The following is a 56,600-nucleotide window of genomic DNA, read 5'->3' as shown; positions in this document are numbered from 1 at the left end:
TGTTTTTGGGCGACCTGCACCGCGGCGCCACGCTGAAAACCACCGGCAGCATCTTTGTGATGGGCCAGGTTGAAGGCCTGCTGATTGCCGGGACGTTGGGGGACCAAGAGGCCGTTATCGTTGGCGACATCAGCCGCGCCGCGCAGATTCGCATCGCTGACACCTTGGAGATCATCGATAAAAATTCCTACACCGCGCAGACGACGTCATACATTGACGATCTGCACGCACTGGTGCATGGTAAGGTGCCAGCGCTGGCCAAGCTGCGGCCGAAACTGTTCCGGAAACTGGAGGAAATGTAATGGGTACTTCTTTGGTGGTCACCTCAGGCAAGGGCGGCGTCGGCAAAACCACGACGACGGCCAATATCGGCACGGCGCTTGCGCTGCAAGGCAAAAAAGTGTGCCTGATGGATCTGGATATCGGGCTGCGCAATTTGGATGTGGTCCTGGGCCTGTCCAACCGGATCATTTATGACATTGTTGACGTGGCCAGCGGCCGCGCCAAGGTGCATCAGGCGCTGATCAAGGACAAGCGGTTTGACGACAAGTTGTATGTCCTGCCGGCGGCGCAAAACGCGGAAAAAGATTCGCTCGAGCCCGATCAGGTCAAGGCGATTGTCGACGAGCTGCGACCGGAATTTGATTATCTGATTCTGGACTCGCCAGCGGGCATTGAGCAAGGCTTCCGCAACGCCGTCGAAGGCGCGGACGGCGCAATCGTCGTCACGACCCCGGAGATCTCGGCAGTGTCTGACGCTGACCGCATCGTCGGGCTGCTTGAGCAGCGCGACATGGTGTATCCGCCTCGCCTGATCATCAACCGCATCCGCCAGCACATGATGGCCGATGGCCGGTCGATGGATATCGACGAGATCACGCAGCACCTGGGCATCGACTTGCTTGGCATCGTGGTCGATGATGATGGGGTGATCGCCAGCTCCAACAAAGGCGAAACCGTCGTAATGGACCCCGACGACTTGGCCAGCCAAGGCTACCGCAATATTGCGCGGCGGCTTTTGGGCGAGTCCGTGCCGCTGATGAACATCGAGCAGAAAAAAGTTGGCTTTTGGCACAGACTTTTTCATCATCAGGGTTGACATTCATTTTGAAGCAGGTATTATAGCCTTAATCAATTAAAACGTTGAGTGGAAATGGTGAGAAGCTGATCAGCCAAGCGAGTCCGGAACGGTGAAAGCCGGACGTGATCATTCTTGCCTCACATCCACGAGTGCCTGATTGAACTCAGTAGGTCAGGCCGGTTGGGCTCGTTATCGCCGTGGTTGAAAAACGACATGAGACCTTCGCGGTGACGCGGTGGTGAGCATGAGGTGGTACCGCGGCATTCAAGTCGCCCTCATTCAGACATTAGTCTGAGTGGGGGCGTTTTGTTTTACCGCCAGTTCCATGTTTTTCAACCACGTGAGGACCAGTCGGTGACGGCTGGTCGAAATGAGGTGGCACCGCGCGGAAGCGTCCTCAAGCAATTGCTTGAGAACAATTCTGTGCGGTGCTTTTTATTCAACGTTTGAAAACGCAAGGGAGGAATAATCATGAGTTACATTAATTCGATTTTGCCGGCGCTGCTGGATGGGGTGAAAATGACGTTGGGGGTCTTCTTCCTGACGTTGATCGGGGCCATTCCGTTGGGCATGCTGGTGTCAGTTGGGCTGATCCAGCGCGGCAAAAACATCCTGGCCAAGGCTGGCAAGGCAATTCTTTCAGCCTACATCTGGGTGTTCCGCGGCACGCCGCTGCTGCTTCAGTTGATTTTCGTCTTCTACGGCCTGCCGCTGATCGGCATCGTGTTTGACCGCTTCTCAGCTGTCATTTTCACCTTCATCCTCAACTACGCGGCCTACTTCGCCGAGATTTACCGCGGCGGCTTCGGCGCGGTTGAGGAAGGCCAGTTCGAGGCCGCGACGGTGCTGAACATGACGCGCTGGCAGACGCTGCGCTACGTGGTGATTCCTCAGGTGCTGAAGATCGTGCTGCCGTCCATGGGCAACGAGGTCATCAACCTGGTCAAGGATTCCAGCCTGGTATACGTCATCGGACTCGGCGACTTGCTGCGGGCCGGCGAGGTCGCGACGTCTCGCGACGTGACGCTGGTGCCGCTTGTGCTGGTCGCCGTCATCTATCTGGTGATGACGCTGCTGCTCACGCTGCTGCAGCGCCGCGTCGAAAAGTCATTCAGCTACTACAAGTAGGCAGGGGGTAAGCATATGTTAGAGCTTAAAAATATTTCCAAACGCTTCGGCGATCAGGTCGTCCTGGACAACCTGGATGTCACGATTGAAGATCAGAAAACACTCGCGATCGTTGGCCCCAGCGGTGCCGGCAAGACCACGCTGCTCCGAATCATCGCGGGGCTCACTCCGGCCGATAGTGGCAGCTTCACCTACAATGGGCAAGCGACTTCTGCCGCTGAGCTCCGCAAGCAAGGCGTTATCGGCGTCGTATTCCAGGGCTTTGAATTATTCCCGAACCTGTCTGTGCTGAAAAACATCACACTGGCGCCGACACTGCAAGGCGTTGGTGCAGCCGCCGCCGAAAAACACGCCCGCAGTCTGATGGACCAGCTGGACCTGGAAGCGCAGGCCAACGCGTACCCGTACTCCCTGTCTGGCGGCCAAAAGCAGCGGGTGGCGATCGCTCGGGCGCTGGCGCTTGATCCCAAGATCCTGCTTTACGACGAACCGACTTCCGCCCTGGATCCTAACCTGCGCCAGTCCGTGGCTGATCTGATCGCCAGCGTCAAGCAGCAGGGGATGACACAGGTGGTCGTCACCCATGACATGGAATTCGCCAAGATGGTGGCAGACGCGACACTGACAGTGGCCAAGCAGGGGAGTGAGTCGAATGAAGCGTAAGTGGTTAACAATCCTGTTGACGCTGCTGGCTGGGTTCGCCTTGGTGCTTTCCGGTTGCGCCCGCACCGAGCAGAAGAACTCCTGGCCGCGCATCAAACAGGATCAAAAAGTGGTCGTCGGCCTTGACGACAGTTTTGTCCCGATGGGTTTTCGCCAAAAGAACGGCACCGTCGCCGGCTACGACATCGACCTGGCACGGGCGCTGTTCAAGCTTTACGGTGTGAAGGTCAGCTTTCAGACGATTGACTGGTCCATGAAGGAAACCGAGCTGCGCAACCAAACTATCGACCTGATCTGGAACGGCTACACCGTGACGCCTGAGCGCCAAAAACAGGTGGCCTTTTCAACCGAGTACTTGAAGAATCACCAGGTGCTGGTCACCAAGCGCGCTGATAACATCAATTCGTTTGCCGACATGAAGGGCAAGGTCGTCGGCGCTCAAAGCGAAAGCAGCGGTGCCTCGGACATCGACGCTCAGCCGAAAAAGCTGAAGGACATCATTAAAAACCGCGAGCCGGTCCTGTACGACACCTTTGATAACGCCTTTTTGGATCTGAATGCCGGGCGGATTCAGGGCATCGTGATCGACCAGGTTTACGCCAACTACTACATTGCCCACCAAAAGGATCCAGGAGCCTACAAGGTCATCCAAGGCACCTATCCGGCGGAAGATTTTGCGGTCGGCATGCGAAAGAGTGATAATGAGCTGAGAGATAAAATCAATACCGGCCTGAAGACGCTCAAAGCAAACGGCACCCTGAAGAAGTTGAATGAGAAGTGGTTCGGGGTGGCTTCGGTCGATTAGCAGGGAGTTTCCATTATGTGGCTCACGACCATTGTCATCATTATTATCGTGATCAACGCAACCGCGGCCATCATCACCGTGTTCCGCCAGCCGCGGGACATTGCGGCGACTTGGGCGTGGTTGTTAGTGTTATTGCTGCTGCCGGTGATTGGCTTCATTTTGTACTGGTTCTTCGGCCGCAAGCTGGCCACCAACAAGCTGAACTCGCTGGCGACGCAGCAGCGCCTGGGCATCGACCAAATGGTGGCCTCGCAGCAAGAAGCCGTGACGGTCAGTCAGGAAAGCGGGGCGGCCTCGCCGTTTGCCGGCGCCCCTGAGCTGGTGCGGACCTTGCTGCAGGCAGACGGGGCCCTGATCACCACCATGAACCGGGTGCGGCTGCTTTTCAACCGTCAGGACTTTACCAAGGCGCTGTTTGCCGACCTGCGCACCGCGACGCACCACATTCACATTGAGGCCTACACCATTGAACCGGATGGGGTGGGCAAGGCGCTGGTCCAGCTGCTGACCCAAAAGGCTGAGCAGGGCGTGCGGGTCCGGGTGATCTATGACACCTTCGGCTCCCACCTCCTGAATCACGCTTTTTGGCGGCCGCTGGTGCAAGCCGGCGGGCAGGTCGAGCCATTCTTGGAAACGCGGCTGGGCCGGGCCAACTTGCGCATCAACTTCCGCAACCACCGCAAAATTACGGTGATCGATGGGCAGGTCGCGTACATGGGCGGCTTTGACATCGGCAGCACCAGCCGCAAGCTGGCGATCACCCGCGACACGCAGCTGCGCCTGACCGGTCAAGCCGTGGCGTCGCTTCAGGCCCGCTTCTTTATGGACTGGAACACCACGGCCAAGATCAAGAAGGTCCACTTCCAAAAGGCCTACTTCCCGGACCCTGCGGACAACGGCCGCACGACCATGCAAATCGTTGCCGGCGGCCCGGAGCAAAAGCTCGAAGCCATCAAGCTGGGCGACTTGCGACTGCTGGCCCTGGCCAAGCGCCGAATCTGGGTGCAATCCCCGTTTTTCGTGCCGGACGATTCGCTGCTTGACGCGTTGATTCTGGCGGCGCACTCCGGCATTGATGTGCGGCTGATGGTGCCGGTGCACACAAACCAGCCAATGATGGCCAAGGCCACAGAGTTCTACCTGAACCAGCTGGTCAAAGCCGGCGTGAAGGTCTACCGCTACCAGGCGGGGTTCCTGCACAGCAAGGCCATCATCGTTGACTCACAGTACTTGATGACCGGCTCGCCGAACCTGGATCTGCGCTCGTTCAAGCTCAATTTTGAAATTGCGGCGTTCATTTACGATCGCACGCTGGCCGAAATGGTGGAGCGCCAGTTCAAGCTCGACATGCAGCAGACCACCTTGTACACGTACACGATGGTCAAAAATCAGTCGCCGATGAGTCGGGTGGGGGCCGACTTGGCGCGGCTGTTTGCGCCAATCTTGTAAGCTTACTTTTTGACATTGAATTTCCGCTTGCTATAATGATAGTGCACAAGCAAAATTGTGCCTAAACAAAATAGTGGTGGGACCACGCAAAGGGGAGCCATTGGCTGAGAGTGGGCATTTGCCCAGACCCTTCGAACCTGTTCGCTAATACGAGCGTAGGAATTGCGGTGTCGAGAAATCGGCCTTCTTTGTGGCGGATCCTGACCCAAAGGAGGATTTTTTATGTCCAAATCGAACTCACGTGTCTTGATTTTGGTGGAGATCGCGGTGATCGCCGCGTTTGCCATGGCGCTGGAGTACGTGCCGCACAAAACCGGCATTTCCAGCATTGAAATGTCCTACGGGGTGATTCCAATCACCGTGCTGGCGCTGCGGCGCGGGCCTGGCGCCGGGATGGCCGCGGGCCTGACCTGGGGTGTGTTGGATATCATGCTGATCGGCTTTGGCGAAGGGTCCGTCCTGAACCCGATTCAGGGCTTTCTGGAGTATCCAATCGCCTTTGCCGTCGCTGGGCTTGGCGGCTTGCTGTACGGCCGCTTCCAAGCGGCGCTGAAGGCGGGTAAGAACCGCGAGGCCCTGGGCCTGGCCTGGGGGGCTGGTTTGATTGGCGTCTTGGCGAAGTACTTCTGCCATTTCCTGGCCGGCTGGGTCTTCTGGGGGTCATACGCCCCTAAGGGCACGCCGGCGTGGCTGTACTCGCTGGTGATCAACGGTGGCTCGGCCGTCGCCACCGGCATCTTGACCGTGATCGTGGTGTCTGTCTTGATGACCACCGTCAAAAAGCCGCTGTTTGAACCCAAAGACGGCGGTCAGCTGCTGTCACAGCACTAATCCAAGCAAAAAATAAGTGGGTCTGCAAATGCAGGCTCACTTTTTATGTGCGGTTAGAAAACATTCATCGCGGATAATCCAACGACTAGGGCCCCAAGGATGGTGACAATCAGCATCGCCCAGGTGGCAATGTGGGTGACCCACCAGAATTTTGAGCGTTTTTCTTTCACCTTAATCACCACCTTTGACCAATTTGGTTGCGCGTTCTACTCGAGTAGTGTACCCGTTTTGCCCAGGCGCTTCAACCAAATTCTCGTGCCCGTACACGCAAAATCGGGTATAGTCTTAAGAGAAGGAAGTGATGAACATGCTGATCGGAATCATTTTACCGTTAGCGGGCCTGGCCTTATGGAGCGTCAGCCGGGCGCTGCAGTTTCATTCGCGCGTGCTGCCATTCCTGGTGGTCGCGCTGGAGCTGCTGGGCGTGGCCAGCTTAGCCGCCGCCAAGGCCCCCAACACGATTTGGGTCGCGCTGTTCACCACCACTGCAATTGCGATTCTTTTGATTATCTATTTTCTGGCCCACGATTATGATTTGCTCTTTGCCCGTTATTTCACGACCTTGGGCCGAGTCCTCCTGTTGGCGGCCACATTCTGGTGGCTTGGGGCGATTTTGCTCTCACTTTAGGGCCTGGTCCCCACCATTTTTCCACCTGTCCCCACCCGCTGCAAACCGCAGTGGATGGGGATTTTTTTGTACACTCAGGGAATCGTGGGGTAGCTTTTCAAATTGTCAAGCAGAATTTGTGGGAGTTGGTGGTGAGGAGTGGGTGATTGTGGTAGACTGAATTTAACGTTGGAAAGGGGGCGTTGTCCATGCTGATGGGAGAATTTCATCACAGTATCGATGCGAAGGGCCGGTTGATCATTCCGGCCAAGTTCCGCACTGATCTCGGCAGTGATTTTGTGCTGACGCGCGGCATGGACGGCTGCCTGTTCGGCTATCCGATGAGTCAGTGGCAGAAGCTGCAGACCCAGATCGAGGCCTTGCCTCTGACCAAAAAGGACGCCCGGACCTTCACGCGGTTCATGTACTCCGCCGCCACTGAGTGCGAGCTGGACAAGCAGGGCCGCGTCAACATTCCCAAACCTCTGATCCAGCACGCTGGGCTCGATAAGGCCTGCGTCTTGGTCGGGGTATCCGACCGCATAGAAGTCTGGAGCGAAGAACGGTGGAACAGCTTCACCCAAAGCGCCGAGGACAGCTTCGATGATATTTCCGAAAATCTGACCGACTTTGGACTGTGAGCGCGATGACAGAATTTACGCATGAAACCGTGTTATTAAAAGAGGCCACCGACAACTTGGCCATCAAGCCTGCCGGCACCTATGTCGATGCGACTTTAGGGCGCGGCGGCCACACCCGGCGAATCCTCAGCCAGCTGACAACCGGCCAGCTTTACGCCTTCGATCAGGATCAGGCCGCCATCGACGCGGTCTCAGCGCAAGGGGTGCCGGTCAACCTGCACCTGCTTCACCGCAATTTCCGCGACTTGGCTGAGGCGCTTTCGGCAGAAGGGGTTACTTCAGTCGACGGGATCTTGTATGACCTGGGCGTCTCCAGTCCGCAGTTCGACGATTCCAAACGTGGGTTTTCCTACCGCTTCGATGCGCCGCTGGACATGCGCATGGATCAAAGCCAAGTGCTTTCGGCGCGGGTCGTCGTCAACGAGTGGTCGTATCAGGACCTGGTACGAATTTTCACCCGTTACGGCGAGGAGCGCTTCGCCAAGTCAATCGCCCGCAAGATCGAGCAGGCGCGCGCGAGCAAGCCAATTGAAACCACGTTTGAGCTGGTCGATCTGATCAAGGCTGGCATTCCAGCCAAGGTGCGGCGCACCGGCGGACATCCCGCCAAGAAGGTGTTCCAGGCGATCCGCATCGCCGTCAACGATGAGCTGGGGGCCCTGGAGGCTTCATTGACGCAGGCGTTGCAGCTGGTCAAGCCGGGTGGGCGCATCAGTGTCATCACCTTTCAGTCCCTGGAGGACCGGCTGGTGAAGACCATGTTCAAGGAGCAGACGACAGTGCAAGACCTGCCCCAGGGCCTGCCGGTGATTCCGCCGGAAGCCCGGCCGCATTTCAAATTAATCAATCGCAAACCGATCCTCCCCAGCGAGGATGAACTGATCGCCAATCACCGTGCGCACAGCGCTAAGCTGCGGGTGGTTGAGCGGATATATTGAAGGGGTGCTCAAGATGGTCGATAACACAGCAAGACAGCTAGATATGCTGGAACCGCAGCGGCGAGAGGCGCCGCAAGCCCGGCCCAAGGTTCAACCGGCAACGCAGCCGGCAACCAAGGTGGCATTTTCGCCGCTGGAGCGGTTGCTCAGCGTTGTACTGGGGCTGGTCGCCGTTGGGTTTTGCCTGTGCTATCTGACCGCTTCGATGCATCTGGCCAATCTGACGCGGACTTACCAGACCGTGCAAAACCAGGTGACCGTGCAAAAGCGGATCATTGCCGACGATAAGCAAACTGTCGGCGAACTGTCCAACTCGGATCGGCTCAACAGCTATGCCAGTGCTCACGGGTTTGCCGTGATCGAGGGTAATATCAAACATGCGGTGAAGTAGACTGATGAAGAAGAAAACGACTAAACGACAAATGCGCGCCCGGCACCCCGAGCGCAATCGGAAAGTGTTCGGGATTGTCCTGTTCGCGCTCACCCTGATTGCGCTGCTGGCGTTCGTTTGTCGTTTTGCGTACGTGGCGCTTGTCGGGTCGGTGGATTCCAAAAACCTGGCGGCGTATCGCGCCTCCCAGTATGCACGCAAAACGACCCTGCAGGCCAAACGCGGCAGTATTGTCGACCGCAACGGCCAGACAATCGCCGAGGACGCATCAACCTACACCATCTACGCGATTACCGATCAAAATTACACGCAAAACGGCAAGAAGCTTTACGTCAGCGACAAGGCCAAAACGGCAGCCGTGCTGGCCAAATATCTGCCGCTTTCTGAGGCCAAAATTTTGGCCTATTTGAGTCCCAAAAAGAAGACTTTCCAGGTCGAATTTGGCGCCGCTGGCACGGGGTTATCGTTGTCCATCCGTAAGGAGATCGAGGCGGAACACCTGCCGGGGATCCACTTCATTGACAGTCCCTCTCGGTTGTATCCGAACGGGGTATTTGCCAGCTACACGATTGGGCTGACTCAAACGAATGCGGCCAACAAGAATCAACCACTGGTCGGGGTCATGGGGCTGGAAAAAGAGTTCAATAAACAGCTGGCCGGCACTAACGGCTACCAGACAGCCCAGGTGGATAATTACGGCTACCGACTGCCTAAGGCCAAGGTGCGGACTAAGGCAGCTAAAAATGGTGGCATGGTTAAGAGTACCCTGGATTCTTCTTTGCAGTCGTACCTGGAAACGCTGCTCGCCAGCGTTCAAACTAAGTACAAGCAGGCGTCAGTTACCGGGGTCGTCATGAACGCTAAATCCGGAGAAATCCTGGCGGCGAGCCAGCGGCCAACCTTTGATCCCAGCACGATGGAAGGGCTTGAGCCCGGCTCGTCTTGGCAAAACATGCTCGTGGAAGATACTTATGAACCCGGGTCAGTGATGAAGGTCTTCAACTTGGCAGGGGCGATTCAAAGTGGGACCTTTCAGCCGAACACCTACTATAATTCTAGCGGTGTGAAAGTCGAAAACACCACCATCCATGACTGGAACCACGTCGGTTTTGGCGAGATCCCATTTTCGCAGGCCCTGCCGCGTTCCAGTAACGTCGGTTTTGTGCACATTGTGCAGCAGATGGGTGAAGCAAATCAGGCCAAGACCTTGAAAGACTTTGGCTTTGGCCGGCCAACAGGGATCACGCTGCCGAATGAAGCTTCAGGCGGATACAGCCTGACCAACCCGGTTACCCGTGCCGTCATGGGTTATGGCCAAAGTATCAACGTGACGCAAATGCAGATCTTGCAAGCGGCGACCGCAATTGCCAACAAGGGCACGATGAGCCAGCCGCGAGTCGTCACGCAGGTCACCGGTTCGAACGGGAAAGTGACCAACTACAAGCGTCAGGTAGTGGGTCACCCAATCTCCGCCGCCACCGCGAAAACGGTGCTAAACGAAATGCGTGACACTATTAACAAGCCATACGGCACCGGTGTGACATACAGAATTGCCGGCGCTGACGTGGCGGCCAAAACCGGGACGGCTAACATTGCCAACCCGAAAGGTGGTTATTTACCGGGTGAGACAAACCAGTTGCACAGTTTACTGGCTGTCGCCCCGGCAAATGATCCTCAATTTATTGTCTATTTAACCTTGAAGCAAAACAGTGCCATGACGACGCCGGCGGTCAGTGTTCTGAACACGATTTATCATCCGCTGATGACCAGACTGCTGGCGTTAAATGCGGGCAGCACCGTCACTGGGTCGTCCGAAACCTTGAGCGTGCCGGCAGTCACTAACGATCCACTGGATACTGCGACGGCAGCTCTGACCAAAAAAGGCCTGACCTCATCCGTGGTTGGGACCGGAAATCGCATCGTCCAGCAGCTGCCCGCAGCGGGCACACAGGCCTTACGCTCTGCCCGCGTGGTGCTTCTCACAAACGGCGCCATGACCATGCCAGACGTTTCTGGCTGGTCTAAGAGTGATGTGTTAAAATTGGCCCAGTTGACTGGCAAAAAATTTAAGTTACAAGGTGCTGGATACGCGTCAGCTCAGAGCCTGAAGGCGGGCAGCTTGCTTGGCGGTGACTCTGTGACCGTAACTTTTCAGAAAACTGACTAATTGACGAAGGTAGGAGACCAATGCAATTCACTGAGATGTTGATCCCGATGGTCGCGGCATTTGCGATTACCGTGATCTTGATGCCGCTGTTCATCGGATACATGCGGATGAAAAAAGAGGGCCAGACGATTCGCGAGGTCGGCCCGAAGTGGCACGAAAAGAAAAACGGGACGCCGACCATGGGCGGCACGGTTTTCATCTTTGCCATTGTGGTCGCCGCCATTTTTACCGGTTGGTGGCAGCGCCAGCTGACCCTGAGTGTGTGGGCTGGGCTGTTCATCCTAGTCCTGTATGGGGCACTCGGGTTCTGGGACGATTTCATCAGCGTGGAACTTCACCGCAACATGGGGCTGAAAGCCTGGCAAAAGCTGCTGGGGCAGATTGTGGGCGGCGCGGTGTTTCTTGCCGTGTACTTTCATGAAGGGTTCCCGGCCGTGCTGCCGCTGTTTGGCTACCAGCTGAATGTTGCGTGGGTCTTTGGCCTCTTTGCGATGTTCTGGCTGGTGGGCTTTTCCAATGCGGTCAACCTGTCTGACGGGTTGGACGGTCTGGTCGCCGGCCTGTCGATGATTGCCTTTACCACCTATGCGGTGCTGGCAGTGCACGACAGACGCACCGACGTTCTGATCTTGTGCCTGGTCACCATCGGCGCGATGCTCGGCTTCTTCCTTTTCAACCACAAGCCGGCCAAGGTCTTCATGGGCGACGCCGGCAGTTTGGCCCTCGGCGGGCTGATTGCCGTCATTGCGCTGTTGCTTGACCGGCCGTGGTCGCTGCTGCTGATTGGCATCGTGTTTGTCTGCGAAACCGCCAGTGTCATCCTGCAGGTCGGCTCATTCAAGCTGTTTCACCGGCGCATCTTCAAGATGGCGCCGATTCATCACCATTTTGAAATGCTCGGCTGGTCCGAGTGGAAAGTCGACATCGTGTTTTGGCTGGTCGGCCTGGTCGGGGCGGCGGCATATTTGTTGTTCGCGCTGGCTTAAGTCAAGCATCAAGCGTCACAAGCAAACCCGGCCAAAGCCGGGATATCTAGGGAGCGTAAGTGGTTGCTGAATAATTCAGAGTACAAGAACAAGAAAGTCTTGGTGTTGGGCCTTGCCAAAAGCGGGGTCAGTGCCGCGAAGTTGCTTCATCGCCTTGGCGCCTTAGTCACCGTCAACGATAAGAAGCAATTTGACGATAACAAGGATGCGCAAGCATTGCTGGACGAAGGGGTCACTGTGATCACTGGCAGCCATCCCGTCGAGCTGCTCGATGAAGGGTTCTCGCTGATGGTCAAAAATCCTGGGATTCCGTATTCCAATCCCATGGTGGTGCGGGCCCAAGAGCTGGGGATCTCTGTGATCACCGAACCCGAGCTGGCTTTTTCGGTGTCCGATTCGACATGGGTCGGCGTCACTGGTAGCAACGGCAAGACCACGACCACCACACTCATCGGCCTCATGCTCAACGAGCGCGAAGGCGCAGGTAAGGCTTATGACGCCGGCAACATCGGCATTCCGGTCACAGGCGTTGTGCAAAAAGCGGGCGCGGCAGACACCGTGGTGTGCGAGCTGTCCTCGTTCATGCTGGTCGGCATCCAAAAGCTGCACCCGCACATTGCCGTGCTCACCAACATTTATGAAGCACACCTGGACTGGCACGGCTCCCGAGCCAATTACGTCAAGGCCAAGATGCGCATCACGATGAACCAGACCAGGGACGACTTTTTCATCATGAACTGGGACCTGCCGGAAATGCATGAGCTCGCCAAGCAGAGCCGGGCGACCATCGTGCCGTTTTCACGCAAGGGAGCAGCCGGCGCGCGTGCCACTTTGACCGATGGTTGGCTGTGCTTTGACGGCGAGCAGATCATGAAGGCCGACGAGCTGCAGATTCCTGGCGATCACAACATTGAAAACGCGCTGGCAGCCATTGCCGCAGCCAAGCTCAGTGGCACGTCAAATGCCGCCATTGTCGATGTCCTGCATCGCTTCACCGGGGTCAAGCACCGCATTCAGTACGTCGAGACCGTCGACGGGCGGAAGGTATACAACGACAGTAAGGCCACAAATGTCGAGGCCAGCACGGTGGCCTTGAACGCATTTAGGCAGCCCATTGTGCTGCTGGCCGGGGGGCTGGATCGGCACCTGCCGATGGATGACCTCCTGCCGCTGGTCAAGCAGCACGTTCGCGCGATGGTCACGTTTGGCGAAACCGCGCCGCTGATGGAGGCACTGGCCCATCAGGCCGGCATTCCGTTTACCCGAACCGATAATGTCAAGACGGCGGTGCCGCTGGCCTTTGCTGCCAGCCAGCCAGGCGACGTGATCTTGCTGTCGCCGGCGGCCGCCAGCTGGGATCAGTACCCGAACTTTGAAGTGCGCGGCGATGAATTTATTGACGCAGTGACTCAGTACGCTGAGAAAAAGGGGTAAATTATGCGACTGATGATTTCAGGTGGCGGGACCGGCGGCCATATCTACCCGGCCCTGGCCTTGATTCAGCGGCTAAAAGAGCGCGACATGCTGGACGCTGTCATGTACGTGGGCACGGCCAGGGGGCTCGAGAGCCGCATCGTGCCCAACGCCAAGATTCCGTTTGAGACCCTGGAGCTTCAAGGGTTCAAGCGCAGTTTAAACTTTAACGGCATCAAGACAAATATCCGCACAGTGGAGAAGTTTGTGGGGTCACTGCGCAAGGCGACCCGCATGATCAAGGATTTCAAGCCCGATGTCGTGGTGGGCACTGGCGGCTATGTGTCCGCAGGGGTCTTGTACGCGGCGGCGCGCCACCACGTGCCGACCGTGATCCACGAGCAGAACTCCGTCGCCGGGGTTACCAACAAGTTTTTGGCTCACGCGGTCGATAAAATCGCCATTACCTTCCCGGTCGTGGCCAGTGCTTTTCCCGCAAAAAAAGTCGTCATCACAGGTAACCCCCGGGCCCAACAAGTCGCCGGGCTCAAGCCGAATGACCGGCTGGCGGACTTTGACCTCGACCCCCACAAGCGGACACTGCTGATTTTTGGCGGCTCGCGCGGGGCACCGATGATCAACCAAGCGGCGGTCAATGCGCTGCCGACGTTTGGCAAGGCGGCTTTTCAGACGCTGTTTGTCACTGGCAATGCCAACTACGGCAAGATTTCTCACCAACTACGTCAAGTCCCGGCAAACGTCAAGGTTGTCCCATACGTGGACGACATGCCGCAGATTCTGCCGGATGTCTCACTGGTGATTGGGCGCAGCGGGGCGACGAGCCTGGCAGAGCTGACAGCACTGGGCTTGCCCAGCGTGCTGATCCCCAGCCCGAACGTCACGCATAATCACCAATTCGTCAACGCGAAGAGTCTGGCGGATGTCGGCGCGGCAATCGTCATCACGGAACCGGAGTTAGACAGTTCATTTGCCGGTCGCATCGTCGACCTGATGGAAGACGACACCCGGCTGACGCGCATGGCGCAAGCGGCAAAAAAAATGGGCACCCCGGACGCGGCTGATCAGCTGATCACTGTTTTGGAAAGTGTCCTGAAACACTAAGTAACCAGAGAAGGGAGGCCCACCGATGGCTTGGCGCAAACATGCACAGCAAAAAGATCCACTCACGCCATGGGAGGCTTACCAGGCCAAACAAAAGCGCCGGCCCAAGGGCGAAGCCAAGCTGAAACTGCCAGGGGTGTCGGCAGTGCGCCGCCACAAGCGCGCGCGCAACTTAGTCTTGCTGTTGACCCCGCTGCTGGTGCTCCTGGCCTTTTTTGGTTACATGGTGTCACCTTTTTCCAAGGTGCAGGAGGTCTCAGTGGTCGGGACGGTCAATGTGCCGATTCAAAACGTGATCAATGCCAGTGGCCTGTCAGATCGGGTGCTGATCCCGCAAGTGCTCCGGACCAAAAAACAGCTGGCGGCGCAGATCGAAAAGCGCCTGCCGCAGGTCAAACGCGCCTCGCTGGCCGTCAGCGCGGTCGATCACGTCACCATTCACGTGGTGGAGCACGAACCGATCGGCTACGTGGTCAAAAACAAGCAGTACCGCATGATTTTGGCCAACGGCACGATTATTGCCAGGGGCACCACGACACCGCTGGATAACTACCCCGTCTTTTCCGGCTTTTCCGATCAAGAGGCAGGCAAACTGGCCCAGACGTTGAGCCGCTTTCCGGCCGCCCTGCGACGCACGACTTCGGAAGTGACCGCCAGCCGCGGGGACGGCAACCCGTACCAGATCACCATGACGATGACCGACGGCAACACTGTCGTTGCCGATTCCCGGACAGTGGCAAAACAGATCAAGTTTTATCCTAGCATTATCGCCCAGGTGCAGGGGAAGGGCACCGTGGACCTGGAGGCTGGCGCGTTTTTTAAGCCCTACCAAAAGGCGTCAGCAAAATAAACGAAAAGTTGCGTTTCCCCCAGAAGACACCGTAAATCATAATGTGGTGTGGTAAACTAAATTCAGCGTTATCTTTTCTCATTCTACTATAAAAAGGTTGGTAAGGAGGTTCCGGGTCCATGGGAAATCAAGACATTTATGTCGGGCTTGATATCGGGACCACCTCAATAAAAGTGATCGTGGCCGAGCGTGTTCAAGGCCAGTTAAACATTATTGGCGTGGGCAATTCACGCGCGCAAGGGTTATCTCGCGGCGTGATCGTGGATATTGATAAGGCGGCATCGGCGATTCGCCAGGCGGTGCAGCAAGCATCTGAAAAGGCAAGCATCGACATCAACGACGTGGTGGCCGGTGTGCCGGCAACCATGTTGCAAATTGAGACTGTCTCCGGCATGATTGCTGTGGGTGATCAGAGCAAGGAAATCACGGCAGACGATGTGAAAGCGGTAGCCTCTGCCGCGTTGGTGCGCAACCTGCCACCAGAGCGTGAGATTTTGTCTTTGACCCCAACAGAATTCATCGTTGACGGGTTTGATGACATCAAGGATCCACGTGGCATGATTGGGGTGCGTCTTGAGTTGCGCGGGATTTTGTTCACCGTCCCGAAAACCGTGTTGCATAACACGAAAAAGGCCATTGAAAAAGCCGGGCTGACCATCAGACAAATCGTGGTTGCCCCGCTGGCTGAGGCCCGCGTGGCGCTGAGCGATGGCGAGGCAGACTTTGGCACCGTCCTGATTGACTTGGGCGGCGGCCAATCCACCGCGGCAGTCATTCACGATCACAAGTTGAAGCTGACCACCTTGGACCAAGAAGGCGGCGACTACATCACCAAAGACATTTCGGTGGTGCTGAACACCGGCTTGACCGATGCGGAAAAGCTCAAGCGCGATTACGGCAACGCGGACAGCCAAGCCGCGCCGGAAGGCAACCAGTTCCCGGTTTCGGTGGTGGGTCAAACCGACCCTGTGATGGTCTCCGAGCATTATCTGTCGGAAATTATCGAAGCGCGGTTGACTCAGATCTTCACCCGGCTGAACGACGCGCTGGCCCAGTCCAACGCCTTGGACCTGCCTGGTGGGATTGTCCTGACTGGCGGCACGGCTGCCTTACCGGGCATCGAGCCGCTGGCCTCGGACATTTTCCAGCGCAACGTCAAACGCTACATTCCTGATCAAATGGGGATGCGGCACCCAGCCTTCACCTTGGCGCTGGGACTGATCACGTACGCGGCGGAAATGACCGACATCGACATCCTGGTGTCCAGCGTGCTGCCGACGCCGACGACCAGTCAGATGACTGCGTCTTCGGATGCCCCAGTCACGAAAGTGCCAAGCAAGCCAAGCAAGGCTGAACCGGACCCAGACAGCGAGAGGAAACCTTCTGCTTTGAAGCGCTTCTTCGGTAACTTCTTCGAATAAAACCTTTTTAAGGAGGAACGACAATGGAATTCTCACTGGATACAGATAAAGACACCGGTGCGGTGATCAAGGTCATCGGGGTCGGCGGCGCTGGTGGCAACGCGGTCAATCGTATGATCTCAGAAGAGGTCAAGGGCGTGGAGTTCATTGCGGCCAACACCGATGTCCAGGCGCTGTCTAACTCAGATGCCGAAACGAAGATTCAGCTCGGGCCGAAACTGACTCGCGGCTTGGGCGCTGGCTCGACCCCGGACGTTGGCCAAAAGGCCGCTGAGGAAAGCCAGGAGGCCATCGAAAACGCCTTGAAGGGCGCGGACATGATCTTCGTCACCTGCGGCATGGGCGGCGGCACCGGGACCGGAGCCGCACCGGTCGTGGCCAAAGTGGCTAAGGATCTTGGCGCCTTGACTGTTGGCGTGGTCACCCGGCCGTTCACATTTGAGGGGCCGAAGCGCGCGAAGAACGCCGCTGAAGGCATCGCCCAGCTGAAGGAACAGGTTGACACACTGGTGATTATTGCCAACAACCGCCTGCTGGAAATCGTCGACAAGAAGACGCCGATGCTCGAAGCCTTCCATGCGGCCGATAACGTGCTGCGTCAGGGCGTTCAGGGGATCTCCGACCTGATCACCAGTCCTGGCTACGTCAACTTGGACTTCGCCGATGTTAAAACCGTCATGGCCAACCAGGGCACGGCCCTCATGGGCATCGGTTCTGCCACTGGCGAGACCCGGACTGTTGAGGCAACCAAGAAGGCCATTTCGAGTCCGCTGCTTGAAGTGTCGATCGACGGTGCCAAGAATGTGCTGCTGAACATCACTGGCGGTCCAGACCTGTCCCTGTTTGAGGCGCAAGACGCTTCGGACATCGTGGCCCAGGCTGCAAGTTCTGACGTGAACATCATTTTTGGGACTTCCATCAACGAAGAGCTTGGCGATGAAGTTGTGGTTACCGTGATTGCGACTGGGATCGATGATTCCACCATTCAGCAAAATAACGGTCGCGGCAACCGTCGTCAGACCAATCGCCCGGCTCAGGACGGCAAGGCCGATTCTTCCAAGCCAGCGCAAGATGATCCGTTTGGTAACTGGGATCTGCGGCGTGAACCAAAGCGCGAAACCCCTAAGCCAACCGATAATCAAGATGCCGATTTTGCCAATGTTAAGAAGCAGGAGTTCGACATTTTCGAAAGCCAGCCAGAGCCAGAAGACGAGAAAAAGCCGGATGACAAAGGTGACAATGATCAGCCGCCGTTCTTCAAGCTGCGCCGGCAATAAAAGGCTGCGAAGGCCGGCGCATTTAGCCCGACGGGTAGCCTAGCCTGGCACCTTGCCGCTGTATTTTGGCGGTGAGGTGCCGGGCGTAGCTAGCCGCTCGGGCGTTGTCGGCCGAAGCGCGACTAAGAAAGGCTGCGTAGGCTTCGCGTACTTAGCCCGACGGCCAGCCTAGGCCAAGGCGTTGCCAGCGCTTTTTGCTGGTGATGCCTTGACCGTAGCTGGACGCTCGGGCGTTGCGAAGCCGAAGCGCGACTACACGCGCCTTTACAGGAGGTAATCTCATGGCTTTTGAAAAACTGGGTAGTAAGTTCAGCGAATTCTTCTCGATGGATCCTGACGAGGATGACGCGGCTGAAATGCCAACGCAGGATGCGGCGCCAGAAACGGCTAAGGCGACCACTGCGGCACGGCCGAACAAGCCTAAGTATCGCGGCAACAAGGTCGTGGCGATGGGCGATCCGGCTGACAAAACCGCGCGCATCGTCGTGTACGAGCCGCGCATTTATTCTGACGCCAAGGAGATTGGCAATCACTTGCTGAATAACAAGGCGGTCGTCGTCAACTTCGATCAGATCAAGGCCGAAGACGCTACGCGCATCGTCGACTTTCTCACCGGGACGGTGTTTGCCATCAACGGTGAGATCCGCCGCGTTGGTGAGATGATTTTTCTGGTCACGCCGGCCAACTTCCAGATTGATGGGACTTTGGCTTCTACGTTGGGTACTGATACTGACCTTGATATGACCAACTAGGAGGACGTATGGCGACAGTTTTGTATTGGCTTTTCACGATCATCAATTACGGCCTCTATATTTACATGATGGCCATGGTGGTCTATGTGCTGATGTCCTGGTTCCCAGGCGCATGGCAATCGCGGTTTGGCCAATGGCTAGGCGGCATCGTGAACCCGTTTCTTAACCTGTTTCACATCATTCCGCCGATTTTCGGCATTGATTTTTCGCCGCTGATCGCGTTCTTCGTGCTTGACCTGGTCAGGTCGGGACTAGGAACCATTTTCAGTGCGATCATGATGCGGGTGGGCTGAGATGGATGGGATTTATCAGCACTTCAGAAAAGACGAGGCGCCGCTGATCGATGAGCTGCAAAGCCAGATCAGCACGGCGGCGACGGAGTACCGGCCGGTTCTGACCGATTTTCTCGATCCGCGGCAGATCCACATTGCCCGAACGCTGACCGGCACCAACGGCACCGTCAAGTGCCACGTGTTTGGCGGGTATATCGGTGCAGAGCGGGCCCGGGTAATTTTCGCGCCTGACTACTTTGCGCCTGACTTGATCGATTTTGAGGTCGCGCCGCTGGAGATCAACTACCCGGAAAAATTCGCGGAGCTGCATCACAGTCAGGTGCTTGGCACGGTGGCCAATGCGGGTATTCGCATGACCGCGTTTGGAGACATCATCACCGATGGCAGCCGCTGGCAACTTTTCACCACCAAGACGATGAGCGACTGGGTGCAGGAAAACATCACGAAGCTTGGCCGCATCAGTGTCCGGTTTGAGGCCATCGGCCTGGATCAGGTCGTGACGCCGCAAAACGATTGGCAACCGGCGCAGCTGTCGATGAGCAGTTTGCGCCTGGACAGTTTGGTCGGTCACGCGTTTGCGATTTCGCGGGCGCGGGCGAAGGCGCTGATCGAGTCCGCTAAAGTCAGACTCAATTTTGAGCTCATTGACCGGCCAGACGCGGCCGTGGGTGATGCCGACGTTGTGTCGGTGCGCGGCTTTGGTCGCATTCGCGTTAATTCGGTGCTCGGCGTCAGTAAAAAAGGCAAGGAACGAGTCGCTGTCGACATTATTAAGAAATAGCTGGGAGGGTTCATCATGGCATTAAGTCCATTGGACATACACAATAAGGAATTCAATCACCGCATGCGCGGCCTCGACGAGGATCAGGTCAATGACTTCCTCGCTCAGATCATCAAGGATTACTCCGCTTCGCTCAAGAAGAACGAAGAGATGGAAAAAGAACTCAAGGAACTTCAGGACAAGAACAAGTACTTCAATGACCTGAAGGACGCCTTGAACCAGTCGATCATCGTGGCGCAAGAGGCGGCCGACAAGGTCAAAAAGAACGCCGACGATGAGGCTGCACTGATCCAGTCAAAGGCCGAGAAGACCTCCCAGGACATGCTGACTTCGGCAACCGAAAAGGCCAACCAGATCGTCAAGGATGCTTCGGATAAGGCGAAAAACATCACTGTTCAGACCGAGGACCTCAAGCGGCAGACTCGTGTCTTCCGCCAGCGGTTACAGGTCATGCTCGAATCACAGCTGGAAGTGGTTAAGAGTCCAGAGTGGAAAGAATTGCTGGCCAGCACAACAGAATCTGCAGAATACCTGGATCCCGCTCAGGAAAAAGTGCCAGAATCTGCCGCAGAGGTTGACAATGAGCCTGCAGATTCAGTAAACTCAGAGGCGACTGAGGACACCGATGGAGAGACCCGTTACACGGAGATCGTTTTTCCAACTGATGAACCGGAAGATTCGACCGCTTCAACCGCCGATTATGAAAGCGACGGCGGTAGTAATACCAGCGATGCGCCTCAAGCATAAGTAATGAACACGCGTCGTCAAACGCCACTGACAGCAGCGAGCCGGGGAGGGTGCAAGCCCGGTGCCAGTCGCTTGACGGTATCAGTTCGGGTAAGTCGGAGGTAACTTCGACGGATGACCACCGTTATTGGGTCAACTAGAGGAAGCAAAACCTTTTGCTTCGAACTTAGGTGGTACCACGAGCACGCTCGTCCTATTGATAGGACGGGTGTTTTTTTATGGTGTGAAGGTCCGTGGCCTTCGCACCCAATCAAGTTTCAGCGGGATGAGACAGATTCAGAAAAGGAGCAGTCATGAAAGTCAAAGATACGTTGAACCTCGGCCACACCGACTTTAAGATGCGGGCGGGGCTGCCGAACAAGGAACCGAAGATGCAGGCGGCGTGGGAAGAAAACCACCTCTACGAAATGCGCCAGAAGCTGAATGAGGGCAAGCCGGCCTTCATTCTGCATGATGGGCCCCCGTTTGCGAACGGGAACATTCACATGGGCCACGCCCTCAACAAGATTTCCAAGGACATCATCGTGCGCTACAAGTCGATGAACGGTTTCCGCGCACCATATGTGCCCGGCTGGGATACGCATGGTCTGCCAATCGAGCAGCAGCTGGCCAAAAAAGGCGTGCACCGTAAAGAAATGGCGATGGACGAGTATCGCGAGCTCTGCCGCCAGTTTGCGATGAAGGAAATTGAGAAGCAGCGGACTGACTTCAAGCGCCTTGGCGTGCTCGGCGACTGGGATCACCCATACATCACCCTGCAGCCGAAGTTTGAGGAGCAGGAGATTCGGGTCTTTGGCGCCATGGCCGAAAAAGGCTACATCTATCACGGCTTGAAGCCCGTCTACTGGTCTTGGTCCTCCGAGTCGACTCTAGCGGAAGCCGAGATCGAGTACCACGACGTTAAGTCGCCGTCGATTTACGTGGCTTTCCCAGTCAAGGACGGCAAGGGCATCATCGGGTCCGACACCAGTTTCATCATTTGGACCACCACCCCGTGGACCATTCCGGCCAACCAAGGCATCGCGGTCAATCCGCGCTTTGAGTACGCTCAGGTCGAAGCCGATGGCAAGAAGTATGTGGTTGCCTCTGAGCGGCTGCAGGTGGTCAAGGAGGCCCTTGGCTGGAACGACGTGGCCGTGCTGAAGACGTTCTCCGGCAAAGACATGGAGCGCATGGTGGCTAAGCACCCGCTGTACGGTCGTGACAGCCTCGTGATCTTGGGCGACCACGTCACCCTGGATTCAGGGACCGGCTTGGTCCACACCGCGCCGGGACATGGTGAAGATGACTATAAGGCCGGCATGAATTATGACTTGCCAGTGGTTTCAGTCGTCGACGAGAAGGGCTTCATGACCAAGGACGCGCCAGGCTTTGAAGGCGTCTTTTACGACAAGGCCAATCCAATGGTCACCAAGGCCCTCGAGGAAAAAGGCGCCCTGCTCAAGCTCGACTTCTTCACTCACTCGTACCCGCACGACTGGCGGACCAAAAAGCCCGTCATTTTCCGGGCGACGACGCAGTGGTTTGCCTCGGTTGACGCATTCCGCCAGCAGATCCTTGACGCCATCGACAACGTGTCCTTCACCCCGAGCTGGGGCAAGACGCGGCTGTACAACATGATCCGCGACCGCGGCGACTGGGTCATTTCCCGCCAGCGGGCCTGGGGCGTGCCACTGCCGATTTTCTATGCCGAAGATGGCACCCCAATTCTTGAAAAGGCAACCATCGATCACGTGGCGGACCTGTTCGGCCAGTACGGCTCGATTGTGTGGTCGCAGCGCGAGGCCAAGGACCTGCTGCCAGAAGGGTACACCAACGTGCACTCACCAAACGGTAAGTTCACTAAGGAAACTGACATCATGGATGTCTGGTTCGATTCCGGTTCCAGCTGGGCAGGCGTTGCCGAAGCCCGGCCGGAACTTGAGTACCCGACCGACCTGTATCTCGAAGGCTCCGACCAGTATCGCGGGTGGTTCAACTCTAGTTTGATCACCAGTGTGGCGGTCAACGGCGTCGCGCCATACAAGCAGGTGCTGTCGCAGGGCTTCACCCTCGATGGCGAAGGCCGGAAGATGTCCAAGTCTCTGGGCAACACGATTGCCCCAGACAAAGTCGAGAACCAGTACGGCGCCGAAATCATCCGCCTCTGGGCCGCTACCGTCGACTCTTCGTCGGATGTGCGCGTATCGATGGATAATTTTGCGCAGACTTCTGAAGCCTACCGCAAGATTCGTAACACCCTGCGGTTCATGATCGCTAACACGGCCGATTTTGACGAAAAGGCCGACACCGTGGCGTACGATCAGCTTGGCAGCGTGGATCAGTACATGATGGTCCGCCTGAACCAGGTTATCAAGACGGCGAAGGCTGCGTACGACAAGTACGATTTCGCCACCGTTGAAAAGACCATCTCCAGTTTCTTGGTCAACGACCTGTCTGCGTTCTACCTGGATTTTGCCAAGGACGTTGTGTACATCGAGGCCGAGAAGAGTTTGGCTCGCCGGCGCATGCAGACGGTGATGTTTGACGCACTGCTGGACTTGACCAAGCTGCTGACCCCGATCCTGTCGCACACCGCCGAGGAAATCTGGCCGTACCTGCGTCAGCCGGAGCAATATGCCGCGCTCAGCAACATGCCTGAGGCCCAGGATTTTGCTGGTCAAGATGACTTACTCAAGCAGTGGAGTGCCTTCATGAGCTTCCGCGCTGAGGTGCAAAAGAGCCTGGAAATGGCCCGCGACGCTAAGCTGATCGGCAAGTCCATGGAAGCGGCCGTGACCGTCTACCCGCAAAACAGTGTCCGCTCGCTGCTGGCTGGCTTGGACGCCAATGTCATGCAGCTGCTGATCACCAGCGGGTTCGCCGTGGCAGCAGAGGGCGCCAGCGTCCCTGAAGGCGCTGTGCACTTTGACGATGCTGATATTCTGGTTGAGCATGCGCAAGGGGACGTTTGCCAGCGCTGCCGGATGATCACCACCGACGTCGGGGCCGACAAGCGCTTCCCGACGCTGTGCGGCCGCTGTGCAAAGATTGTCGCCGAGAACTTCCCGGAAGCCGTTGAAAACGGCTTTGAGGCCTAGCCATGGAAGGACGCGTGCGGCTCTTCAACGAAAAGCAGGGCTACGGGTTCATCGAGCCCAGTGACCCAGACCTGCCCAAGGATGTGTACGTGCATTTTTCCGCGATTATCGGTGGCGGCTTTAAGTCACTGAAGGCGGGGCAGAAGGTCAAGTTTGTGATCATTCAAGGCGCTAAGGGCCCCCAGGCCGCTAACGTCGAGGTGATTGAGGATTCAACGTACGGCAATTAACGTGCAGCGCCGACTGGGGCAGAGTTTGAAGATGCCCAGCCGGCGCTGTTTTGATTCTCGTGAGGTTTCGCGGCGGGTGTCGTATAATGCGTTTGCTAATCATTTTTGGCTGCACGGAAACCCATGGCGCAGCGAGCGGGGCGACCCCTTGACTTGCATGCGCGTCAGCAATCGATTCAAAATCTGATTTTACTCAATAGGTGAGCTTAAACATGGAAAATACTTTTGTCCCAGTCATTGTGGGCACGGATATCAACGCGTACACGATGGCGATCTCGTTTCATCAGGAGTACGGCATCACGCCCTGGGTCATCGGCCAGGCGCCGCTATCTTTTACCGAATGGAGCGACATCACGACCCAGATCGAGTATCACGATGACCTGCGCAAACTGGGCCGCTTTACCCCGATCTTACTGGATTTTGCCAAGCGCCACGCGGGTAAGCCGCTGCTCCTAATTGGTACCAATGACGCTTACGTACGGCTGATTGTTGAAAACGCGGCCGCACTTCAGCCCGCTTATCGGTTTAACTACCCAACCCTGGACCTGCTGAATAAGTTTCAGCATAAGGCCGATTTTTATCAGCTCTGCGATCACTACGGGATTCCGCACCCGGTCACAAAGACAGCGCTTTGCAGCGACCCGGCATCCGAGTTTGACGACCGCGGGCTGCGTTACCCCGTAATCGTGAAGCCTAATGACACCGTCAAGTACATGTACATGCACTTTGACGGCAAGGAAAAAGTCTTCAAGTGTGTCGACCGCATGGCGCTGGCTCGCGTGCTAACGCTGCTGAATGCCAATGGCTACAGCGAGTCGGCGCTGATCCAGGAGTACATTCCTGGCGCCGATGATGCGCTGTGGGACAGTGTGGTGTACGTGGATCGTCAGCACCACGCCCAGATGGTCAGCCTGGCCCAGGTTGTGCTGCAAGAGCACGACCGTACTGCCATCGGCAATTACACCGCGCTGATCGCCCGCTTTGACGCCGTCCTCATGAACCAGCTGGCGGACTTTCTCGAGGCAGTCGGCTACACCGGGTACGCCAATTTCGACATGAAGCGCGATCCGTGCGACGGCCAGATCAAAATTTTTGAGGCAAACACGCGTCAAGGCCGGGCCAGCTACTACATCACTGGGCTGGGGCAGAACTTGGCTCGTAACCTGGTTGATGATTGCATCAAAGGCGAGACCAAGCCGCGGGTGCTGGCGAAGGGCGACTTTCTATACAGCCTTGTGCCAAAATTTGTGTTGCGGCATTTCGTGAAGTCGCCGGCGCTGCATCAGGAAATCAACCAGCTGATCAGCGGCAAAAACTGGGTCAACCCGCTGTTTTACCCGGCAGATCACAACGCAAAACGCCGCCGTTTTCTGTTTTTGCGTCAGTTGAATTACGTTCGCAAGTATTACCGCAATCGCTGAGGCAAACGTGGCAGCACGCCGTCCGCGAGCACTTGTTACCGGATAAGAAAAGAGGCAGCGCACATTGAAGTGCGCTGCCTCTTGGTGTCTCTGCAATTGGCTCAAGGCTTCGGTACGAGTTTGGCCTCTTTGTGCTGGGCGTAAAAGTTCAGCGCCAGCGAAATCAGCATTAACGCTAAGGCCAGCAGCATGATGTTGTGCAGGCCGCTGAAGAGAATCTGGCGCATCGCGGGCAATAAATGCATAGGGAGGCTGGCGGCGCTGTTGGAGTCGCTCAGCTTGTTCATCATACTCATCGTAATGCCTGGGTGGGTGGCCACGCCTTTGGCCAGCTGCTGGTTCATCAGCAGGCCAAAAATGGCCACGGTGAAGGTCTGGCTAAGCATGCGAATCAGAAAACTGAACGACGTGGCAACCGACACGTCCTGTTTTTCCGCGTCGACTTGGACTTTGACCTGCAGCTCGTTGAAGCAGGCGCCGTTACCCCAGCCTTCAAATGCGCCGGCCACCAGCAGCAGCCAAAACGGCGCGTGGACGTTCAGAACTGCCATCAGCACGAAACTGATGGTCAGCATTAAAATGTTAAACGTCAGTACCTGGTGCGGCGTGCAGCGGCGGCGCATCATTGGGACCGATTCCGAGCCGGCAACATTGGTGAACGCCGCCGGAATCTGGGTGGCGCCGCCGAGCAGTGCCGTCGTGCCAAGCAGCCCCTGCGCCCACATCGGGGCGTAGGTCAGAAACGAGACGAAGGCGCCCCAAATCAGAGTGAACAGCAGAAAATCCATGACCAGGGGAAAATTGCGAAACAGCCGCAAGGGGATGACTGGGTCTGCGGCATGCTTTTCTGCGCGCAACAGCAGCACCATGGCCAAGACCGCCAGCACCACCAAAGCGAGGATGACCGGCAACTTGACCATGCCGATCAGTTCGATGGCCCCTAGCAGGCTGACCAGGAGCACGACCAGGGCAAGGCTGCCCCGCACGTCCAGCGGTGCGTCGACGGCGGCAGTGCGTGGCACCTTGTAGTAAATTTGCACCAGCAGGATCGACAGCAGGCCGATCGGCACGTTAATGTAGAAAATCCAGTGCCACGACAGTGTATCGACCAGGAACCCGCCGACCAGTGGGCCGATGATGGTGGCAAAGCTGTAGAAGCCGGAAACCAGGCCCAAGGTTTTCATGCGGTCGCGGACGTTCGGATACAGATCGGCGAACATGATGTATGGCAGTGAAATCATGCCCCCATTGCCGATGCCGGCGATTCCGCGCGTGATGATCAGCACCCAGATGTTGGGTGACAGGCCTTGCAGCAGGGAGCCGACCACAAAGGTCAACGCCGCGAGCTGGTAGGCGAACTTATAGGTGGTCCGCTGGCCAAGCTTGCTCCACAGCAGGGTGGATACAGCGGTGCCAAGCAGAAATACCGCGACGATCCAAGCCATCAGCTGCAGCCCGTGCAGGTCCGCTATGATGGCGGGCAAGGCGGTGTTGACGATGGTGCTGTCGATCCCTGACATCACATTGGACAGCAGAAGGGCGACGGTGACGAGTCTGATGTTACTTTTCGACATAAACGACATTCTCTCAATTAGCGTCATGAAAAAATCATGCATAGATAATCTTATGCTTTTCACTGCCTGGCGTCCATGCTGCGAGCATGAAAAAAGCACTGGCCGCAAGGGTCAGTGCCGAGTGAGTCGGTTACTTGTCTTCGATGGTCCCATCGTGGGTGCGGGCCACTTTCATGTCAACGACTGGGATGTAACCCATTTTCTTAACCAACGTGTTTTGTACCGCTTTGCTTTGGATGTAGTTGATGAACTTGGCGGTGGCGGCGTTCGGCGAGCCCTTGGTGTACATGTGCTCGTATGCCCACACCGGCCAGGCGTTGGTGGTGACGTTCGCGTCGGTGGGCTTGACGTTGTTGAGGGCCACCGCGGTCACGCCGTCCTTAATCGCGGAAAAGGCGAGGTAGGAGATGGCGCCAGGGGTGCTTGAGACCATCTTCTGGACGGTGCCGCTGGAATCTTGTTCCTGCGCGGTTTTGACCTTGTCGGTCTTGAGGGCGAACTGCTCGAAGGTGGCCCGGGTTCCGGAACCCTGCGCACGGTTGATCAACACGATAGCCTTGTCGGCGCCACCCACCTGCTTCCAGTTGGTGACCTTACCGGTGAAGATATCGACCAGCTGCTGTGAGCTGAGGTTCGTGATCTTCGTGTCCGGGTTGACGACCGGTGCCATGCCGACAACGGCGACCTGGTGATCGACTAGCTTGGTTGCCGCGATGCCTTTTTGCTGCTGGGCGAAGATGTCGGAGTTGCCGATGGTCACCGCGCCGGATTGGACCTGCGACAGGCCGGCGCCTGAGCCGCCGCCCTGGACGGTGATGCTGGTGCCTGGTGTCTTCTCCTGATACTGCGCCGCGGCCTGTTCGACCAGCGGCTGCAGGGCTGTGGACCCAACGGCCATGATCTTGCTGGAATCGGCGGCCTTGGCGGTTGACGGCTTGGCCGCGCTGCCGCTTTGCTTGGCCCCGCAGGCGGCGAGCAGCAGCACGACCCCGACAGTGACTAGTAGTGAACCTTTTTTCAAAATTGAACCTTTTTTCATGAATATTTCCTCCCCTAATGGAATGACTCAAGCATACGCGGTGAGTGTAAAAGCCTTTCGCACTGGGTGTAATTGTTAGGTATATGGTGTAAAGACACTGAACCGGTTACGTAAATATCGTCAGTACTGACGTTTGTCTTTCAGAAATTGAGACCATATAATAAAAGGGACAAATTCGGGCAATGGAGGCCGCCATGAAAAATTACGTCGACAATCCGCACGTTCAGAAAAATCGCTGGTGGATCATGACCGCCGTTGGCATGTTCACCATCATGTCCACGCTGGACGCTTCCATCGTGAACATTGCACTGCCGGTCATCTCAAAGGACATGCACCTGCCGATGAACCAGGCCGAGTGGACCGTGTCCATTTACCTGATCGTGATTTGCGCGCTGCTGCTGCTCATGGGCAAGCTGGGCGACATTTTCGGTAAAATTCGCATCTTTCGTATGGGTGAGGTGCTGTTCACCATCGGTTCGCTGTTCGCTGGGTTCAACCACTCGTTTGTGATGCTGCTGGCGGCGCGGGTCGTGCAGGCCCTCGGCGCGTCGATGACCATGGCCAACAGTAACGGGATTGTGACCGAAGTGTTTCCGTTCCAAGAACGCGGGCGGGCGCTTGGCATGATTGGCTCGTTTGTGGCCGTGGGGTCGATTGCCGGCCCCGGGCTCGGGGGCCTGATTCTCGGGGTGCTGCCATGGGGCTACATTTTCTGGATCAACGTCCCACTCGGCATCCTGGCCATGATCGTGGGTCAGGTGGTGTTCCCCAAGGACATCGAGCACAGCCAGTCTAAAATCGATTGGCCCGGGTTTGTGGCCTTTGCGCTGTTCATCGTGCCGCTGTTTGCCGGGATTTTCATCGGTCAGGAGATTGGGTTTACGAAGCCCGTCATCCTGGCAATGTTTGCGGTGGCGATCATTGCCTTTGCCGCGTTTATTTACATCGAGCAGCACACCGCAGAACCGATGCTGGCACTGTCGCTGTTTGCCAACAAGGAGTTCACCATCTCGCTGTTCGCCGGGTTTCTAATTTTCGTCACCAATTTCTTCTTTAACGTAATTTCTCCGTTTTACCTGGAAAATGCACGCGGGCTTTCGGCGACGACGGCCGGGTACATGCTGATGCTGTTCCCAATCGTGCAGGTGATCGTCGCGCCGCTGTCGGGCTCGTTGTCAGACAAAATCGGGCCGTATGTCATCACGCTGGTGGGTCTGCTGGTGATTTTGGTCGTCCAGGTCGGGTACGTCACGCTGAGCCTGACCACCCCGTGGCTGCTGGTTTGCGTGATCATCGCCGTGATGGGGTTTGGCAACGGTGCATTCCAGTCGCCCAACAACACGCTGGTCATGTCAGCGGTCGAACCTAAGGACTTGGGGATCGCCGGGGGCCTGAACGCGCTGGCGCGCAACATGGGGATGGTCGTAGGCATCTCCGCGTCGACCACGGTGCTGTACGCGGCGATGAGCCGGGAGGCCGGGCGCAAGGTGACGACGTTTGTCGCCAGCCAGCCGCAACTATTCATCAACGGCATGCACGTTGCCTTCAGTGTGGCGGTGGTGATGTGTGCCATCACTGTGGCACTCACCGCTTATCGGATGATCACGATGCGTAAATAACGCAAAAAAGAGGCTGAGACATCAAGCGGGTTTAGCCCAAAGCACAAGCGCCTCTGTGCCACGATTCGTTTTTAGAATCGCGGTGCAGAGGCGCTTGTGCGCTTGGGCGTTGCTTGATGGAACGCGACTAGGCAATTTTGTCCTACTTTCGTTTGCGTTCGGTTGATTATTTGGCCAGGTCGCGACTGGTTTTGACGCGAGCCATCAGCGTTTCCAGTGGCGTGCCGACATCCAGCTGGTAGGACAGCCAGTGCTGTTTATTCATGTGATACGCGGGCAGCGCCTGGCCATTTTTGAGCTGGGCCTGAATCGTCTGGGGCGTTGCGCGCAGCACCAGCAGGTCGATGGGGTCATCGCCGGTCAAGCCTACCTTGTCCGGGGTGACCTTGACCATCAAGGCGTACCACTTGCGGTTGTCGCTGCGGCGAATGATCGCGTTATTGGGAAATTGCTTCCACAGGTATTCGGGCTGTTCATCGAAGGTCTCGCCGATGGCCGCGGTGACTTTTTTCATCTGCCCGGCGTCAAACATGGTCGGCACGAAGCAGTCCTTTGAGATCGCCGTCAACGCCGCAATGTAGGCCCCGCGGATCTGGCCGATGAACATCCCCGAGTTGGCTGGGTCCAGGTGGAGGGTGTACAAGTCGCCGGACTCCTGGTCGGTGACCGGGCTGGTGATGGTGTCCCCATCGATGTTGACGGTGAGGCTGAAGCCCGGGACCAAGTCGGTTTGATAGCGCCAGGTGGTTCCGGCCTGCTTGAAACCATATGCGGCCAGCTTTTTGGCGTCGGGTTGGCGGTTGTGAAAAATCGTGTCTTGAATCGAGTCTTGTAAGGTGGTCATAAGAATCCTTCTTTCAGGTGGTCATTACGGTGGCGAGTTGCGCAACCCAGTTGGCAATTACTGATGAAAAATAGCTTGACTGTCACGCCGCGTCACAGTCTACCCTAAGGTTGTCGGCGGCAGTGTCAAGGCAGAATACCGGCCTGAATCACTGTGCTACACTAGTTATAAACCATACCGTCACGTGACAGTCAACCCAAAGGACAGTGCGATGCTGAAAATTAGTGAAATGGCCAAGTTAGCCAACACCACCAGACGAACCCTGATCTTTTACGATGAGCAGGGGTTATTTAAGCCGGCCAAGGTGAGCGACGCCGGGTATCGCTACTACGAGTACCAGCAGCTGTACGACCTGATGACGATTCTGGGTCTGCGCCATATTGGGCTGTCGCTTGATCAGATCAAGGCCATTAGGTCCGCCGACAACCGGCAGGCCATCCCGCAGCTGCAGGCGGCTCAGGCTAAGATCACCAGTCAAATTGAGGATCTGCAGCGCGTGCAGGCGGTGATCCAGCAGCGGCTGACGCGGCCCGGCAAGGCGCCGGCAGGCAAATTGTATGCGCCGGTGGTGGCGACGCTGAAGTCAGCCACGTTCTGGTGCTCCCGCAAGGCGGTGGACTGCACCGAAGAAGAGGTGGCCCAGCTGTTTTCAGAGTTTTATCAGGAGCTGGATTCGCTGGCCCTGATGAACACGGCCACCTCGGGGTATTTGACCGATTTGCCGGTCGATGATCCCGCCGGCTACATGGCCGCCTCGTTTCGGATTCTAAAAGAAACGCAGGGCAAGTCTGACGAAACGCTGCTGCCGCTGATTAAAAAGCCGGCGGGCCGGTATGTTCGCGTGCGCGTCGCCAACACCCTTGACGGAATCACCCGCGGGCTTAACGAACTGAACCAGTTCTGCCAAACCGCGGGACTGCATCCGAGCACACAGCTGTGGCAGATCAATGACCACGACGCGGTGGTGGCGCAAGGCGCAACGGCGTACGGCTGGCTCGAGTACGCGCTGAACTGACAAGAACCTGAAACGCGATTCAGTCAGACAATCGAGGAGGAAACGAATATGCAAGCAATTCAATTAACCGGTCCGTGTGAGGCCAGTGAGCTGAAACCCGTTGAGGTGCCAAAGCCAGAGGCCAAGGCGGGGTTTGACGTGGTGCAGATCAAGGCGTTTGGCGTGAATGAGTCCGAGGTCACCAGCCGCAAGGGCGAATCCGATGGCGATTTCCAGTTTCCGCGGATCTTGGGCATTGAAGGCACAGGCGTGATCGACACGCCAGCTGCCGACTCACCGTATCAGCGCGGCCAGAAAGTGGCGATGATGATGGACGGCCTCGGCCGGGCGATTGACGGCTCTTACGCCGAGTATTGCCTGGTGCCGCATGCGGCAATGATTCCGCTGGAGACTGACCTTGCCTGGGACGTTGTTGGCGCCTTGCCGGAAATGTTGCAGACCAGTTACGGCTCGCTGAACAAGGGGCTAAACCTAGCGGCCGGCGACACTGTGCTGATCCGCGGCGGTTCGTCAACCGTTGGGCTCATGAGCATTGGCCTGGCCAAAATGCTGGGCGCGACCGTGCTCGCCACGACGCGCAACCAGGCCAAGGTGGCCAAACTAACGGCCATGGGCGCAGATCATGTGCTCATCGACGACGGCCACATTGCCGCCCAGGTGCACGACCTGCTTCCTGAGGGCGTGGCTAAGGCGCTCGAGCTGGTCGGCACCACGACGCTGGCGGACACCTTAAGCGCAGTCAAACCAGCTGGTAAACTCTGCTTCACTGGCGGGCTTGGCGGCGGCTGGGAAATCGAGCACTTCTCACCGTTCATGATTCCTAGCGGCAAGTTCTTGACCAGTTATGCCGGTGAAGCCAAAGACCTGCCGGCCAAGATCTTCAACCAAGTCCTCGCCGCGGTTAAAGCGGGCACGCTGACCGTCCCGATTGCCAAGGTCTATCACGGGCTTTCAGCAGTCGGAGAGGCTCAGGCCAACCTGGAGTCCGGCCACTTTGTTGGCAAACACGTGGTGGTGTTAGATTAATTCCCGTTATGCGGCCGTACTGCCTGATTTAGGCAGTACGGTTTTTTTCGTCGGCGCACGAAAAAACCAGCCGCCTGAGCGACTGGTTGCAAGAAGCGGTTATGCCCGCGGATTTTGCGGGTTCATGTTGCCGTGGGTGTAATCGAGCAGGTGGTTCTTGAGGTCTTCTTCCATCTTGCCGAGCTCTTGTTCTGCGGCCTGACGCTTGGCGCGGCCTTCCTGCTGAATCTGCAGAGTTTGCTGCAAGGTGTCGACCAAGTCGTTTTGCGTCTGGGTCAAAGTCTCGATGTCGACCACGCCGCGCTCGTTTTCCTTGGCGGTTTCGACGGCCGAAATCTTCAGCATTGATGAGTTTTTCTTCAGCAGGTCGTTGGTGGTTTCGGAAACCTGACGCTGCGCAGTGACGGCATCTTTTTGCCGGAGCAGCGTCAAGGCGATGGCGACCTGGTTCTTCCACAGCGGAATGGCTGTGTTGACACTGGCCTGAATCTTTTCCGCCAGCGCCTGGTTCGTGTTTTGAATCAGGCGGATCTGCGGCGCCTGCTGCAGGGTGATCTCGCGGGCCAGCTGCAAGTCGTACGCGCGTTTTTCCAGGCGGCTCTCAAACTGCTTGAGGTCGTTGACCTCCTGGACCTTCATCTGGTCGCCGGACGCCTGGGCCTCGGCCAAAGCGGCAGGAATCGTCTTGGTTTGCAGCTCGTCCTGCTTGATTTTGGCGGCAGCGATGTAGATGTTCAACGCGTCAAAGTAGGCTTTGTTCTGAGCGTACAGTTCATCGAGCATCTTGTTGTCGTTGAGCAGGCCTTGCTGCTCCTTGGTCAGGCGCGCGGCGATCGTGTCGATTTGCGCACCGATCTTCTGGTACTTGGCCGTGATCTCAAAAATCGAGCGACGAACCTTGCCGAACAGCTTCTTGAAGACGTTGTTGTTTTCGGCGCGCAGCTCATCCGGGTTGGCTTCGTTCAGCCGCGCCATCAAGCTGGTGAGGGCGTCGCCGACAGCGCCGGTGTCCTGGCTTTGCACCTTGTCCAGCATTGTCTGCGAAAACTGGCCGAGCTGCTGCTGGGCCTGGGCGCCGTAGCTCATCACGCCGTCATTGTTCTTGACGTCGATCTGCGCTGCAAGGTCCTGAGCCTGCTTTTCCTGCTCCGGGGTCAGGTTCGACGCCGCGTGCTCGGCGGCCGTGGCGGCGGGTGCGGCAGTTGCCGAACTGCTTGGGGCCTGGGTGGCAAAAGGCTGACTCAAGAGGTCGGCGACCAAGTTTGAATCAGCGGCAGTACTGGTTGCGGCTGATGGTGCGGTTGTTTTTGCTTCTTCATCACTCATGCTGTTGCCCCGTTTCTTCTGATTTTGGTGTGATGGTGGCGTGCTCCGGTGTCAAATGAACGCTGCGGTCGACGGTTTCGGTCGACTCGGCCAGCCGCGGCTTGATCTGCTTTTTCGCCAAGTCGATGTCAGCTTCCAGATCGTCGATGTCGCTTTCCACAAACTCGCTGTAGCCGGACTTGATGGTGTCGGCCAGGTCGCGCAGGGTGTTGGCCGCGGTGGTCAGCACGTCGTAGGTGTCCTGGGTCTTGACCTCGTGGTGCGTGATGGCCTCGTATTTTTGCGCGATGCTCAGGACGTTTGGCAGCTGCTCATAGATAAAATGTCCAGCTGCGCCCAGCTTCTTGGGGGTCTGCACGATGGCCTTGAAGTAGGCGTGCATGATGTCGAGCAGGTCGGCATTAACGGCAATCGTCTTGATTTTGGGCACGCGGTCGGCGATAGCCTCGAATTCGTGGATCTCGTCTGCGGCCTGGTCCATAGTTTCGCGGAACAAGTTGATCTCGCTTTCGCTCAGCCCGGATTCGGCGTAATGGGCGGCCATGTCTGGGGTGATCGGCGGCGTGGCAGGCTTTTCCACTGGCCGGCTCAACTCGCCGACCAAGCGGGCACCGGCGAAGACCAGCATGACGAACAGCCCGACCCACAGGTGCTGGGTCAAGAGGCCAATCACCAGGCCGGCCGCGGCCCAGAGCCCGACGCGCACCCAGCGGATACGCTTTTCTGTTTTTTTCAACGTCTTTCACTTCCTGAATATGCTTTCGTGCCTTCAGTTTACCATAATATCAGGCCTCAAATATCAGCCTCGAGATGGACTTTGCTGAAGGATTCCTTAAGGCGTTGGTATTCTCGCCGGCCATTGGTATCATAGGATTGAATGCGCCTGTCCAGGCGACAAGAAGGAAGGCTCCCAGATGGAAAAAATCGAAGGACGACAGCAGATTTATCAGGACCAGATTCTGACGCTGAGCCAGCTCACGGTCAGACTGGAGGATGACACCATGGCGAAAAGAGTGCTGGTTCACACGACCGGCGCGGCCGGGGTGTTGGCGATAAGCCAGAACAAGGCCCTGTTTGTCCGGCAGTGGCGCACTCCGCTAGGCCAGGAGACTCTCGAGCTGCCTGCAGGCAAGATCAATCCAGGGGAGACGCCACTTGAAGCCGCGAAGCGCGAGCTGAATGAAGAGGCGCAGCTGGCCGCCGATGAGTGGGCGCCCCTGACCCACTTTTACCAAAGTGCCGGTTTTTCCGACGCCGAGTCGACCCTGTTTTCCGCCCGGCACCTGCACAAGCCGGCCGAGCAGCGCAGCCAGGACGTTGGCGAATTTGTGACCGGTGAGTGGCTGACGCTGGCCGAGGCCAAGCAGGCCCAAGCTGATGGCCTGATCTGCGATGCCAAAACGACGCTGGGCCTGGCCCTGTGGGAGCTGCAGGAGGTGCACCATGCCTGAGTTAACGCGCAAAGAGTACCGCCAGCAACAAAAGCAGGCCGAGCGCGAGGCCGAAAAACGCGACGAGAAGCGGGTGGAAACCGAGCGTGAGTACGCCAAAGCGGCCCACGAGCCGCGCAAGGCGCCGAGAGCCCCGCACCGCGGCGATTTCGACGAGCAGACCTTTAAGAAGGTCAACAGCATGAAAAAGCGGCTCAACTGGGCTATCGGCATCGTCGTGGTGCTGCTGCTGGTCGTTGCGCTGGTGCTGTTTAAGCTGTAATTTTCGTCAAGCTGGCGTACAATAATTAAGCTGCTTTTGAACAATAGAAGGGATGAAAGTTAATGAAGATAGGCGTTATTTGCGCGATGGAAGAGGAGATTCGCACGCTGCTCCCCAAGCTGGCGAATCAAGAAGAGCGGGTCGTGGCCAGCCAGCATTATTACCACGGCACGATTGACGGCACCGAGGTCACCCTGGTGGAATCGGGCATCGGCAAGGTGCAGGCGGGAATGACCGCAACCGTGCTGCTCAGCCAGTACCAGCCGGACGTCTTGATCAACACGGGCTCCGCCGGCGGTATCGGCCAGGGCCTGAACATCGGCGACGTCGTGATTTCCAGCAAGGTCGCCTACCATGACGTGGATGCGACGGCGTTTGGCTACAAGCCAGGCCAGCTGCCGCAGCAGCCGCTGTATTTTGACGCAGATCAGCAAGTCGTCCAGGCGATTGCGCAGGCGGCGCACGAAACTGAGCTGAACACGCATGTCGGCCTGATTGTTTCCGGCGACGAGTTTGTGTCGAGTCAAAGTGCCGTCAAGCGTATTTTGGCCATGTACCCGGACGCCTTAGCCAGCGAAATGGAAGGCGCCGCGGTCGGCCAGGTCGCGCATGAATTTCACACGCCGTTTGTCATCATCCGCGCGATGAGCGACAACGGCGACGACAGCGCCTCGGTCAACTTTGACGACTTCATCATTGATGCGGGCAAACGCTCGGCGGCGATGCTGCTGGCGTACATTCACAACTTGAAATAAGGAGCGAGAGCTTTGGAGCACATCTATCTCGACAACGCGGCCACCACGCCGATGGCAAAAAAAGTCATCGAGACCATGACCACGCAAATGCAAGCCAATTTTGGCAATGCTAGTTCGACGCATTGGTTCGGCCGGCAAGCGCACGCGGTCATGGACGACAGCCGGGCGGTGCTGGCCAAAAGCATTCACGCCAAGCCTAACGACATTGTGATCACCAGCGGCGCGACCGAGGCCAACAACACGGCCATTATGCAAACGGCGCACGCCCGGGCGGGGCTCGGCAAGCACATCATCACCACGGCCATCGAGCACCTCAGTGTACTGAAGCCCATGGCCCAGCTTGAAAAAGAAGGCTTTAGGGTGACTTATTTGCCGGTGAACGAGGAGGGCGAAATCAGTCTGGCCGACTTTGACGCCGTGCTGGATGACGACACCATTCTGGTTTCGATCATGATGGGCAACAACGAGGTCGGTTCGCGCATGCCGATTCAGCAAATTGGCGAGCGCTTGGTCGACCACCAGGCCTGGTTCCACACGGACGCGACTCAGGCGTACGGGCTGCTCGACATCGACGTCGACGCGCTGCACGTGGACATGCTGAGTGTTTCCGCCCACAAGATCAACGGCCCCAAGGGCATCGGTTTTCTCTACCGGCGCACCGGTATCAACTTTCCGCCGTTTTTGCGCGGCGGCGAGCAGGAAATGAAGCGCCGCGCCGGCACCGAGAACCCGCCAGCCGTGGCCGGTTTTGCCGAGGCAGTGCGCCTCATCACGCCGCAGGAAAAAGGAGACCGGCAGGCCAAGTACTACGGCTTTAAGGATCAGATCATGCACGCGCTCAAGGCCGCAGACGTTGACTTCAAGGTCAACGGGCCGCTGAAGCCGGATGCGCTCAATCACGTGTTCAATCTGTGGCTGCCTGGCGTTTCGACTTACGCGCTGCAGACCAATCTGGACCTGGCCGGCTTTGCCATTTCCGGCGGCTCCGCCTGCACGGCCGGCTCGCTTGAACCGTCGCACGTGCTGACGGCGATGTACGGCGCCGAATCACCGCGCATCAGCGAGTCGATTCGCGTGTCCTTTGGGGCGTTCAACACCACTATGGACATCGTGCAGTTCAGCGATGCCCTGGTCAAAATCGTCAACCGGCTCCGTAAAAAGGCTCAGGCATAGCCCTTGCCATCACACCGAATCTGCAGCAACGTTGCGGATTCGGTGTTTTTGCGTCCAATTGAAAGAAAGGTAAAAAAGCCGCACCGGGCTTTCAGCGGCTGGGGGCAAAAGCGTAGAGTGGAAGTAGTGTCTAAGGGATTTCTTGAGGAGGAATCAGTTTGGCAGAGGAAAAAAGTCACCTTTCTGGATTAACACAAGTCGAAGCGCAGTCTCGCCTAGCTAAGGACGGCCCAAACGAGGTAGCGGAAAAGCCGTTTAGTTTTCCGCGGGCAGTGGCGCAGCGCCTGTGGGAGCCGTCCGCCTGGATCCTGGAAGGCGCGCTGCTGCTGGAAATTATCCTTGGCAAGGGCATTCAGGCCGGCTTCATTATTGTGATGCTGTTGTTTGCCGCCGTGAATGGCGCCGTGCAGAACCGCAAGGCGACCAAGATCCTGTCAGGGCTGACGGATCAGTTGACCTTGACGGCGACGGTCAAACGTGATGGTCAGTGGCATCGGGTGCCAGCGCGGGAGCTGGTGGTCGGCGACTTGGTCAGTTTGACTTCTGGCGATTTGGTGCCGGCGGATGTTGAATTGCTGCAAGGCAGCGCCGACATCAATGAAAGCTCAATCACAGGGGAGGCCAAAGGCGTGTCTCGGCGCGTTGGTGATGCCGCGTTTGCCGGCACCGAGCTGACTGCCGGCCACGCTGTGGGCCGCGTCACGGCGACCGGAAAGGCCAGCCGCTCCGGCAAAACCATCAGCCTCATCAACAAAAGCTCGGCGCCGGGCCACTTGCAGCAGCTGCTGGGCAAAATCATCGGCTACCTGGCCGCGGTGGATGCCGTGCTGGCGGTGATCCTGATTGCAGCCACCCTGGTGCGCGGGCAGAGTCTGCTGGCGCTGCTGCCGTTTTTGGCGATGCTGGTGATCGCGACCATTCCGATCGCCATGCCGTCGAGTTTTGCCGTGGCCAACTCCGTGGAGGCCAAGGTGCTCAGCGGCCAACAAGTCCTGGTCAGCGACCTGACCGGGATTCAAGAGGCGGCTAACATGAACGTGCTGCTGATTGACAAGACTGGCACCATTACCGCCAACAAGCCCAGTGTGGTAGCTTTTTACAACTTGTCGGCGCAGCCAGATACGACTGTCCTGCAATTTGCGCTGACCGCCACGGATCAGCGCAAGCCCAGCGTGATCGATGCGGCCGTTCAAAATTATGCAAAACAAAAACAACTCACTGCCTTAGCTCAAAGTCACTTCCAACCGTTTGATTCTGGCACCGGCTACTCCCAAGTTGAGGTATCGACTGAGGCTGGCACGCAAACGGTGCGGCTGGGCTCCCTGAAGCAGCTGACCAAACTCACGGCCCTATTTACGCTGCCGGCAGCCGTCGATTTTTCCGCGGGGCGAACGACCGCCGTTGCCGTTGGGGACCAGATGGTCGGGTTGTTCATCATGCAGGATCAGCCGCGTGCGGACAGCGCGGCAGCCCTCGCCGAGATTCGCGCCCGCGGCGTCAAGGTGCTGATGCTGACCGGCGACAACCAGAAAACCGCGGCGGCCGTGGCCAAGCAGGTCGGCTTGCCTGGCCGCGTGATTTCTATCTCTGAGCTGAAACCGCACCAGCTTTTGGATGACCTCGCCGGCATCGCCGATGTCGTTCCTGAGGATAAACTGGCCATGGTGACCAATTTTCAAAAGGCCGGTTATATCGTCGGGATGACCGGCGACGGGGTGAATGATGCGCCGGCGCTGAAGCAGGCGGACCTAGGCATCGCGGTCGCCACTGCGGTGGATTTGGCCAAGCGGTCGGCGCGCATGGTCCTGCTGACCCCGGGACTCAGTTCAATCACCAACGTCCTTGATAGTGGTCACCGGGTGTACAAGCGCATGATGACCTGGACCATTACGAAGCTGTCGCGAGCGGCCCAGCTGAGCATTCTGCTGACTTTTGGCTACCTGATCTTCGGCTTTTTGCCGCTGAGTCTGAACGCGATGATCCTGGTCGCGCTGCTCAACGATTTGGTCACGCTGGTGCTCGGCACCGACCACGCCCAGATCAGCCGCCAGCCCGAGCGCTGGGACATGAAAAAGCTGAGTAAAACGGCCGGTCTCTACGCCGGTGGGTGGACGCTTGCTGGGTTTGGCTGGCTGCTGTGGCTGATTCACGCCGGGCAAACCGCGGCTCAGATCAGTACCGGGTTGTTCTGCTTCCTGATGTTTAGCGCGATGCTCACCATCCTGATGACCCGCACGACCAAACCATTTTGGGCGAGTGCTGCCAGCAAGCAGGTCAATTGGGCGATCGCTGGCAACACCGTTGTGACGGTGGGGTTGGCCGCGTTCGGCCTTGGCGTCGCCGCGATTCGGATACCTATCATTTTGCTGGCGCTTGCCCTGACGCTGGTGGTCGGGATCCTATTGACTGGTTTGACGCAGTGGCTGCATCCCGCGGTGTGATCCGCCAATGATTGTGCGGCAATCTTTGGTGCCGGATATGCGATTATGGTAAGATAAAAGCGAATACAAGCGCCGCTGAGCGCACAGGGAGTGGGAGTTATGGCATTACAGGCAACCGGTTCCGTATTGGGCGATTCGAAAACCTACAAGATATCACCGCAGATCAAGCGCTATACGCTGATGGATCTGGGGTTTGTGAAAACAAAGAACGGCAACTTCCAGCTGGAGCGGTCGCTGGACCCGAATTCACCATTCACCCAGGCCAACAAACTGAAGGTGACCTTCAAGGCCGACCTGTCCGGGTTCCAAATGGGTGTGACCACCGCCAACGGGCTGAAGGCCATCAATATTTTCAAAACCGACAAGACGGCCGATAACGTTGAGCAGTATCACTTCATTATTGACAACATGATCGAGCGTCAGGTGCTGGAAGAGGCCTGAGCGCACAAAAAGGCCGCTGCGAAAATAAAATCGCAGCGGCCTTTTGCGTCCAATCGACGGTTAGTTGATCTTGCGTTTCGGGTTCAGCAGGTTCATCGGGTCAAGCAGCGCCTTGATTTGGTGCTGGAGCAGGTCAACGTCTTCGCCGAGCTCGGCGTTGTTCCACTGGTTCTTCAGCATCCCCACGGCGTGCTCGCCGGAAATGGTGCCGCCCAGCGCCAGCGTCTTCTTGAACATCAAGGACAGCGCCTGGCTGACCTTGGCCGGGACGCCTTTTTCCTCAAGCGGCCAGACGATGGACGGGTGGACGTTGCCATCGCCGGCGTGGCCTGCGGTGTAAATCTTCAGGCCGAGGTCTTGGCCGACCTGCTTGATGTAGTCCATCATCGGCGCCAGCTGGGACAGCGGCATCGCCATGTCCTCCATGATGTGGTTCTGGCCGGTGAAAATGGCGGGTAGCATGTCGCGGCGGACTTTTTCCAGCTGGGCCTGCTCCTCGGGCTTCTCGGTGACAGTGATGTCGCGGGCTCCGTGCTTGGTCAGCAGGGCGTTCAGCACGTCCATGGCTTGCTTGGTGCCGTTATCAATTTTGAAGATCAGCATCGCCCCGGATTCCTTGCTGTAGTTGGTGCCGTCGTACTGGTCGATGGCCTGAATGGTCGGGTGATCCATCGCCTCCAGCATCGTCGGGTAGACGCCAGAGATGCGGATCTCGGCGACGGCCTCGGCCAACGCCGTCATGTTCTCGAAAAAGGCCATGCCCATGACGGGCGTGCCAAGCGGAATCGGCATCAGCTTGACCGTGATTTCGGTGATGATGCCGAGTGTGCCTTCAGAGCCGACAAACAGCTGCGTCAGATCGTAGCCGAACGCCTGCTTGAGCGTGCGCCCGCCGAGTCTCAACTCACGGCCGTCTGCCAGCACCACTTTGAGGCCGAGCACGTTGTCCTTGGTTGCCCCGTACTTGACGGTGCTCATGCCGCCGGCGTTGGTCGCGACGTTGCCGCCGATGCCGGAAATCGGTTTGGACCCAGGATCTGGCGCGTAGAACATGCCTTGCTTGCGGGCGGCCTGGTCTAAGTCGCCGTTGATGACGCCGGGTTCGACCACGGCCAGCGAGTCGGCCTTGCTAATCTCTTTGATCTGGTTCATGCCGGCGGTGGACAGAATGAAACTGCCGGCGATGCCGTCCGCCCCGATCACGGTACTGGTGAACCGGTTTTGGGTGACGACTGGGACGTGATACTTGCGCGCGGTTTTGAGCACGCCTTGCACGTCGGCAGTGTTGTGCGCCTCGATAAAGGCGAGAGCCAGCCCGGAATCATCATCGGTCAGGTTGGGGGAGAAGGACTGCTTTTTCAAGGTGGCCGGGTCGGTGATCACGCTGCCGGTAGTCACATTGGATTTAAGGTCGGCGAGGATCTCATCGTTAGAAAATGCGGCAAAAACTGTCATGCTAAAGGCTTCCTTTCTTTAAAACGCTCACAAAAATACCGTAACACTATTTTGCAAAAAAGGGTGCCATAAGCCATCGGCGGGGGTTATCTCATGAGTATATTTCTGCAGTGGCAGATCAATCTGACGGGAACGCAGCTAACACTTTCGTCATGTTCAAGTGCAACAGGCAAAAAGTGTTATTGTATGTGCCGTGCAGTCGTTGTGCTGCAACGATACCAAGCAGGCCCGCCGTGGTGGTAGGCCGGAGGAGAATGATATGGCTTTTGCAATGGGTAAGGATCTCGCCGCCGCGCGCGCTGCGAGCGGAAAGTCGAAGGAAGACACTGCGCTGTTGCTGGGGATCACGCCTGATACGTTAAACCAGTGGGAAAATGGGCAAGTCGTCCCGACACTCAGGCAACTCGGCCAATTGAGTCGGGTGCTCGGCGCGGCGCCGCAAGCGCTTGTGGGGATGAAACCAAAAAAGAAGCGTCTGCCCCTGATCGGCCAGCGGAATCAGAGCAAAAGCGTGAGCTGGGGTGCGACCTCTGACGAACTGCGCCGTCAGATTTTGGCCAATCTAGTCAGTCTGAGTGCCAGCTTGACCGCAGAGCAGGCCGCCAGCTTACAGCCGGTTCTGGAACAACATTACCAGCTTTTGATCCAAGGGGTCACGGCGGTCGCCTACGTGGTACAAACCATGTCGCTGGGCGTCAGCAAGGCCATGAGGCAGGCCGGCATCATGTTTTCGCCGGCGCAGGAGGCGGATTACATGGCGATTGTTCGAGCGGATTACATTCGCAAGTGAGCAGCGATGGGTCAGCTGTGCTTACTTTCCGCAAGTGTTGTTTTTCACGTTGGCACTGGTATAATTAAGCCTACTGGAATTGACGACCTTCAAATCGGATAACTCCAGAATCTGATTGAAATGATGGTGATCATTTTGGACAACAGCAACACCCGCGTTGTGGTGGGGATGTCCGGCGGCGTGGATTCGTCCGTGTCGGCGCTTCTCCTTAAGCAGCAAGGGTATGACGTCGTCGGGGTGTTCATGAAGAATTGGGACGATACAGACGAGAACGGGGTCTGTACCGCCACGACCGACTATGCGGACGTGGCTAAGGTCGCCGACGAAATTGGCATTCCTTACTACGGCATCAACTTCGAAAAAGAGTACTGGGACCGCGTGTTCCAGTATTTCCTGGACGAGTATAAGGCCGGCCGCACCCCGAATCCTGACGTGATGTGCAACAAAGAGATCAAGTTCAAGGCGTTTCTCGATTACGCCGAGGAGCTTGATGCGGATTACATTGCCATGGGCCATTACGCCCAACTGACGACCGACGAAAACGGCACCGTGCACATGCTGCGCGGCGCCGACGCTAACAAGGATCAGACGTACTTTCTCAGCCAGCTGTCACAGGCCCAGCTGAAGAAGTCCATGTTCCCCATTGGCGGCATGCAGAAGTCCGAGGTTCGGGCCATCGCTGAAAAGGCTGGTCTGGCCACTGCCCACAAGAAGGACAGCATGGGCATCTGCTTTATCGGTGAGAAGAACTTCAAGGAGTTCCTCAGCACTTATCTGCCGGCTCAGCCTGGCAAGATGATGACCTATGATGGCGAGGAAAAGGGCACGCACGATGGCCTGATGTACTACACCATCGGTCAGCGCCAGGGACTCGGCATTGGCGGCAACTCAGAAAACTCAGAGCCGTGGTTCGTGGTCGGCAAGGACATCGAGAAGAACATTCTCTATGTCGGTCAGGGGTACAACAACCCGCACCTGATGGCGACCAGCCTCGATGCGTCCGGCATGAACTTCTTCACCGGCGTAGCGCCGGCCGCTGACTTCCACTGCACGGCGAAGTTCCGCTACCGTCAGCAGGATGTCGGCGTCACCGTGCACCTCGACGGCGACCACGCCCGCATTGAGTTCGACCACCCGGTTCGGGCAATCACGCCCGGCCAGGCCGTTGTCCTTTATGACGGCGACGAGTGCTTCGGCGGCGGGACCATCAACGTCGCGTACAACGACGCCAAGGTTCTGCAGTACGTTTAGGCATCAGGCACGATTGGACACTCTCACAAATGTGGGAGTGTTTTTTCGTGGCACCAGGCGCTGGTGCGCTATTCAGAACACGTGTTCGTATGGTAAAATAAAAGCAATTGGAGGTGCCGTGATGCAAGCACAAAGCACGTATGAATCCCCGTTCGGTGAGTTGACTCTGCTGGCCGACGACGATCACCTGCTGGGCATCTGGTTCAAGGACCAGGACTACTTTGGCGGGCAGTTTGACCTGAGCCATGTGCCGCGCAAGGTGACACCGGTCCTGATCAAAACTGGTCTGTGGCTGCAGGACTATTTTGGCGGTGATCAGCCTGATCCGCAGACGCTGCCGCTTCAGCTGACTGGGACCACGTTTCGCCAGGCCGTTTCGCAGGCACTGCTGGCGGTTCCTTATGGTGAGGTGACCACGTATGGCGCGCTGGCCGCCCAGGTGGGGGAAACCCTTGGCCGACCGACCTCGCCGCGCGCCATCGGCAACGCTGTGGGGCACAACCCCATCAGCATCGTCGTTCCGTGCCACCGCGTCGTCGGCAAGCACGGTGAACTGGTTGGGTACGCCGGCGGCATCGACCGCAAAATGATGCTGCTGGGGCTTGAAGGCCACACCATCGACGTGGACAAGGCCTGTTTGATGACCCCAAAGGTTTGATGGTTTTAGCCCCCTTGAATTAGGCGCGTTAAATCGCGATAATTAGTAACTATATAAGACCATTAGGGGGAGCAGGATTGACGCGGTTATATTTTGTTCGACACGGGAAGACGGAGTGGAACCTGGAAGGGCGCTACCAAGGGGCCAACGGCGACTCACCGCTACTTAAGGAAAGCTATGAGGAGATCGGCCAGTTAGCCAACTACCTGACCGTGCGTGGGGTCAAATTTGCCCACGCCTACATCAGTCCGCTGCCGCGCGCGCAAAAAACGGCGCAGTATCTGATCAAGCAACTCGGTCAAGACATTCCGACTACGACCACGGTGGGGATGCGCGAGTTCAACCTCGGCCGCATGGAAGGCATGCGCTTTTCTGATGTGGAGAAAAAATATCCCACGGAGCTTCACGCGTTTCGCTACGCCCCCGGCGACTACGACCCGACCAAAATTCAAGGCGAGTCGTTTCCAGAATTGATCCAGCGAATGCAGCCGGTGGTGCTCGCCGCCGTCAAACAAGCGCAGCCGGATGATAACTTGCTGTTTGTCAGCCACGGGGCGGCGCTGGTGGCGCTGATTCAAAGCTTGCTTGGCACCCCCATCAAGGACATGCGCAAAGATGGCGGGCTGACCAACAGCAGCGTGACGATTCTCGACGCGCACGGGCCTCAGCTGCCATTCAAGCTGGTGCGCTGGAACGACACGGACTACATCACGAAGAAACTTGATCCAACCGACACGATTTAGGAGGCACCAGCATGGCGTCATTGACCGCACAATTTAATCAAGGGGACCACGATGCAGCGATTCAGGCCGCAGTCAAACGCATTGACGAAAAGCCGACGGACCCGAAGCGCTACGCCGTGCTGGCGACCATGCTGATCGGCATTCACGCCTACGATGAGGCCAGCCAACTGATCGTCAAGGCGCTGGGGCTTTTCCCCAATGATGCCGAGCTGACCTACGACGCCGGCCTCTTAGCGTTCAGCCAGGGGAACTCGACGCTGGCCATCAAGTACTTCGGTCAGCTGGCCACCGCGAAGAAGGGCAGCCTCAAGCAGGACGCGCAGTACATGCTGGCGCTCAGCTATCAGCAGGCCGGCCAGGTGCAAAAGGCACTGGCGTTTGCGCTGACGGCGCATGACGCGGCACCGGAAAAGGTGGACGCGGCGCTGCTTTCGGCGGAGCTGCTGCTGGGGCTTGGCGCCTTTGCGGACGCCGCCAAGCTGCTGGCGCCATTTTTGCAGATCAAGAATGCACGGGTGCTGTTCACTTACGGCATGGCACTGACCGGCCAAGACGAAGACGGCAGCCAGTACCTGGACCAGGCGAAAAAGCTCGATCCTAAGGGCTATGATCAGCAGGCCGGTCAGGTCCGGGACATTGCCGGATTCCTGAAGGCGCAGGGTAAAGCCGATGAATGAAGATGCACAGCAAAGCGTCAGCGGCCGGGTCAAAAGCATTATTTTCCAAAGCCCGACCACGTTTTTCAAAATCGTCGCGGTGACGATCACCAAAACAAATATTCAATGGCCCGATGACGAGATCACCGTCACCGGGAATTTTGGTGACATCAAGGAAGACGAGACTTATACGTTTGTCGGCAAAGTAGTCAACCATCCGCGCTACGGGCTGCAGTTTGCGGCCGACAACTATCAAGTCGACAAGCCGACCTCTAAGCAGGGGCTGATCAACTACCTGGCCTCAGACCGCTTTCCTGGCATCGGCAGCATCACCGCCAAGAAAATTGTCGATGCTTTGGGCACCGGCGCCATCGACAAGATCCTCAAGGACGAAAATGTCCTCAAGCCCCTTGGCCTGAACGCCGAAAAACGGGCCACTTTGGTCGACAACCTCCAGCTGAATCTTGGCATGGAGCAGGTTATCATCGGCCTAAACGACTTTGGCTTCACGTCCAACATGGCGGCCAAAATCTACCAAAAATACAAAACCGATGCGCTGGACGTCATCAAGGACAACCCCTACCAGCTGATTGCCGACATCGACGGCATCGGCTTTAAGCGCGCCGATGCCATCGCGGCCAACCTGCACATCGAGCCGGATTCCCAGATTCGGCTGGGCGGGGCGGTGCTAGCCGAACTCCAGCGCTTGACCGACGGCGAAGGCGACACGTACGTCGCGCTGCCGGTGCTCGTCAACTCGGCCCTTGGCGTGCTGGAGAGTGCCCGCAACGTGCAGATCGATGCCAACCAGGTGGGCAAGGCCATTTTGGCCCTGACGGAAAAAGGCGAGCTGTACGCCGACGGTCAGCGCATTTTCCCTAAACGGCTGTACGACGCGGAAGGAGAAATCGCCACGCGGCTGGCCACCTTGAAGGAGCCGGTCAAAGATCCGCCCAGCGACAAAGCGGCGGCGAAGGTCATTAAAACCGTCGAAAAAGAAGCGGGGATCCACTACGACGAGACGCAAACCGCCGCCATTAAGCAGGCGCTGCAAAACGAGATTTTCCTGCTCACTGGGGGACCAGGCACCGGGAAAACTACCGTGGTCAACGGCATCGTGCGCGCGTATGCCGAGCTGAACGGGCTCAGTCTGGACATCAACACGTACAAAGATGAGCCGTTTCCGCTGATGCTGGCGGCGCCAACGGGCCGGGCCGCCAAGCGCATCATGGAAACTACCGGCTTGCCGGCATCGACGATTCACCGACTGCTGGGACTGGCCATCGACGCGCAGGAGTACGAGCCCAAGGACCTGCCGGACGGGCTGCTGGTCGTCGACGAAATGTCGATGGTCGACACCTACCTGTTCCGCACGCTGCTGGCGGCGCTGCACCCGGGCATCAAAGTGATCCTGGTCGGCGATAAAGACCAGCTGCCATCGGTGGGCCCGGGCCAGGTGTTTGCGGACTTGCTTCGCAGCCGGACATTACCGGCTATGGAGCTGCGCCACATTCACCGCCAGGACGAAGACTCGTCGATCATTCCGCTGGCGCATGCGATCAATGCTGGCAGCCTGCCGGCCGACTGGCAGCAAAGCAAAAAGGACCGCTCGTTCATTTTATGCCCACCGGAACAGCTGGCGCGCGTGGTCGGTCAGGTCGTGCACAAGGCGGCCACGCAGTTCGACAAGGCGGACGTGCAGGTGCTTGCCCCAATGTACCGCGGCCCGGCCGGCATCGATCAGCTCAACCCGCTGATCCAGGACATCCTGAATCCGAAAAAGTCCAACCGCACCAAGGAAGTCGAGTTTGGTCCGGTGAAGTACCGCATCGGCGATAAGGTCCTGCAGCTGGTCAACAATCCAGACGCGAATGTGTTCAACGGTGAGCTCGGCATCATCACCGGCATCACCGCGGCCAAGGAAGCCGAAAGCAAAACTGACGAGCTGACGATCGATTTTGACGGCAACGAGCTGCAGTACCAGCGCAGCGACTGGTCCAAGATCACGCTGGCTTATGCGACCTCGATCCACAAGGCGCAAGGCTCAGAGTTTCCGGTGGTGATCCTGCCGCTGACGCTGAACGCGCGGCGCATGCTGCGGCGGAACCTGCTGTACACGGCGGTGACGCGGGCTCGGGACTTCCTGATCCTGATGGGGGACCCGCGCGCCTTTGAAACGGCCGTTGAAGCCGTCGCTGACAACCGCAAAACCGCGCTGGTCGACCGACTAGCCAAGGTGATGAAGCAGGATCAGCCCGACATTTTTGCGGCAAGCACGCCGGCCGCGACCGCGGCGCGACCACATGCTTCCAAGGCGGTTGACAGTGCGCCGGTGGCTTCGGATAATGAAAATAGTGAAGCAGTTGATCCAAATAAAGAATACCGCCTGACCAAAGCTTTGATTCAAGCTCAGACCATCGACCCGCGTATCGGGTTAAATGGCCTGACGCCGGCGAAGCTGTTGGCAGCGCAGGAGGCTGAGTAAGCCACTAAGGAGTTTTTATGGCAGACGACATCCGCGACGAGCTTGAGATCAGGCCGGTCACCCCGGCTAACCTCGAGCAGTTCAACGATTTATTAGCCTACGTGTTTCAAGTGACAGCCAAAGAGGTCGAGGAATCCGGCTACGAGGACGGCGAGCTCGAGCGGGCCAAGCGCCCAGTGCTCGAAAAGTCCGACGTCATCGGCTGGTGGCAGGGCGATCAGCTGATCTCGCAGCTCGCGATTTACCCCTGCCGCGTCAACATTCACGGCCAGCTGTACGATATGGCCGGACTGACCGGCGTGGGGACGTACCCCGAATACGCGGGCCACGGGCTCATGCACGACCTGGTCAAAATCGGCCTGTCCCACATGCGGGACCATCACCAGTGGATCTCGTACCTGTACCCGTACAGCATTCCGTTTTACCGGAAAAAGGGCTGGGAGATCATGTCCGACCACCTGACGTTTGACGTCAAGGACACGCAGCTGCCCAAGGTCGACAACTCGCTGCCCGGCCACGTCGAGCGCCTGGAAATCGACGACCCGGACGTGATCGAGATTTACAACCGGTTCGCCTTGCACAATCACGGCGCGATGATCCGCAACCAGCTCAACTGGGACGAATACTGGCGCTGGGAGGACGAGGACGAGCGCATCGCTGGCGTTTATTACGACGACAATGACATTCCGCAAGGGTACGTTCTGTACTGGATCGCCGATGAGGTGTTCCACATCAAGGAAATGGTTTATAACACCCAGGAGGCCCGCATCGGGCTGTGGAACTTCGTCGCGGCGCATTTTTCCATGGTGGAACACGTCAAAGGTGACATCTACAAAAACGAGCCGCTGCACTTCCTGCTGGACGATGGTGACATCACCCAGACCATCCACCCGTACTTCATGGCGCGCATCGTGGACGTGGCCCAGTTCCTCAAGTCCTACCCGTTTGAAGAGGCGGACAAGCCGCTGCATTTTGTCGTGTCAGACCCCTTGGCCGACTGGAACAACGGCGTCTTCGGCCTCTGGTGGGACGAAGCCGGCCATCTGCAGGTCACCGATCGGCCGGTGGGCGACCCGGTCAAGCTGGACATTCAGACGCTGACGACCATGCTGATGAGTTACCGCCGCCCGTCGTACTTGGCCAAAATTGAGCGCATCGAAGCTAGTAAGGCGGCCATTAAGCAGCTGGAGCGCATCATTCCCAACGACGAGCCGTACTTCTCAGATTACTTCTGACCGTCTCAACGAGGCGATGAGAAAAATGCCATTGCCTTTTTTATTCAGGCAATGGCATTTTTGTTGGCATTGAACGGGTGCTAAGGCTAGTCAACACGCTTGATCTGACCGGCGGCGATCGGCAGCGTCACGTGCTGATCGAAATCGCCGACCATGCCGGCGACGGTCGCAGGCAGAACGAGGCTTTGCGGCACCCCGTGAATGTAAACGACGCGCTTGTCCAGCTGCAGGTCGCGGCTGCCGAACGCCTGCTCAAAGTGGTCTTGCAGGTCCGCCAGCGGCACAACTTTGGTGTAGGCAAAATGGCCGGTGGCATCAGCGACCGGGTAGCGGTCGTGGGGGATGTCCATGTTTTCCGGCGCGTCATCGAACGGGACCATGGTGGTGCCGGAGACACTGCCGGTTTCCATCAGGTCGATAAAACCGTCGCCGTTTGCGTCCTGCGCCGGGCCGGCGACCAGGGCTTGCTTGCCGTCCGGGAAGCCGTGAAAATGTTCCCAGTGTTCGGTGTTGGCCGGCGTGTCGAACATCTCGATGGTGATGGTCAACGTTTCGTCAGTCAGGGTGAAGTCCGCGGTGCCGTGCGCGGCAGTCCCGATTTTGTCAGCGTTGAGGGCCACGATTTCTGCGTGATAATTTGCCATGATGAATTGCTCCTTTGATTTTGATACCGTTAGTGTACAATGTATCTGAACACTTGTAATTGACATATATCAATTGCGCTAAAAAGGGGGGCAACATGATGCATGATCCAGTGGCGTGTGTGCGCGGGGCTGAGATTTTTAACGGACTGGACGATGACGTGGTGAAGGCGCTGGCGACCATTTCGACGCACCAGCGGCCAGTCGGCAAAGGGACAGCGCTATACGAACCGGGGACGCCGGTGGCGGCGCTGCTGGTGGTCGACCGTGGCCGCGTGAAAGTGATGCGGGCCACGCCTGACGGGCAAGAGAAGGTGCTCTACTTCCTTGGCCCGCATAGTGTGGACAGTGAGGCGGCGTTGTTTGCGGAGCAGAGCCATCAAAATGAGGCGGTGGCAGTTGAAGATTCCCTCGTTTGCACGATCAGGCGGCAGGATTTTCAAACACTGCTCGAGCAGTCGCCCAAGTTGGCAGTGCGCCTGCTGAATGCGTTTGGCACGCGGCTGACGGCGCTGGAAACGCGCAGCGCCCGTTACGGTACCCTGACCGCTCAGGCCCGCCTGCAGCAGTACCTGGAAGATCTCAGCGCGCAGCAGGGGACGCGGCATCTGCAACTGCCTATGAGCAAACGTGACCTCGCTTCCTGGCTGAGCGTGACGCCGGAAACGCTCAGCCGCCAATTCACCAAGCTGATGGCAGAAGGCGTGCTCACCACCAGCGGGCAGAAAGTGACGCTGCACTAAAAAATCTCTTTGCCACGATGGGCGAAGAGATTATTTTTTTTCTGATAGGTTGAACCAGAAGTTTTGCTTGGCCACGGTGAATTCCAGCTCGAAGGGGCGGGTGCCCATTTCCTCGCCATCCATCTGGCCGGCCTCAAGCTCGGTGGTTTCGAGGCGCAGGTGATTGCCCTTAAAATGGTGGATGCGGTCGTACTTGGCTTCCTTGCCCCGAATCAGCTGAATCAGGTAGAACAAGAACACCACCCAGTTGGGATGCTCGACCAGGACCAAGTCAAGCTCACCGTCTGTTGGCACGGCGCCAGGCATGAAGCGAATGCCGCCGCCGAAATAGGGATGGTTGGTGGCGTCGACCAGGAAGGCGTCTTGAATGATTTCCATGCGGCCTTGCTGGTCATAGACGATCACCGGAAACGGTTTTTGCGCGAAAAACACAATGACACCGGTGATGAAGTAGGAGAGCTTGCCCAGGTGGAACCGGTTGAGAAAAGTCTTGATCTGGCTGTGCGAGGTCCGAGCGATGACGTTGCCGTCGTAGCCGACGCCGATATTGTTGACGAAATAGCCGCTTTCCTGATGGGTCTGCTCAGTATATTGACCAATGTCCAGGACAAGGGGCGTTTCGGTGCTTAGGACGCATTCGAGCGCCTTCATGGGATCGTCCGGCAGCCCAATACCGCGGGCAAAATCGTTGCCGGAGCCGGCGGGGATGTAGCCAACTGCAAGGTCGGCCTGCCGCGTCATTTTCAATCCGGTAATGGTCTGGTTGAGCGTGCCGTCGCCGCCGATGACTAAGACGACCGCGCCGGGATGGTCGTTGAAGCTGCCGATTTGTTTGGCCAGCTGGACCGTGTGACCGGAGTACCGGCTGACGCGCACCTCATAGTCGATCTGCCGGTCGTTCATGACCTTGCGGACTGCTTTTAGCGTGTCCACAGCGTTGCCAGAGCCGGCTGCCGGATTGAAAATGATGTAGTAAAATGCCGCCGCCATGCGTTCGCCTCCTCCAAAAATCACTAGTACCGATTATACCGGCCAGCAATGAATAACACAATAAAATCGGTGGTACGCGATGAATATTTATGCGTTTAAATCAAGCTTGCGACTGCCCGCGCCGACTGATCAGACAAAAAAATGATCCTCAGCGAAGCGCCGAGAATCATTTTCGATTTTATAAAGTGATCAGCATTGGCAGGATCACTGGATGACGCTCGGTCTTATCAAACAGGAATTCCTGCAGGTTCGACGTGATCGCATCCTTGAGCATGCCTTCGGTGACCTTCTCGTTTTCCTTGAAGGTGTTCTTAATCGTGCGGTAGACGCGGTGCTGCGCTTGATTGATCAGCTCGCCGGATTCACGCATGTAGATGAACCCGCGGGAAAGCAGGTCCGGGCCAGCAAACACGGCCTGTTTTTGCATGTTGATCGTGGCCACGACCACGACTAAGCCTTCTTCGGAAAGCATGCGGCGATCGCGGATGACCGCGTTGCCGATGTCGCCGACGCCATTGCCGTCAACGTAAACGTCGCCGGCCGGGAAGTGCCCGGCGCGATGGCAGGTGTCCGCCGTCAGCGCCAGCACGTCGCCGTTGTCCATGATGAAGCAGTTTTCTGCAGGGACGTGGCATTCCTGCGCCAACTCGGTGTGGATCTTGAGCATCCGGTATTCACCATGGATCGGCATGAAGTACTTCGGCTTCATCAGCCGCAGCATCAGCTTTTGTTCCTCCTGGCCACCGTGACCAGAGGTGTGGACGTTGTTGACCTTGCCGTGAATGACGGTCGCGCCGGCTTCTTCGAGCTCGTTGATCACGTGGTTCACGGAAACCGTGTTGCCAGGGATCGGGTTAGAGGAGAAGACGACGGTGTCGCCAGGCTGGATCGTGATCTGCCGGTGGGTGCCGTTGGCGATCCGGGACAGGGCGGCCATCGGTTCGCCTTGCGAGCCGGTGCAGAGAATCATGACCTTTTCGGCGGGCATCTTGTTGAGTTCGTGCGGATCAATCAGCTCGTCGTCGGTGACGTCAAGGTAGCCCAGTTCGCGGCCATTGACCAGCGCCGTTTCCATCGACCGGCCGAAGACGGCGATTTTGCGGCCGTGCTCACGCGCCGCCTGAATGGCTTGCTCCATCCGCGAGATGTTCGACGCGAAGGTGGCGAAAATAATGCGGCCTTCGATGTCATCGAAAATGTGGCGGATTGAGCGGCCGACGAACCGCTCGGACTTGGTGAAGTTCGGGATCTCGGCGTTGGTCGAGTCACTCATTAAAAGCAGCACGCCTTCTTCGCCAAGTTTGGCCATGCGCTGCAGGTTCGGCGCAGGCTGGTCGCCAACTGGGGTCAAGTCAAACTTGTAGTCCCCGGTTTCAACGATTGCCCCATACGGCGTGTGAACCGCGACGCCCAAGGTATCGGGGATACTGTGGGTGGTTCGGAAGAAGTCAACCCAAAGATTCTTGAACTTCAGCACGTCTTCTTCCTTGATTTCGTGCAGCTCGGTCGAGCGCAGCAGGCCGTGTTCTTCAAGCTTGCCGCGGATCAAGGCCGCTGCCAGCGGTGGGGCGTAAACCGGCACATTCGGCACTTCGCGCAGGAAGTAGGGAATGCCGCCGATGTGATCTTCGTGCCCGTGGGTGATGACCAGGGCATCGATCATGTCCTTGTGCTCAACCAGGTACGAGTAGTCAGAAATCACGTAGTCAATGCCCAGCAGGTCGTCTTCAGGGAACTTGATACCGTTGTCGATCACGACGATCTCATCCTTGTATTGGACGCCGTACATGTTTTTGCCGATCTCACCGAGACCGCCAATGGCAAAGACTGCGACTTCATCTTTCTTTATGTTTAGATCCATGATTAGAACTCCGTCAGCTTGTAGTTCGGCGACTTCTGTTCGTATTCCAAAAAGTTGCCGGTGAGCTCCTGCACAAGCTCAATGTTGTAGTCCGTGTGCTGTTCGACAGCAGCACGCGCAGCGGCCGCAGATTCGGCCTCCATGTAAAGGGTCTGGGTGGTTTCCCGCCGCGGATTGCGGATCTTGTCCGGTTGGTACAATACTTTATAAATCATAAATAAAACTCCTTTGCACGCGAAAATGGCCTCAGGCTGAGGATCTTCGCAAATTTTGCCGGTCAAATGTTGAAAACTCAACAGTTATAGATAGTTTAGCATATAAGGGGCGCTTGCGCCACCAGCTGCCAGCGGCGCCGCGGGCTTTAAAGCGGTATAATGAACGCAAAGGAGGCGAGACCATGTACTGGTTGCTTGCAATTCTTGCGGTCGGCGTGGTCTTAGCCGGCGTCATTTGGCTCCGCATCGCCAGGCGGCGGCGCGCGCTGCGCCTGTTCGTGCGGCACAGCCAGCAGCTGACCGACCAGGTGGTGGCGGAGGTGTTGACGGTGCTGCACTGGCCGTTTGATAACCCGCTGCACTCGGATGCGGTCGCCGATGTGTGGGGTCACGGCATTATGGGCTTTGAATACGAGACCGACACCCCGAAAATCAAGATCACGCGCGACCGACTGCAGAATCAGCTGCGGGACACGGCGGAGGATCAGCACATCGCCAGCTCTGATCCGCGCTATCCCGCGTTTGTGATCACTGATTTTTGGGAGCGGGACGGCAAGACGCACTTCGATGTCGCCTTTGTCACGAATGCCCCGACAATCGCGTACCTGCAGGACATTCAGCGGGTGTAAAAAAAGGCGTCTCTGATGGGCGCGGCAAGTCAGGCTTGCCGCCGCATCAGAGACGCTTTTTGGTTTAGTCGATCAAAACGCCTTCAGGGTCCATCTTGAACGGCGTCTTCTTATTAATGTGATCGTAGAACAAAATTCCGTTGAGGTGGTCGATTTCGTGCTGGCAGACGATCGCCGGGTAGTTCTTCAGGCGCACCTTCTTGGTTTCGCCATCCAGGTTCTGATAACGGATGGTGACGCGGTCGTGGCGCACCACGTAGCCTTCGATGTCTTTGTCGACGGACAGGCAGCCTTCACCTTCGGAAAGGGCGGCGTCTTGCACGGAGTTCGAGATAATTACCGGGTTGACCAACACTTCCTTGAATAAAATCTCGTTGTCCGGCCCGGGGACCAGCACGGCGGCCATGCATTCGGACACGCCGACCTGCGGGGCAGCCAGGCCAACGCCGGGCCGCAGTTGATACTTCTTGTTTTCTTCTTCGTCTTGGCTGATGACCAGGTATTCCATCAGGTCATGGGCCAGCTGCTTATCCTCATCGGACAGCGGAAACTTGACCTTCTTCGCCCGCGCGCGCAGGACGGGATCGCCGTCTCGGGTAATGTCTTTCATTAGATACAAGCGTAACGCCTCCACTTCAAATCGATTCCTTTTTACTTTAGCACAACTGGCAGGCAAGCAAAACGCGCAAATGAGGGCGGGCAGGGGTGTTTGGCGATTTATGTTGGTGTCGCGCTCAAAATGAGAAAATGCTCATCAAGGCTGATGTACCAGGGTCTGGCGGTTGACAGGCAAGGCAAAAGTAAGTAGAATTAGGCTTGTAATCAAATATGGTGCTTTCCGTTAGGTGAGGCTCCTATACGAACAATGCTGCTGCTCAGAAACATCCAGAGATGCCAATGAGTCAACTGCGCCTGTCTACAAAGGCCCGCGCTAATGCAGCTGAGAACTTTTCTAGGCGTATAGTGCTAAAACTAAACGATTGGGATGCAAATCGCGCATACTCAATCGGTGTGCGCTTTTTTCTATTCTAGATGAGAAAAAAACGCGGGTGGAAACCGCGAGCACAACGGCAAGTCAACTGAAAGGTGGTGAGCGCAATGAAACAAACAGCGATTGACGGTGGCGGTAGTCCGGACAGTGCGGATCCCGGAAGGTTTGTCATTGTGCCACCACTTAGTTCGATATCTAAGTAAATAGGCGCATCGCAAGCCCTCTCTGGGAAGAGAGGAGAACACGATGTTTATGCAAGAATATTCTGGCCTGAGCACGACTCAGGTCAACAAGATGCAGTTCAACTTGCGCACTGTTGCGACGCCACTTCGGTCCGCGTTCCCACTGCGCCCAGTTGCCATGCTCAGCGCTGGTTTGGGGTTGCTCAGCGACGTGTTGTTTGACCGGGTTTGGCTCGGTTTGGCGCTCACGGCGCTGATGGTGATTGGCGGCTACGCGGTCCACGCGGCATTTTGCCGGTGGCTGACCAACTTCAATGGCAACCGCCAGGTCCTGGTGGTGCGCGACGGGTTGGTTCGCGGCACGACGCTTGCCGGTCTGGTTGCCGGAGACATCGTCAAGATCCCAGCCGGCACGCTGCTGGCGACGGATGTGGCGACCACTGCTTCTGCTACGCCAAGCCGCTGGTTGCAGGTAATCCTGACGCTCACGGGCAAGACGATGCCGCAAGGGGTTGCCTTGGCGGGCAGCCGCGTCAACGAAGACGTTCAGGCGCGGGTGCTGGCCGTGGGCGATCAGCGGTACATCGCGAAGATGGCAAACGACATGTTCGCCGTTAAAAGCGCGCTGCCAGTTGCCGCCATTTTCCAAGCGCTGCTGACTGGCATCAAGTGCACCATCATCCGGTTAGGCCGCGTGATCAGCGCAAGCAAGTTGATTCAGCAAGTTGAAATTAAAGTCAAGCAGGTTCACGACGACTTGGCCTTGATCCCGCAGGTTGCGGGTCGGGCTTCCCTGGTTAAAAGTGACGTGACTGCGGTCAAAGCGACCGCGTTCCGGTACAACCAGGACCCAGTCACGTCGCCCCGACCCTCAGTTTAATTGAAAATGAAATGCATACCGCCCATCATTCGATGGGCGGTATTTTTGGTGGTGCGCCCGGCATGGGCGCCAACTTGGTGGTGAAAGTCCACTGCGGGCCGTAGTAGTCGGAACCGCTAGCCAAGGGCAAGGGTGTCCATCGCGAGGTGGAATCT

55 protein-coding genes, 2 pseudogenes and 2 riboswitches (1 of these 59 running past the window's edge) are annotated in these 56,600 nt (G+C 57.3%); of the genes and pseudogenes, 45 read left to right on the top strand and 12 right to left on the bottom strand.

Annotation, left to right across the window (positions count from 1 at the left end; all coding sequences use genetic code 11):
• The 7 genes from EKM86_RS04700 to thiT form a co-directional block, all read left to right on the top strand.
• Positions 1-302 carry the end of a septum site-determining protein MinC gene (locus EKM86_RS04700; protein WP_125755550.1) on the top strand. 358 nt of this gene lie to the left of the window's left edge, so 302 of the gene's 660 nt are visible here — the last part of the coding sequence; the start codon falls outside the window, past its left edge; it ends in the stop codon at positions 300-302.
• Positions 302-1,099, top strand: coding sequence for a septum site-determining protein MinD (minD, locus tag EKM86_RS04695; RefSeq protein ID WP_125755548.1), 798 nt, complete (start codon positions 302-304; stop codon positions 1,097-1,099). Before EKM86_RS04700 ends, minD begins: the two co-directional genes overlap by 1 nt.
• Positions 1,100-1,552: 453 nt before the next feature.
• Positions 1,553-2,209 (top strand): amino acid ABC transporter permease, encoded by a 657-nt coding sequence (locus EKM86_RS04690; protein ID WP_125755546.1) that lies wholly within the window; start codon positions 1,553-1,555, stop codon positions 2,207-2,209.
• Positions 2,210-2,224: 15 nt separating this feature from the next.
• Positions 2,225-2,872, top strand: a complete 648-nt coding sequence (locus EKM86_RS04685) for an amino acid ABC transporter ATP-binding protein (RefSeq protein ID WP_125755544.1) — start codon at positions 2,225-2,227, stop codon at positions 2,870-2,872.
• Complete coding sequence (locus EKM86_RS04680; RefSeq protein ID WP_125755542.1) at positions 2,862-3,677, top strand: amino acid ABC transporter substrate-binding protein; 816 nt, start codon at positions 2,862-2,864, stop codon at positions 3,675-3,677. Before EKM86_RS04685 ends, EKM86_RS04680 begins: the two co-directional genes overlap by 11 nt.
• Positions 3,678-3,692: 15 nt before the next feature.
• Entirely contained in the window at positions 3,693-5,126 is a 1,434-nt protein-coding gene (gene cls, locus EKM86_RS04675; RefSeq protein ID WP_125755540.1) for a cardiolipin synthase, read from the top strand.
• A gap of 80 nt (positions 5,127-5,206) precedes the next feature.
• Positions 5,207-5,305, top strand: a riboswitch (TPP riboswitch).
• Between the two features lie 43 nt (positions 5,306-5,348).
• Entirely contained in the window at positions 5,349-5,957 is a 609-nt protein-coding gene (gene thiT, locus EKM86_RS04670) for an energy-coupled thiamine transporter ThiT (protein WP_125755538.1), read from the top strand.
• 53 nt (positions 5,958-6,010) lie between these two features.
• On the opposite strand, the gene EKM86_RS04665 is transcribed toward thiT, so the two are convergent.
• Positions 6,011-6,127, bottom strand: coding sequence for a DUF4044 domain-containing protein (locus tag EKM86_RS04665; RefSeq protein ID WP_125755536.1), 117 nt, complete (start codon positions 6,125-6,127; stop codon positions 6,011-6,013).
• 137 nt (positions 6,128-6,264) lie between these two features.
• On the opposite strand from EKM86_RS04665, the gene EKM86_RS04660 reads away from it, so the two are divergent.
• From EKM86_RS04660 to EKM86_RS04575, 19 genes and pseudogenes are all read left to right on the top strand, one after another.
• Positions 6,265-6,585 carry a DUF3397 domain-containing protein gene (locus EKM86_RS04660; RefSeq protein WP_125755534.1) on the top strand — a complete coding sequence of 107 codons (321 nt, stop codon included), beginning with the start codon at positions 6,265-6,267 and terminating at the stop codon, positions 6,583-6,585.
• A 188-nt stretch (positions 6,586-6,773) separates the two neighbouring features.
• Positions 6,774-7,205 (top strand): division/cell wall cluster transcriptional repressor MraZ, encoded by a 432-nt coding sequence (mraZ, locus tag EKM86_RS04655; protein WP_125755532.1) that lies wholly within the window; start codon positions 6,774-6,776, stop codon positions 7,203-7,205.
• 5 nt (positions 7,206-7,210) lie between these two features.
• Entirely contained in the window at positions 7,211-8,143 is a 933-nt protein-coding gene (rsmH, locus tag EKM86_RS04650) for a 16S rRNA (cytosine(1402)-N(4))-methyltransferase RsmH (RefSeq protein ID WP_125755530.1), read from the top strand.
• 13 nt (positions 8,144-8,156) lie between these two features.
• A complete protein-coding gene (locus EKM86_RS04645; protein WP_125755528.1) occupies positions 8,157-8,534 on the top strand; it encodes a cell division protein FtsL in 378 nt (125 codons plus the stop codon).
• A gap of 4 nt (positions 8,535-8,538) precedes the next feature.
• Complete coding sequence (locus EKM86_RS04640; protein WP_125755526.1) at positions 8,539-10,701, top strand: penicillin-binding protein; 2,163 nt, start codon at positions 8,539-8,541, stop codon at positions 10,699-10,701.
• Positions 10,702-10,721: 20 nt separating this feature from the next.
• Entirely contained in the window at positions 10,722-11,687 is a 966-nt protein-coding gene (gene mraY, locus EKM86_RS04635) for a phospho-N-acetylmuramoyl-pentapeptide-transferase (RefSeq protein WP_125755524.1), read from the top strand.
• A gap of 63 nt (positions 11,688-11,750) precedes the next feature.
• The gene (gene murD, locus EKM86_RS04630; RefSeq protein ID WP_125755522.1) at positions 11,751-13,121 is read left to right on the top strand and encodes a UDP-N-acetylmuramoyl-L-alanine--D-glutamate ligase; all 1,371 of its coding nucleotides are present in this window, start codon (positions 11,751-11,753) and stop codon (positions 13,119-13,121) included.
• A 3-nt stretch (positions 13,122-13,124) separates the two neighbouring features.
• On the top strand, positions 13,125-14,222 hold the full coding sequence (murG, locus tag EKM86_RS04625) for an undecaprenyldiphospho-muramoylpentapeptide beta-N-acetylglucosaminyltransferase (RefSeq protein WP_125755520.1): 1,098 nt from the start codon (positions 13,125-13,127) through the stop codon (positions 14,220-14,222).
• A 25-nt stretch (positions 14,223-14,247) separates the two neighbouring features.
• Positions 14,248-15,072, top strand: coding sequence for a cell division protein FtsQ/DivIB (locus EKM86_RS04620; protein WP_125755518.1), 825 nt, complete (start codon positions 14,248-14,250; stop codon positions 15,070-15,072).
• Positions 15,073-15,191: 119 nt separating this feature from the next.
• Positions 15,192-16,493: a cell division protein FtsA gene (ftsA, locus tag EKM86_RS04615; RefSeq protein ID WP_125755516.1), complete on the top strand. Its 1,302-nt coding sequence runs from the start codon at positions 15,192-15,194 to the stop codon at positions 16,491-16,493.
• Positions 16,494-16,516: 23 nt separating this feature from the next.
• Positions 16,517-17,468: pseudogene (ftsZ, locus tag EKM86_RS04610) on the top strand (cell division protein FtsZ); the annotation flags it as partial.
• Between the two features lie 47 nt (positions 17,469-17,515).
• Positions 17,516-17,770: pseudogene (locus EKM86_RS12620) on the top strand (cell division protein FtsZ); the annotation flags it as partial.
• 281 nt (positions 17,771-18,051) lie between these two features.
• Positions 18,052-18,522: a cell division protein SepF gene (locus tag EKM86_RS04605; RefSeq protein WP_125755512.1), complete on the top strand. Its 471-nt coding sequence runs from the start codon at positions 18,052-18,054 to the stop codon at positions 18,520-18,522.
• An 8-nt stretch (positions 18,523-18,530) separates the two neighbouring features.
• Positions 18,531-18,815, top strand: a complete 285-nt coding sequence (locus EKM86_RS04600) for a YggT family protein (protein WP_125755510.1) — start codon at positions 18,531-18,533, stop codon at positions 18,813-18,815.
• Position 18,816: 1 nt separating this feature from the next.
• Positions 18,817-19,596 carry a YlmH family RNA-binding protein gene (locus EKM86_RS04595; RefSeq protein WP_125755508.1) on the top strand — a complete coding sequence of 260 codons (780 nt, stop codon included), beginning with the start codon at positions 18,817-18,819 and terminating at the stop codon, positions 19,594-19,596.
• 15 nt (positions 19,597-19,611) lie between these two features.
• Positions 19,612-20,343 (top strand): DivIVA domain-containing protein, encoded by a 732-nt coding sequence (locus EKM86_RS04590; protein ID WP_125755506.1) that lies wholly within the window; start codon positions 19,612-19,614, stop codon positions 20,341-20,343.
• Between the two features lie 293 nt (positions 20,344-20,636).
• Positions 20,637-23,423: an isoleucine--tRNA ligase gene (ileS, locus tag EKM86_RS04585; RefSeq protein ID WP_125755503.1), complete on the top strand. Its 2,787-nt coding sequence runs from the start codon at positions 20,637-20,639 to the stop codon at positions 23,421-23,423.
• A 2-nt stretch (positions 23,424-23,425) separates the two neighbouring features.
• Complete coding sequence (locus EKM86_RS04580) at positions 23,426-23,653, top strand: cold shock domain-containing protein (RefSeq protein ID WP_125755501.1); 228 nt, start codon at positions 23,426-23,428, stop codon at positions 23,651-23,653.
• A 212-nt stretch (positions 23,654-23,865) separates the two neighbouring features.
• Positions 23,866-25,074 carry a carboxylate--amine ligase gene (locus EKM86_RS04575; protein ID WP_125755499.1) on the top strand — a complete coding sequence of 403 codons (1,209 nt, stop codon included), beginning with the start codon at positions 23,866-23,868 and terminating at the stop codon, positions 25,072-25,074.
• Positions 25,075-25,175: 101 nt separating this feature from the next.
• On the opposite strand, the gene EKM86_RS04570 is transcribed toward EKM86_RS04575, so the two are convergent.
• Entirely contained in the window at positions 25,176-26,648 is a 1,473-nt protein-coding gene (locus tag EKM86_RS04570; RefSeq protein ID WP_125755594.1) for an MFS transporter, read from the bottom strand.
• A gap of 130 nt (positions 26,649-26,778) precedes the next feature.
• On the bottom strand, positions 26,779-27,687 hold the full coding sequence (locus EKM86_RS04565) for a phosphate ABC transporter substrate-binding protein (RefSeq protein WP_125755497.1): 909 nt from the start codon (positions 27,685-27,687) through the stop codon (positions 26,779-26,781).
• Between the two features lie 194 nt (positions 27,688-27,881).
• Here EKM86_RS04565 and EKM86_RS04560 point away from each other — a divergent pair, with 194 nt between their 5' ends.
• A complete protein-coding gene (locus EKM86_RS04560; RefSeq protein ID WP_125755495.1) occupies positions 27,882-29,306 on the top strand; it encodes an MFS transporter in 1,425 nt (474 codons plus the stop codon).
• Between the two features lie 166 nt (positions 29,307-29,472).
• On the opposite strand, the gene EKM86_RS04555 is transcribed toward EKM86_RS04560, so the two are convergent.
• Positions 29,473-30,150 (bottom strand): MmcQ/YjbR family DNA-binding protein, encoded by a 678-nt coding sequence (locus tag EKM86_RS04555; protein WP_125755493.1) that lies wholly within the window; start codon positions 30,148-30,150, stop codon positions 29,473-29,475.
• 211 nt (positions 30,151-30,361) lie between these two features.
• Here EKM86_RS04555 and EKM86_RS04550 point away from each other — a divergent pair, with 211 nt between their 5' ends.
• Together EKM86_RS04550 and EKM86_RS04545 are read left to right on the top strand one after the other, a co-directional pair.
• Positions 30,362-31,165, top strand: coding sequence for a MerR family transcriptional regulator (locus EKM86_RS04550; RefSeq protein ID WP_125755491.1), 804 nt, complete (start codon positions 30,362-30,364; stop codon positions 31,163-31,165).
• Positions 31,166-31,213: 48 nt separating this feature from the next.
• Positions 31,214-32,191 carry a zinc-binding dehydrogenase gene (locus EKM86_RS04545; protein ID WP_125755489.1) on the top strand — a complete coding sequence of 326 codons (978 nt, stop codon included), beginning with the start codon at positions 31,214-31,216 and terminating at the stop codon, positions 32,189-32,191.
• A 99-nt stretch (positions 32,192-32,290) separates the two neighbouring features.
• Here the strand turns inward: EKM86_RS04545 and EKM86_RS04540 are convergent, their stop codons facing one another.
• Positions 32,291-33,517: a toxic anion resistance protein gene (locus EKM86_RS04540; protein WP_125755488.1), complete on the bottom strand. Its 1,227-nt coding sequence runs from the start codon at positions 33,515-33,517 to the stop codon at positions 32,291-32,293.
• Entirely contained in the window at positions 33,510-34,253 is a 744-nt protein-coding gene (locus EKM86_RS04535) for a 5-bromo-4-chloroindolyl phosphate hydrolysis family protein (RefSeq protein WP_125755486.1), read from the bottom strand. Before EKM86_RS04535 ends, EKM86_RS04540 begins: the two co-directional genes overlap by 8 nt.
• Positions 34,254-34,431: 178 nt before the next feature.
• On the opposite strand from EKM86_RS04535, the gene EKM86_RS04530 reads away from it, so the two are divergent.
• The 6 genes from EKM86_RS04530 (at position 34,432) to EKM86_RS04505 (ending at position 40,040) form a co-directional block, all read left to right on the top strand.
• Positions 34,432-34,968: an NUDIX hydrolase gene (locus EKM86_RS04530; protein ID WP_125755484.1), complete on the top strand. Its 537-nt coding sequence runs from the start codon at positions 34,432-34,434 to the stop codon at positions 34,966-34,968.
• Complete coding sequence (locus EKM86_RS04525) at positions 34,961-35,230, top strand: hypothetical protein (RefSeq protein WP_125755482.1); 270 nt, start codon at positions 34,961-34,963, stop codon at positions 35,228-35,230. The genes EKM86_RS04530 and EKM86_RS04525 overlap by 8 nt, the downstream gene beginning before the upstream one ends.
• A 62-nt stretch (positions 35,231-35,292) precedes the next feature.
• Positions 35,293-35,985, top strand: coding sequence for a 5'-methylthioadenosine/adenosylhomocysteine nucleosidase (locus EKM86_RS04520; protein ID WP_125755480.1), 693 nt, complete (start codon positions 35,293-35,295; stop codon positions 35,983-35,985).
• A 12-nt stretch (positions 35,986-35,997) separates the two neighbouring features.
• Positions 35,998-37,158 carry a cysteine desulfurase family protein gene (locus EKM86_RS04515; RefSeq protein ID WP_125755478.1) on the top strand — a complete coding sequence of 387 codons (1,161 nt, stop codon included), beginning with the start codon at positions 35,998-36,000 and terminating at the stop codon, positions 37,156-37,158.
• A 158-nt stretch (positions 37,159-37,316) separates the two neighbouring features.
• Positions 37,317-39,599 carry an HAD-IC family P-type ATPase gene (locus tag EKM86_RS04510; RefSeq protein ID WP_125755476.1) on the top strand — a complete coding sequence of 761 codons (2,283 nt, stop codon included), beginning with the start codon at positions 37,317-37,319 and terminating at the stop codon, positions 39,597-39,599.
• A gap of 99 nt (positions 39,600-39,698) precedes the next feature.
• On the top strand, positions 39,699-40,040 hold the full coding sequence (locus EKM86_RS04505; protein WP_125755474.1) for a DUF1831 domain-containing protein: 342 nt from the start codon (positions 39,699-39,701) through the stop codon (positions 40,038-40,040).
• Between the two features lie 60 nt (positions 40,041-40,100).
• On the opposite strand, the gene EKM86_RS04500 is transcribed toward EKM86_RS04505, so the two are convergent.
• Complete coding sequence (locus tag EKM86_RS04500) at positions 40,101-41,495, bottom strand: FAD-binding oxidoreductase (RefSeq protein WP_125755471.1); 1,395 nt, start codon at positions 41,493-41,495, stop codon at positions 40,101-40,103.
• Between the two features lie 259 nt (positions 41,496-41,754).
• On the opposite strand from EKM86_RS04500, the gene EKM86_RS04495 reads away from it, so the two are divergent.
• The 7 genes from EKM86_RS04495 to EKM86_RS04465 all read left to right on the top strand — a co-directional run bounded on the left by EKM86_RS04495 (position 41,755) and on the right by EKM86_RS04465 (position 49,313).
• Positions 41,755-42,285: a helix-turn-helix domain-containing protein gene (locus EKM86_RS04495; RefSeq protein WP_125755469.1), complete on the top strand. Its 531-nt coding sequence runs from the start codon at positions 41,755-41,757 to the stop codon at positions 42,283-42,285.
• A gap of 132 nt (positions 42,286-42,417) precedes the next feature.
• Positions 42,418-43,536: a tRNA 2-thiouridine(34) synthase MnmA gene (gene mnmA, locus EKM86_RS04490; protein WP_318530641.1), complete on the top strand. Its 1,119-nt coding sequence runs from the start codon at positions 42,418-42,420 to the stop codon at positions 43,534-43,536.
• Between the two features lie 121 nt (positions 43,537-43,657).
• Complete coding sequence (locus EKM86_RS04485) at positions 43,658-44,194, top strand: methylated-DNA--[protein]-cysteine S-methyltransferase (protein ID WP_125755465.1); 537 nt, start codon at positions 43,658-43,660, stop codon at positions 44,192-44,194.
• Between the two features lie 77 nt (positions 44,195-44,271).
• The gene (locus EKM86_RS04480) at positions 44,272-44,937 is read left to right on the top strand and encodes a histidine phosphatase family protein (RefSeq protein ID WP_125755463.1); all 666 of its coding nucleotides are present in this window, start codon (positions 44,272-44,274) and stop codon (positions 44,935-44,937) included.
• An 11-nt stretch (positions 44,938-44,948) separates the two neighbouring features.
• Positions 44,949-45,614, top strand: coding sequence for a tetratricopeptide repeat protein (locus EKM86_RS04475; RefSeq protein WP_125755461.1), 666 nt, complete (start codon positions 44,949-44,951; stop codon positions 45,612-45,614).
• Positions 45,607-48,078, top strand: coding sequence for an SF1B family DNA helicase RecD2 (recD2, locus tag EKM86_RS04470; RefSeq protein WP_125755459.1), 2,472 nt, complete (start codon positions 45,607-45,609; stop codon positions 48,076-48,078). The genes EKM86_RS04475 and recD2 overlap by 8 nt, the downstream gene beginning before the upstream one ends.
• A 17-nt stretch (positions 48,079-48,095) precedes the next feature.
• A complete protein-coding gene (locus EKM86_RS04465; RefSeq protein ID WP_125755457.1) occupies positions 48,096-49,313 on the top strand; it encodes a GNAT family N-acetyltransferase in 1,218 nt (405 codons plus the stop codon).
• An 86-nt stretch (positions 49,314-49,399) separates the two neighbouring features.
• Here the strand turns inward: EKM86_RS04465 and EKM86_RS04460 are convergent, their stop codons facing one another.
• Complete coding sequence (locus tag EKM86_RS04460) at positions 49,400-49,957, bottom strand: hypothetical protein (protein ID WP_379909760.1); 558 nt, start codon at positions 49,955-49,957, stop codon at positions 49,400-49,402.
• Between the two features lie 95 nt (positions 49,958-50,052).
• Between EKM86_RS04460 and EKM86_RS04455 the strand changes: the two genes are divergently transcribed.
• The gene (locus EKM86_RS04455) at positions 50,053-50,697 is read left to right on the top strand and encodes a Crp/Fnr family transcriptional regulator (protein WP_125755455.1); all 645 of its coding nucleotides are present in this window, start codon (positions 50,053-50,055) and stop codon (positions 50,695-50,697) included.
• 30 nt (positions 50,698-50,727) lie between these two features.
• On the opposite strand, the gene EKM86_RS04450 is transcribed toward EKM86_RS04455, so the two are convergent.
• From EKM86_RS04450 to EKM86_RS04440, 3 genes are all read right to left on the bottom strand, one after another.
• Entirely contained in the window at positions 50,728-51,687 is a 960-nt protein-coding gene (locus EKM86_RS04450; protein ID WP_125755453.1) for a diacylglycerol/lipid kinase family protein, read from the bottom strand.
• Between the two features lie 178 nt (positions 51,688-51,865).
• Complete coding sequence (gene rnjA, locus EKM86_RS04445) at positions 51,866-53,548, bottom strand: ribonuclease J1 (RefSeq protein WP_125755451.1); 1,683 nt, start codon at positions 53,546-53,548, stop codon at positions 51,866-51,868.
• Between the two features lie 2 nt (positions 53,549-53,550).
• Positions 53,551-53,763, bottom strand: coding sequence for an RNA polymerase epsilon subunit (locus EKM86_RS04440; RefSeq protein ID WP_125755449.1), 213 nt, complete (start codon positions 53,761-53,763; stop codon positions 53,551-53,553).
• A gap of 182 nt (positions 53,764-53,945) precedes the next feature.
• Between EKM86_RS04440 and EKM86_RS04435 the strand changes: the two genes are divergently transcribed.
• A complete protein-coding gene (locus EKM86_RS04435; RefSeq protein ID WP_125755448.1) occupies positions 53,946-54,392 on the top strand; it encodes a hypothetical protein in 447 nt (148 codons plus the stop codon).
• 64 nt (positions 54,393-54,456) lie between these two features.
• Here the strand turns inward: EKM86_RS04435 and def are convergent, their stop codons facing one another.
• On the bottom strand, positions 54,457-55,011 hold the full coding sequence (gene def, locus EKM86_RS04430) for a peptide deformylase (protein WP_125755446.1): 555 nt from the start codon (positions 55,009-55,011) through the stop codon (positions 54,457-54,459).
• Between the two features lie 211 nt (positions 55,012-55,222).
• Positions 55,223-55,384, top strand: a riboswitch (M-box (ykoK) riboswitch).
• Between the two features lie 245 nt (positions 55,385-55,629).
• On the opposite strand from def, the gene EKM86_RS04425 reads away from it, so the two are divergent.
• Positions 55,630-56,445, top strand: coding sequence for a hypothetical protein (locus tag EKM86_RS04425; protein ID WP_125755444.1), 816 nt, complete (start codon positions 55,630-55,632; stop codon positions 56,443-56,445).
• The last annotated feature ends 155 nt before the right edge of the window (positions 56,446-56,600 follow it).

It is taken from the genome of Lacticaseibacillus hegangensis (assembly GCF_003946465.1).
Classification (GTDB): domain Bacteria; phylum Bacillota; class Bacilli; order Lactobacillales; family Lactobacillaceae; genus Lacticaseibacillus; species Lacticaseibacillus hegangensis.
The sequence above is the reverse complement of the archived record's forward strand: the minus strand, read 5'-3'. Positions and strand labels throughout refer to the sequence as shown.

Coding starts and splice junctions, on each gene's coding strand:
- minD (WP_125755548.1), top strand. CDS start 302: ATGGGTACTTCTTTGGTGGTCACCTCAGGCAAGGGCGGCGTCGGCAAA.
- EKM86_RS04690 (WP_125755546.1), top strand. CDS start 1,553: ATGAGTTACATTAATTCGATTTTGCCGGCGCTGCTGGATGGGGTGAAA.
- EKM86_RS04685 (WP_125755544.1), top strand. CDS start 2,225: ATGTTAGAGCTTAAAAATATTTCCAAACGCTTCGGCGATCAGGTCGTC.
- EKM86_RS04680 (WP_125755542.1), top strand. CDS start 2,862: ATGAAGCGTAAGTGGTTAACAATCCTGTTGACGCTGCTGGCTGGGTTC.
- cls (WP_125755540.1), top strand. CDS start 3,693: ATGTGGCTCACGACCATTGTCATCATTATTATCGTGATCAACGCAACC.
- thiT (WP_125755538.1), top strand. CDS start 5,349: ATGTCCAAATCGAACTCACGTGTCTTGATTTTGGTGGAGATCGCGGTG.
- EKM86_RS04660 (WP_125755534.1), top strand. CDS start 6,265: ATGCTGATCGGAATCATTTTACCGTTAGCGGGCCTGGCCTTATGGAGC.
- mraZ (WP_125755532.1), top strand. CDS start 6,774: ATGCTGATGGGAGAATTTCATCACAGTATCGATGCGAAGGGCCGGTTG.
- rsmH (WP_125755530.1), top strand. CDS start 7,211: ATGACAGAATTTACGCATGAAACCGTGTTATTAAAAGAGGCCACCGAC.
- EKM86_RS04645 (WP_125755528.1), top strand. CDS start 8,157: ATGGTCGATAACACAGCAAGACAGCTAGATATGCTGGAACCGCAGCGG.
- EKM86_RS04640 (WP_125755526.1), top strand. CDS start 8,539: ATGAAGAAGAAAACGACTAAACGACAAATGCGCGCCCGGCACCCCGAG.
- mraY (WP_125755524.1), top strand. CDS start 10,722: ATGCAATTCACTGAGATGTTGATCCCGATGGTCGCGGCATTTGCGATT.
- murG (WP_125755520.1), top strand. CDS start 13,125: ATGCGACTGATGATTTCAGGTGGCGGGACCGGCGGCCATATCTACCCG.
- EKM86_RS04620 (WP_125755518.1), top strand. CDS start 14,248: ATGGCTTGGCGCAAACATGCACAGCAAAAAGATCCACTCACGCCATGG.
- ftsA (WP_125755516.1), top strand. CDS start 15,192: ATGGGAAATCAAGACATTTATGTCGGGCTTGATATCGGGACCACCTCA.
- EKM86_RS04605 (WP_125755512.1), top strand. CDS start 18,052: ATGGCTTTTGAAAAACTGGGTAGTAAGTTCAGCGAATTCTTCTCGATG.
- EKM86_RS04600 (WP_125755510.1), top strand. CDS start 18,531: ATGGCGACAGTTTTGTATTGGCTTTTCACGATCATCAATTACGGCCTC.
- EKM86_RS04595 (WP_125755508.1), top strand. CDS start 18,817: ATGGATGGGATTTATCAGCACTTCAGAAAAGACGAGGCGCCGCTGATC.
- EKM86_RS04590 (WP_125755506.1), top strand. CDS start 19,612: ATGGCATTAAGTCCATTGGACATACACAATAAGGAATTCAATCACCGC.
- ileS (WP_125755503.1), top strand. CDS start 20,637: ATGAAAGTCAAAGATACGTTGAACCTCGGCCACACCGACTTTAAGATG.
- EKM86_RS04580 (WP_125755501.1), top strand. CDS start 23,426: ATGGAAGGACGCGTGCGGCTCTTCAACGAAAAGCAGGGCTACGGGTTC.
- EKM86_RS04575 (WP_125755499.1), top strand. CDS start 23,866: ATGGAAAATACTTTTGTCCCAGTCATTGTGGGCACGGATATCAACGCG.
- EKM86_RS04570 (WP_125755594.1), bottom strand. CDS start 26,648: ATGTCGAAAAGTAACATCAGACTCGTCACCGTCGCCCTTCTGCTGTCC.
- EKM86_RS04565 (WP_125755497.1), bottom strand. CDS start 27,687: ATGAAAAAAGGTTCAATTTTGAAAAAAGGTTCACTACTAGTCACTGTC.
- EKM86_RS04560 (WP_125755495.1), top strand. CDS start 27,882: ATGAAAAATTACGTCGACAATCCGCACGTTCAGAAAAATCGCTGGTGG.
- EKM86_RS04555 (WP_125755493.1), bottom strand. CDS start 30,150: ATGACCACCTTACAAGACTCGATTCAAGACACGATTTTTCACAACCGC.
- EKM86_RS04550 (WP_125755491.1), top strand. CDS start 30,362: ATGCTGAAAATTAGTGAAATGGCCAAGTTAGCCAACACCACCAGACGA.
- EKM86_RS04545 (WP_125755489.1), top strand. CDS start 31,214: ATGCAAGCAATTCAATTAACCGGTCCGTGTGAGGCCAGTGAGCTGAAA.
- EKM86_RS04540 (WP_125755488.1), bottom strand. CDS start 33,517: ATGAGTGATGAAGAAGCAAAAACAACCGCACCATCAGCCGCAACCAGT.
- EKM86_RS04530 (WP_125755484.1), top strand. CDS start 34,432: ATGGAAAAAATCGAAGGACGACAGCAGATTTATCAGGACCAGATTCTG.
- EKM86_RS04525 (WP_125755482.1), top strand. CDS start 34,961: ATGCCTGAGTTAACGCGCAAAGAGTACCGCCAGCAACAAAAGCAGGCC.
- EKM86_RS04520 (WP_125755480.1), top strand. CDS start 35,293: ATGAAGATAGGCGTTATTTGCGCGATGGAAGAGGAGATTCGCACGCTG.
- EKM86_RS04505 (WP_125755474.1), top strand. CDS start 39,699: ATGGCATTACAGGCAACCGGTTCCGTATTGGGCGATTCGAAAACCTAC.
- EKM86_RS04500 (WP_125755471.1), bottom strand. CDS start 41,495: ATGACAGTTTTTGCCGCATTTTCTAACGATGAGATCCTCGCCGACCTT.
- EKM86_RS04495 (WP_125755469.1), top strand. CDS start 41,755: ATGGCTTTTGCAATGGGTAAGGATCTCGCCGCCGCGCGCGCTGCGAGC.
- EKM86_RS04485 (WP_125755465.1), top strand. CDS start 43,658: ATGCAAGCACAAAGCACGTATGAATCCCCGTTCGGTGAGTTGACTCTG.
- EKM86_RS04475 (WP_125755461.1), top strand. CDS start 44,949: ATGGCGTCATTGACCGCACAATTTAATCAAGGGGACCACGATGCAGCG.
- recD2 (WP_125755459.1), top strand. CDS start 45,607: ATGAATGAAGATGCACAGCAAAGCGTCAGCGGCCGGGTCAAAAGCATT.
- EKM86_RS04465 (WP_125755457.1), top strand. CDS start 48,096: ATGGCAGACGACATCCGCGACGAGCTTGAGATCAGGCCGGTCACCCCG.
- EKM86_RS04460 (WP_379909760.1), bottom strand. CDS start 49,957: ATGGCAAATTATCACGCAGAAATCGTGGCCCTCAACGCTGACAAAATC.
- EKM86_RS04455 (WP_125755455.1), top strand. CDS start 50,053: ATGATGCATGATCCAGTGGCGTGTGTGCGCGGGGCTGAGATTTTTAAC.
- EKM86_RS04450 (WP_125755453.1), bottom strand. CDS start 51,687: ATGGCGGCGGCATTTTACTACATCATTTTCAATCCGGCAGCCGGCTCT.
- rnjA (WP_125755451.1), bottom strand. CDS start 53,548: ATGGATCTAAACATAAAGAAAGATGAAGTCGCAGTCTTTGCCATTGGC.
- EKM86_RS04440 (WP_125755449.1), bottom strand. CDS start 53,763: ATGATTTATAAAGTATTGTACCAACCGGACAAGATCCGCAATCCGCGG.
- EKM86_RS04435 (WP_125755448.1), top strand. CDS start 53,946: ATGTACTGGTTGCTTGCAATTCTTGCGGTCGGCGTGGTCTTAGCCGGC.
- EKM86_RS04425 (WP_125755444.1), top strand. CDS start 55,630: ATGTTTATGCAAGAATATTCTGGCCTGAGCACGACTCAGGTCAACAAG.